General features: G+C 40.7%; 55 protein-coding genes, 2 tRNA genes, 1 pseudogene and 2 other annotated features (1 of these 60 cut by a window edge). Of the genes and pseudogenes, 6 read left to right on the top strand and 52 right to left on the bottom strand.

Going from position 1 to position 57,671, the window contains the following annotated elements:
• A protein-coding gene (gene ybeY / locus SM12261_RS04360) for an rRNA maturation RNase YbeY (protein ID WP_000275156.1) crosses the window boundary here: on the bottom strand, window positions 1-443 show its 5' portion. Its footprint begins 55 nt before the window's first position; the window shows 443 of its 498 coding nt (coding positions 1-443); the start codon lies at window positions 441-443; the stop codon falls past the left edge of the window.
• 104 nt (window positions 444-547) lie between these two features.
• Here ybeY and pavA point away from each other — a divergent pair, with 104 nt between their 5' ends.
• Window positions 548-2,203 carry an Rqc2 family fibronectin-binding protein PavA gene (gene pavA, locus SM12261_RS04355; protein WP_000006744.1) on the top strand — a complete coding sequence of 552 codons (1,656 nt, stop codon included), beginning with the start codon at window positions 548-550 and terminating at the stop codon, window positions 2,201-2,203.
• 210 nt (window positions 2,204-2,413) lie between these two features.
• On the opposite strand, the gene SM12261_RS04350 is transcribed toward pavA, so the two are convergent.
• The 12 genes from SM12261_RS04350 to SM12261_RS04295 form a co-directional block, all read right to left on the bottom strand.
• On the bottom strand, window positions 2,414-4,120 hold the full coding sequence (locus tag SM12261_RS04350; protein WP_000736102.1) for a glucosaminidase domain-containing protein: 1,707 nt from the start codon (window positions 4,118-4,120) through the stop codon (window positions 2,414-2,416).
• A 97-nt stretch (window positions 4,121-4,217) separates the two neighbouring features.
• Window positions 4,218-5,204 carry a dihydroorotate dehydrogenase gene (locus tag SM12261_RS04345; RefSeq protein WP_161969980.1) on the bottom strand — a complete coding sequence of 329 codons (987 nt, stop codon included), beginning with the start codon at window positions 5,202-5,204 and terminating at the stop codon, window positions 4,218-4,220.
• Window positions 5,167-5,967 (bottom strand): dihydroorotate dehydrogenase electron transfer subunit, encoded by an 801-nt coding sequence (locus SM12261_RS04340; RefSeq protein WP_001070081.1) that lies wholly within the window; start codon window positions 5,965-5,967, stop codon window positions 5,167-5,169. The genes SM12261_RS04345 and SM12261_RS04340 overlap by 38 nt, the downstream gene beginning before the upstream one ends.
• Window positions 5,968-6,215: 248 nt before the next feature.
• Entirely contained in the window at window positions 6,216-6,596 is a 381-nt protein-coding gene (gene gloA / locus SM12261_RS04335) for a lactoylglutathione lyase (RefSeq protein WP_000157153.1), read from the bottom strand.
• Between the two features lie 97 nt (window positions 6,597-6,693).
• Window positions 6,694-9,366, bottom strand: coding sequence for a J domain-containing protein (locus SM12261_RS04330; protein WP_000049474.1), 2,673 nt, complete (start codon window positions 9,364-9,366; stop codon window positions 6,694-6,696).
• Between the two features lie 11 nt (window positions 9,367-9,377).
• Window positions 9,378-11,042 carry a molecular chaperone HscC gene (locus SM12261_RS04325; protein ID WP_000635031.1) on the bottom strand — a complete coding sequence of 555 codons (1,665 nt, stop codon included), beginning with the start codon at window positions 11,040-11,042 and terminating at the stop codon, window positions 9,378-9,380.
• Between the two features lie 175 nt (window positions 11,043-11,217).
• Window positions 11,218-11,577, bottom strand: coding sequence for a 50S ribosomal protein L20 (gene rplT, locus SM12261_RS04320; protein WP_000124834.1), 360 nt, complete (start codon window positions 11,575-11,577; stop codon window positions 11,218-11,220).
• Between the two features lie 51 nt (window positions 11,578-11,628).
• Window positions 11,629-11,829 (bottom strand): 50S ribosomal protein L35, encoded by a 201-nt coding sequence (rpmI, locus tag SM12261_RS04315; RefSeq protein ID WP_001125943.1) that lies wholly within the window; start codon window positions 11,827-11,829, stop codon window positions 11,629-11,631.
• 32 nt (window positions 11,830-11,861) lie between these two features.
• Window positions 11,862-12,392 carry a translation initiation factor IF-3 gene (gene infC / locus SM12261_RS04310; protein WP_000848180.1) on the bottom strand — a complete coding sequence of 177 codons (531 nt, stop codon included), beginning with the start codon at window positions 12,390-12,392 and terminating at the stop codon, window positions 11,862-11,864.
• A 15-nt stretch (window positions 12,393-12,407) separates the two neighbouring features.
• Window positions 12,408-12,539 (bottom strand) — a sequence feature (ribosomal protein L20 leader region).
• Window positions 12,540-12,611: 72 nt separating this feature from the next.
• Window positions 12,612-14,852: a DNA internalization-related competence protein ComEC/Rec2 gene (locus SM12261_RS04305; RefSeq protein ID WP_000942409.1), complete on the bottom strand. Its 2,241-nt coding sequence runs from the start codon at window positions 14,850-14,852 to the stop codon at window positions 12,612-12,614.
• The gene (locus SM12261_RS04300; RefSeq protein WP_000387351.1) at window positions 14,836-15,486 is read right to left on the bottom strand and encodes a helix-hairpin-helix domain-containing protein; all 651 of its coding nucleotides are present in this window, start codon (window positions 15,484-15,486) and stop codon (window positions 14,836-14,838) included. The genes SM12261_RS04305 and SM12261_RS04300 overlap by 17 nt, the downstream gene beginning before the upstream one ends.
• Before the next feature lie 66 nt (window positions 15,487-15,552).
• Window positions 15,553-16,122 (bottom strand): GNAT family N-acetyltransferase, encoded by a 570-nt coding sequence (locus SM12261_RS04295; RefSeq protein WP_000443732.1) that lies wholly within the window; start codon window positions 16,120-16,122, stop codon window positions 15,553-15,555.
• Window positions 16,123-16,293: 171 nt separating this feature from the next.
• Between SM12261_RS04295 and ald the strand changes: the two genes are divergently transcribed.
• The gene (gene ald, locus SM12261_RS04290) at window positions 16,294-17,406 is read left to right on the top strand and encodes an alanine dehydrogenase (RefSeq protein ID WP_000904719.1); all 1,113 of its coding nucleotides are present in this window, start codon (window positions 16,294-16,296) and stop codon (window positions 17,404-17,406) included.
• Between the two features lie 56 nt (window positions 17,407-17,462).
• Here the strand turns inward: ald and SM12261_RS04285 are convergent, their stop codons facing one another.
• From SM12261_RS04285 to SM12261_RS04200, 17 genes are all read right to left on the bottom strand, one after another.
• Window positions 17,463-18,458, bottom strand: coding sequence for a PhoH family protein (locus SM12261_RS04285; RefSeq protein WP_000658173.1), 996 nt, complete (start codon window positions 18,456-18,458; stop codon window positions 17,463-17,465).
• An 84-nt stretch (window positions 18,459-18,542) separates the two neighbouring features.
• Entirely contained in the window at window positions 18,543-18,758 is a 216-nt protein-coding gene (locus tag SM12261_RS04280; protein WP_001232083.1) for a YozE family protein, read from the bottom strand.
• A gap of 8 nt (window positions 18,759-18,766) precedes the next feature.
• The gene (gene cvfB / locus SM12261_RS04275; protein WP_001095458.1) at window positions 18,767-19,621 is read right to left on the bottom strand and encodes an RNA-binding virulence regulatory protein CvfB; all 855 of its coding nucleotides are present in this window, start codon (window positions 19,619-19,621) and stop codon (window positions 18,767-18,769) included.
• Window positions 19,622-19,680: 59 nt separating this feature from the next.
• A complete protein-coding gene (frr, locus tag SM12261_RS04270; RefSeq protein WP_001262225.1) occupies window positions 19,681-20,238 on the bottom strand; it encodes a ribosome recycling factor in 558 nt (185 codons plus the stop codon).
• Window positions 20,239-20,246: 8 nt separating this feature from the next.
• On the bottom strand, window positions 20,247-20,984 hold the full coding sequence (pyrH, locus tag SM12261_RS04265) for a UMP kinase (RefSeq protein ID WP_000002996.1): 738 nt from the start codon (window positions 20,982-20,984) through the stop codon (window positions 20,247-20,249).
• A gap of 83 nt (window positions 20,985-21,067) precedes the next feature.
• On the bottom strand, window positions 21,068-22,402 hold the full coding sequence (trmFO, locus tag SM12261_RS04260) for a methylenetetrahydrofolate--tRNA-(uracil(54)-C(5))-methyltransferase (FADH(2)-oxidizing) TrmFO (protein ID WP_000083722.1): 1,335 nt from the start codon (window positions 22,400-22,402) through the stop codon (window positions 21,068-21,070).
• A gap of 236 nt (window positions 22,403-22,638) precedes the next feature.
• Window positions 22,639-23,517: a 16S rRNA (cytidine(1402)-2'-O)-methyltransferase gene (gene rsmI, locus SM12261_RS04250; RefSeq protein WP_001166865.1), complete on the bottom strand. Its 879-nt coding sequence runs from the start codon at window positions 23,515-23,517 to the stop codon at window positions 22,639-22,641.
• 2 nt (window positions 23,518-23,519) lie between these two features.
• Window positions 23,520-23,837 carry a DNA replication initiation control protein YabA gene (gene yabA, locus SM12261_RS04245; RefSeq protein ID WP_000358227.1) on the bottom strand — a complete coding sequence of 106 codons (318 nt, stop codon included), beginning with the start codon at window positions 23,835-23,837 and terminating at the stop codon, window positions 23,520-23,522.
• 39 nt (window positions 23,838-23,876) lie between these two features.
• Window positions 23,877-24,767: a DNA polymerase III subunit delta' gene (locus tag SM12261_RS04240; protein WP_078228383.1), complete on the bottom strand. Its 891-nt coding sequence runs from the start codon at window positions 24,765-24,767 to the stop codon at window positions 23,877-23,879.
• Entirely contained in the window at window positions 24,764-25,402 is a 639-nt protein-coding gene (gene tmk / locus SM12261_RS04235; RefSeq protein WP_000033398.1) for a dTMP kinase, read from the bottom strand. Before tmk ends, SM12261_RS04240 begins: the two co-directional genes overlap by 4 nt.
• A 228-nt stretch (window positions 25,403-25,630) precedes the next feature.
• Entirely contained in the window at window positions 25,631-26,428 is a 798-nt protein-coding gene (proC, locus tag SM12261_RS04230; protein ID WP_000689679.1) for a pyrroline-5-carboxylate reductase, read from the bottom strand.
• A 3-nt stretch (window positions 26,429-26,431) separates the two neighbouring features.
• A complete protein-coding gene (locus SM12261_RS04225) occupies window positions 26,432-27,694 on the bottom strand; it encodes a glutamate-5-semialdehyde dehydrogenase (protein WP_000255279.1) in 1,263 nt (420 codons plus the stop codon).
• 9 nt (window positions 27,695-27,703) lie between these two features.
• Complete coding sequence (proB, locus tag SM12261_RS04220) at window positions 27,704-28,813, bottom strand: glutamate 5-kinase (protein WP_000669647.1); 1,110 nt, start codon at window positions 28,811-28,813, stop codon at window positions 27,704-27,706.
• 97 nt (window positions 28,814-28,910) lie between these two features.
• Complete coding sequence (gene cbpE, locus SM12261_RS04215; protein ID WP_000728241.1) at window positions 28,911-30,797, bottom strand: phosphorylcholine esterase CbpE; 1,887 nt, start codon at window positions 30,795-30,797, stop codon at window positions 28,911-28,913.
• Between the two features lie 2 nt (window positions 30,798-30,799).
• Window positions 30,800-31,687 (bottom strand): RluA family pseudouridine synthase, encoded by an 888-nt coding sequence (locus SM12261_RS04210; protein WP_000403207.1) that lies wholly within the window; start codon window positions 31,685-31,687, stop codon window positions 30,800-30,802.
• A complete protein-coding gene (gene lspA / locus SM12261_RS04205) occupies window positions 31,677-32,138 on the bottom strand; it encodes a signal peptidase II (protein WP_000745686.1) in 462 nt (153 codons plus the stop codon). The genes SM12261_RS04210 and lspA overlap by 11 nt, the downstream gene beginning before the upstream one ends.
• Window positions 32,135-33,043, bottom strand: coding sequence for a LysR family transcriptional regulator (locus SM12261_RS04200; RefSeq protein ID WP_001025689.1), 909 nt, complete (start codon window positions 33,041-33,043; stop codon window positions 32,135-32,137). Before SM12261_RS04200 ends, lspA begins: the two co-directional genes overlap by 4 nt.
• On the opposite strand from SM12261_RS04200, the pseudogene SM12261_RS09600 reads away from it, so the two are divergent.
• Window positions 33,036-33,110: pseudogene (locus SM12261_RS09600) on the top strand (AraC family transcriptional regulator); the annotation flags it as partial. The gene SM12261_RS04200 and the pseudogene SM12261_RS09600 sit on opposite strands and share 8 nt — an antisense overlap.
• Before the next feature lie 175 nt (window positions 33,111-33,285).
• Here SM12261_RS09600 and SM12261_RS04195 read toward each other — a convergent pair.
• The 5 genes from SM12261_RS04195 to SM12261_RS04175 form a co-directional block, all read right to left on the bottom strand.
• Window positions 33,286-33,705 carry a DUF5301 domain-containing protein gene (locus tag SM12261_RS04195; RefSeq protein ID WP_169829637.1) on the bottom strand — a complete coding sequence of 140 codons (420 nt, stop codon included), beginning with the start codon at window positions 33,703-33,705 and terminating at the stop codon, window positions 33,286-33,288.
• 314 nt (window positions 33,706-34,019) lie between these two features.
• Complete coding sequence (rpmA, locus tag SM12261_RS04190) at window positions 34,020-34,313, bottom strand: 50S ribosomal protein L27 (protein WP_000916509.1); 294 nt, start codon at window positions 34,311-34,313, stop codon at window positions 34,020-34,022.
• A gap of 16 nt (window positions 34,314-34,329) precedes the next feature.
• Complete coding sequence (locus tag SM12261_RS04185) at window positions 34,330-34,674, bottom strand: ribosomal-processing cysteine protease Prp (RefSeq protein WP_000613699.1); 345 nt, start codon at window positions 34,672-34,674, stop codon at window positions 34,330-34,332.
• A 15-nt stretch (window positions 34,675-34,689) separates the two neighbouring features.
• Window positions 34,690-35,004 (bottom strand): 50S ribosomal protein L21, encoded by a 315-nt coding sequence (rplU, locus tag SM12261_RS04180; protein WP_000109141.1) that lies wholly within the window; start codon window positions 35,002-35,004, stop codon window positions 34,690-34,692.
• A gap of 36 nt (window positions 35,005-35,040) precedes the next feature.
• Window positions 35,041-35,128, bottom strand: a sequence feature (ribosomal protein L21 leader region).
• 58 nt (window positions 35,129-35,186) lie between these two features.
• Window positions 35,187-35,891: a YoaK family protein gene (locus SM12261_RS04175; protein ID WP_004261388.1), complete on the bottom strand. Its 705-nt coding sequence runs from the start codon at window positions 35,889-35,891 to the stop codon at window positions 35,187-35,189.
• Between the two features lie 141 nt (window positions 35,892-36,032).
• Between SM12261_RS04175 and SM12261_RS04170 the strand changes: the two genes are divergently transcribed.
• Together SM12261_RS04170 and SM12261_RS04165 are read left to right on the top strand one after the other, a co-directional pair.
• Window positions 36,033-37,010 (top strand): Gfo/Idh/MocA family protein, encoded by a 978-nt coding sequence (locus tag SM12261_RS04170; RefSeq protein ID WP_000915854.1) that lies wholly within the window; start codon window positions 36,033-36,035, stop codon window positions 37,008-37,010.
• Window positions 37,007-38,089 carry a DEAD/DEAH box helicase gene (locus tag SM12261_RS04165; protein ID WP_000791756.1) on the top strand — a complete coding sequence of 361 codons (1,083 nt, stop codon included), beginning with the start codon at window positions 37,007-37,009 and terminating at the stop codon, window positions 38,087-38,089. The genes SM12261_RS04170 and SM12261_RS04165 overlap by 4 nt, the downstream gene beginning before the upstream one ends.
• 151 nt (window positions 38,090-38,240) lie before the next feature.
• Here SM12261_RS04165 and tuf read toward each other — a convergent pair whose 3' ends face one another.
• Both tuf and SM12261_RS04155 read right to left on the bottom strand, forming a co-directional pair.
• Window positions 38,241-39,437, bottom strand: coding sequence for an elongation factor Tu (gene tuf / locus SM12261_RS04160; protein WP_001040721.1), 1,197 nt, complete (start codon window positions 39,435-39,437; stop codon window positions 38,241-38,243).
• A gap of 206 nt (window positions 39,438-39,643) precedes the next feature.
• Complete coding sequence (locus tag SM12261_RS04155) at window positions 39,644-40,753, bottom strand: AI-2E family transporter (protein WP_078228379.1); 1,110 nt, start codon at window positions 40,751-40,753, stop codon at window positions 39,644-39,646.
• 102 nt (window positions 40,754-40,855) lie between these two features.
• Between SM12261_RS04155 and pbp3 the strand changes: the two genes are divergently transcribed.
• Window positions 40,856-42,097 carry a D-alanyl-D-alanine carboxypeptidase PBP3 gene (gene pbp3, locus SM12261_RS04150; RefSeq protein WP_000720658.1) on the top strand — a complete coding sequence of 414 codons (1,242 nt, stop codon included), beginning with the start codon at window positions 40,856-40,858 and terminating at the stop codon, window positions 42,095-42,097.
• An 83-nt stretch (window positions 42,098-42,180) separates the two neighbouring features.
• Here the strand turns inward: pbp3 and sufB are convergent, their stop codons facing one another.
• The 15 genes from sufB to parC form a co-directional block, all read right to left on the bottom strand.
• Window positions 42,181-43,593, bottom strand: a complete 1,413-nt coding sequence (gene sufB / locus SM12261_RS04145; protein WP_000797054.1) for a Fe-S cluster assembly protein SufB — start codon at window positions 43,591-43,593, stop codon at window positions 42,181-42,183.
• A 57-nt stretch (window positions 43,594-43,650) separates the two neighbouring features.
• A complete protein-coding gene (gene sufU / locus SM12261_RS04140) occupies window positions 43,651-44,091 on the bottom strand; it encodes a Fe-S cluster assembly sulfur transfer protein SufU (RefSeq protein ID WP_001218492.1) in 441 nt (146 codons plus the stop codon).
• Complete coding sequence (locus SM12261_RS04135; RefSeq protein WP_000887745.1) at window positions 44,078-45,304, bottom strand: cysteine desulfurase; 1,227 nt, start codon at window positions 45,302-45,304, stop codon at window positions 44,078-44,080. The genes sufU and SM12261_RS04135 overlap by 14 nt, the downstream gene beginning before the upstream one ends.
• 10 nt (window positions 45,305-45,314) lie before the next feature.
• Window positions 45,315-46,577: a Fe-S cluster assembly protein SufD gene (gene sufD / locus SM12261_RS04130; RefSeq protein WP_000159649.1), complete on the bottom strand. Its 1,263-nt coding sequence runs from the start codon at window positions 46,575-46,577 to the stop codon at window positions 45,315-45,317.
• 27 nt (window positions 46,578-46,604) lie between these two features.
• Window positions 46,605-47,375, bottom strand: coding sequence for a Fe-S cluster assembly ATPase SufC (gene sufC / locus SM12261_RS04125; RefSeq protein ID WP_000114489.1), 771 nt, complete (start codon window positions 47,373-47,375; stop codon window positions 46,605-46,607).
• Between the two features lie 150 nt (window positions 47,376-47,525).
• Window positions 47,526-47,720 carry a DUF3272 domain-containing protein gene (locus SM12261_RS04120; protein ID WP_001081602.1) on the bottom strand — a complete coding sequence of 65 codons (195 nt, stop codon included), beginning with the start codon at window positions 47,718-47,720 and terminating at the stop codon, window positions 47,526-47,528.
• Window positions 47,721-47,747: 27 nt separating this feature from the next.
• Window positions 47,748-49,403, bottom strand: a complete 1,656-nt coding sequence (gene dnaX, locus SM12261_RS04115; RefSeq protein WP_000283807.1) for a DNA polymerase III subunit gamma/tau — start codon at window positions 49,401-49,403, stop codon at window positions 47,748-47,750.
• Complete coding sequence (locus tag SM12261_RS04110; RefSeq protein WP_020901731.1) at window positions 49,403-49,900, bottom strand: GAF domain-containing protein; 498 nt, start codon at window positions 49,898-49,900, stop codon at window positions 49,403-49,405. Before SM12261_RS04110 ends, dnaX begins: the two co-directional genes overlap by 1 nt.
• Before the next feature lie 85 nt (window positions 49,901-49,985).
• The gene (gene rpsA, locus SM12261_RS04105; RefSeq protein ID WP_001001630.1) at window positions 49,986-51,188 is read right to left on the bottom strand and encodes a 30S ribosomal protein S1; all 1,203 of its coding nucleotides are present in this window, start codon (window positions 51,186-51,188) and stop codon (window positions 49,986-49,988) included.
• A 161-nt stretch (window positions 51,189-51,349) separates the two neighbouring features.
• A tRNA-Gln gene (locus SM12261_RS04100) sits at window positions 51,350-51,421 on the bottom strand.
• A gap of 9 nt (window positions 51,422-51,430) precedes the next feature.
• Window positions 51,431-51,511: transfer RNA gene (locus SM12261_RS04095), tRNA-Tyr, on the bottom strand.
• A gap of 49 nt (window positions 51,512-51,560) precedes the next feature.
• Window positions 51,561-51,791, bottom strand: a complete 231-nt coding sequence (locus SM12261_RS04090) for a DUF2969 domain-containing protein (RefSeq protein WP_000037113.1) — start codon at window positions 51,789-51,791, stop codon at window positions 51,561-51,563.
• Between the two features lie 97 nt (window positions 51,792-51,888).
• On the bottom strand, window positions 51,889-53,856 hold the full coding sequence (locus tag SM12261_RS04085; protein WP_000837410.1) for a peptide ABC transporter substrate-binding protein: 1,968 nt from the start codon (window positions 53,854-53,856) through the stop codon (window positions 51,889-51,891).
• A gap of 22 nt (window positions 53,857-53,878) precedes the next feature.
• The gene (locus SM12261_RS04080; protein ID WP_000218997.1) at window positions 53,879-54,901 is read right to left on the bottom strand and encodes a branched-chain amino acid aminotransferase; all 1,023 of its coding nucleotides are present in this window, start codon (window positions 54,899-54,901) and stop codon (window positions 53,879-53,881) included.
• Between the two features lie 134 nt (window positions 54,902-55,035).
• Window positions 55,036-57,507 carry a DNA topoisomerase IV subunit A gene (gene parC, locus SM12261_RS04075; RefSeq protein ID WP_004239342.1) on the bottom strand — a complete coding sequence of 824 codons (2,472 nt, stop codon included), beginning with the start codon at window positions 57,505-57,507 and terminating at the stop codon, window positions 55,036-55,038.
• Window positions 57,508-57,671 lie beyond the last annotated feature (164 nt).

Below are 57,671 nucleotides of genomic sequence, written 5' to 3'. Positions count from 1 at the left end.
TCCGCTTCTTCTTCCGGAGTGTAGTGATCATAGCCGTTAATATGTAAAAAGCCGTGTACTGCCAAGAAGCCCATCTCACGCTCAAAGCTGTGGCCATATTCCTCAGCCTGCTCATGAGCCTTATCAATAGAGATGAACAATTCCCCAATATAGGCATCAAACTCAGACATCATCTCTGCTAATTCTGGATTTTCAAGCAAATCTTCTTCGTCAAAGGCAATTTCCAACTCTGGTTTATATTCAAGGCTGATGACATCTGTCGGACGGTCGGTGTCACGGTACTCCAGATTGAGTTCATGACTACGCTCATTGGTCACAAAGGTAACTGCCATCTCCTTGTCTTCTTTTCCTAATTTTTGGGCTGCAAATTCCAAAATCTCTTGGGTTTGTTGCAACATTTCTTTTGAAACTTGACCAGTTTCATCTACCATTTCAATATACATGTGCTTCTCGTTTCTCTTTACTTGGCTTTATTATACCACATTTCCATGATTTTATTCTACCTTTTTGATATAATACTATGGAATACAATCACAAGGAGAGAACGATGTCATTTGACGGATTTTTTTTACACCACATGGTTGAGGAATTGCGAAGAGAATTAGTGAATGGTCGCATTCAGAAAATCAATCAACCTTTTGAACAAGAGTTGGTCTTGCAAATCCGTAGCAATCGCCAAAGTCATCGCCTGCTCCTTTCTGCCCATCCAGTTTTTGGACGCATTCAGCTGACCCAAACAACTTTTGAAAACCCAGCCCAGCCTTCTACCTTTATCATGGTTTTAAGAAAATATTTGCAGGGTGCCCTGATTGAGTCGATTGAGCAAGTGGAAAATGACCGTATTGTGGAAATTACGGTTTCTAATAAAAACGAGATTGGGGACCATATTCAGGCTACCTTGATTATCGAAATTATGGGGAAACACAGTAATATTCTACTGGTCGATAAAAGCAGTCATAAAATCCTCGAAGTTATCAAACATGTTGGCTTTTCACAAAATAGCTACCGCACCTTGCTTCCTGGATCGACCTATATCGCTCCGCCAAGTACGGAAGCTCTCAATCCTTTTACAATCAAGGACGAGAAACTTTTTGAAATCCTGCAAACACAGGAAACGACAGCTAAAAATCTTCAAAGCCTCTTTCAAGGTCTGGGACGCGATACGGCAAATGAATTGGAAAGGATACTGGTTAGTGAAAAACTTTCCACTTTCCGAAACTTTTTCAATCAAGAAACCAAGCCATGCTTGACTGAGACTTCCTTCAGCCCAGTTCCTTTTGCAAATCAGGTGGGAGAGCCTTTTGCCAGTCTTTCTGATTTGTTGGACACCTACTATAAGGATAAGGCTGAGCGCGACCGCGTAAAACAGCAAGCCAGTGAACTCATTCGTCGTGTTGAAAATGAACTTCAAAAAAATCGTCATAAGCTTAAAAAACAAGAAAAAGAGTTACTGGCGACAGACAACGCTGAAGAATTTCGTCAAAAGGGGGAATTACTGACAACCTTCCTCCATCAAGTTCCTAATGACCAAGATCAGGTTATCCTAGACAACTACTATACTAATCAACCTATCACAATTGCGCTTGATAAGGCCTTGACTCCCAACCAGAATGCCCAACGCTATTTTAAACGGTATCAGAAACTCAAAGAAGCTGTCAAATACTTGACTGAGCTGATTGAGGAAACCAAGGCAACCATTCTCTATCTGGAAAGTGTAGAAACCGTCCTCAACCAAGCTGGACTAGAAGAAATCGCTGAAATCCGTGAAGAATTGATCCAAACAGGTTTTATCCGCAGAAGACAACGGGAGAAAATCCAGAAACGCAAAAAACCAGAACAATATCTAGCAAGCGATGGCAAAACCATCATCTATGTCGGTCGCAATAACCTGCAAAATGAGGAGCTAACCTTTAAAATGGCCCGCAAGGAGGAACTTTGGTTCCATGCCAAGGACATTCCTGGAAGCCATGTTGTCATCTCAGGCAATCTTGACCCATCTGATGAAGTCAAGACAGACGCAGCAGAGCTGGCCGCCTACTTCTCTCAAGGACGCCTGTCAAATCTGGTGCAGGTAGATATGATTGAAGTCAAGAAACTCAATAAACCAACTGGTGGAAAACCAGGCTTTGTCACTTACACAGGACAAAAGACCCTCCGTGTCACACCAGACCCAGAAAAAATTGCATCCATGAAAAAATCCTGATTTTACTTGAAATCAGGATTTTTAACTTATACTCACTCAAATCATATTCATACTCAATGAAAATCAAAGAGCAAACTAGGAAGCTAGCCGCAGGTTGCTCAAAGCACTGCTTTGAGGTTGTAGATAAGACTGACAAAGTCAATCACATACATCACCCAAGGAGACGCTGACGTGGTTTGAAGAGATTTTCGAAGAGTATCAATTATAGGACTAATCTTTGCCACCTAGCTTCTCATTGATTTTCATCATCACACTAGCAATTTTTTCACCCCAATAAGGATCTGAGGCATATTCCACATTCATACCAGATGCCTTGTTTCCAAGGAAAGTTCTGCCCCTATCGATATAATTTTCCTTAATCCACTTGCTTGCACCTAAAATTCCCTTATCCACATCATCAAATGTCTTGGCAGAAAGGTAAGGGGTCGTATCATAGGCTGTAATTCCAAAGAAATTATTCTTATCTTTGGCAATCTTACTTCGTCCCCAATCACTTTCTAAAGCACTATGGGCAAGGAGGTAAAGGGCATTGATATGATAATGTTCTTCGGCTTCCTTAAAAGTAGCTCCCTTATTTTCTAAGAGACTATTATTAATATTTAGCAAACTAAATACCTTATCCAAGTCTTCAGCACTATAGTTTGTAGCCTCTGTTAAATCTTTGAAAAGGAAGGGATTCTCAAGCTTAAAACCATCAAAATGCAGGCCATCTGCCGAATAATATTTCTTGCCTACTTCCATATCAGAAAGATGAGAAGCTACTGGGATACTAGCATTCTGAGCCACATAGTGATAAAAACGGTGGCCATCACTCTCATAAAATGGGATAAAATCCTTACTAGCATCTAATGCTTGTAAATCTTCTGTTTTCATATAGCCTGACAAACCAGAAACAGTAATAGCCAGATGCTTATCATCACTTTTTCTATCCTTATCTAGCCAGACGACACTACCTTGCGATATATAGGAGAGCTTTTCACCATCTGCATCATAAACATTTGCAGTCACTGGAAGGACCTGATAATAATCAGAGCTAGTCTTGGACTCCTTATGCCATTTTCCATCGTTTCCTAGCTGATGACCATCAATAGTCTCATTTTTTGCCATGTAGCCAGCAGATTTGAAGTAGTACCAGGCTTGACTATGAGAATCATAGACCCATTCTTTTTCAGCCATTTTGCCATCAGATTTTAGGTAAAACCATGATTCTTTATCCAAAATCCATTCATTGGCTGCCATATAGCCTCCGGATTTTAGATAATAATAGTGACCATTATCAAAAATCCATTCTTTATCAGCATGATTCCCATTTTCTTTAATGTAAAACCAAGATTGGTATTGTTTGTCAAAAAGCCAACCTTGCTGTACTTTAGCACCACTAGCACTCACATAAGCCTGTTCAATCCACTGACTTGTCAGTAAATAACCTCCGGATTTGAAATAATAGTCCTTGCCCTTAATTTGGAGCCATTCTTTCTCTGCGTGCTGGCCATCTGCTTTGATATAAAACCAAGCATCATATTGAGAATCATAGACCCAGTCTTCTATTACCTTGGCACCTGTAGCACCGACATAGGAAGCTCCTAGCCAAGCATTTCTTTTCATCTTTCCATCTTGGTCAAGATAATAGAGGACTCCCTTGTCTTCTACCCATTCTGATTTTGCCATATAGCCACCAGATTTGAGGTAAAAATAGTCGTCACCTTGTTTCAACCATTCATTTTCAGCATAGTTAGCATCTGCTTTGATATAAAACCAAGATTGATAATGAGTATCAAAAACCCACTCATTGGCTGCTTGACTACCATCTGCTTTCAGGTATTGTTTTCCTTGCCAAGTACCATCACTAGCCATTGCACTCTCTGGTCTGGCTAAGAAAAATAGCAGAGCTAAAAAAACAAATCTCAATTTCTTCATAAACTTTCTTCCTCTGTTCTTTCCATTTTATTGTATCAAAATTCTCTATAATCAACATTACAAACTGATAAAAAATCAAGAACAGATTGATTGCAGTTTACCTCAGAGACTCTTTTACTTCCTTGCGTAGATCTTCCAGACTGCTAATGCCGTATTTGTCCATGGCTTTTGGAAGATTTTCGATGATATCAGGACAGGCATATGGATTGGTAAAGTTGGCTGTTCCAACTCCAATAGCAGATGCTCCAGCCAGATACATTTCTAGGGCAGCTTCTGCCGAATCCACTCCCCCCATTCCAATGATAGGCAGGTCTGTTGTTTGGGCGACTTGGCGGATGAGTTTGAGGGCTACTGGAAAGACTGCTGGACCAGACATTCCACCTGTTCCATTGGCCAAGATTGGTTTTCTTGTTTTGAGGTCAAAGCGCATACCAACCAGAGTATTGATCATGGTTAAGCCACTTGCCCCCGCATCTTCTGCAGCTTTTGCGACAGTAACGATATCGGTCACACTAGGGGTTAATTTGACATAAACTGGCACATCAGAAGCTTCCACAGCTGCTTTCACCACATCATAAGCCAGATCAGGGTTTTGACCAATCAAGAGTCCATGATTACAGTGATCTACGTTGGGACAAGAAATATTGAGCTCAATAGCCTTCACATTAGCTGCCTTGGAAATACCATGAGAAACAGCAGCATACTCTTGTTTTGAAAAACCAGCTACATTGGCGATAATAGGAAGATTTGGATACTCTCTTTCTAGCCAAGGTAACTTTTCAGCCAAAACAACTTCCAAACCAGGATTTTGCAAACCGATTGCATTAAGCATACCAGCGGGTGTTTCTGCCACCCTTGGAGTTGGATTGCCAAAACGGGCTTCAAGTGTTGTCGCCTTGATCATAATAGAACCCAAAAGGTCTAAATCATAGTACTTGGCATACTCTTGACCAAAACCAAAACAGCCTGATGCTGGAATAATCGGATTTTTCAAATCCAAGCCTGGTAGAGAAACTTGTAAACGATTTGTAGTCATAATTTTCTCCTTATAATACAACTGTTCCTGTGCGGAAAACAGGGCCATCTTCACAGACGCGTTGGCTGACCGTCTCGCTTTCTGGCACTTTTAGGACGCAGGCATAGCAAGCCCCCATCCCACAAGCCATACGAGATTCCAGAGATAAATAGGCTCTTGGGTGGTCATAAAAGGTTTGATTGATATACTTCATCATTCCTGGAGCCCCACATGAGTAAACAGCATCAAATTGATTGTCTAAATCCTTGATAACAACGGAAACATTTCCCTTGATACCATAAGAACCATCATCTGTCGTTACAAAAACTTGACCATATTGAGCTAATTCCGTCTCTAAAATAACAGCATCCTTAGTGGCAAAACCGAGAACTGTCACTACTTTCACACCACGCGCATGCAATTCCTTGGCTACCTCAAGCAAGGGCGGTACGCCAATCCCCCCTCCAACAAGGAGAATCTGGCTCTGCTCATCTAGATCAGACAAATCAAAACCATTTCCCTGAGGGCCCATTACATCAAGAGTATCCCCCTGACTTAAGGTTGAGAAAATAGCTGTCCCAGCCCCTTCAATCCGATAAATGAGATGACACTGCTTCTTAACCTTATCAATAGATGAAATCGAAATAGGACGGCGCAAAAGATGGGCATCATCAGGCACACGCAGATGAAGAAATTGGCCTGCTCGCATGGCTTCAACCATTTCCCCTTCTAGGACTAATTCAAAGATTGCTGGCGCGATTTCCTCCTGTGCTACCACCTTCATGGTTTCCAAACGAATTGCACCCAAACGTTTCTTACATGTGGGATTCATGACTTTTCCTCCTTAAATTTTAAGGGGACCAGATAAAGAAAAGACCTTGCTAGTGCAAGGCCTCAGTTAAAATCGTACAACACAAGAGAGCACACTTAAAAAGTCTCCTCTAGAAAATTGTACTATTCTTTTATCTGACACCTTGTGAGTCTCTCTGGACTCCCCTTAAAGGTTAAATTTTTACTATTATACTCTTTCAGCTAAAAAAAGTCAAGTAAAAAACGAACATTCTACTTGACTTCAAGAAATTATTTTTCACGAATGACTTCGACCTTGTAGCCATCAGGGTCTTTGACAAAGTAATAGTTAGGTGCAGTTCCTGGTAGACCATTTGGCTCAGTCACTTCATAGCCTTTTGCACTGTGCTCTTGATGAAGAGCTTCAAGATCGGGTGTACTGAGGGCGATATGGGCAAATCCATCTCCAACCACATAAGGACCATGATCGTAGTTATAAGTCAACTCCAACTCATAGTCATCACCCTCAAGACCTAGATAGACAATCGTGAAGGCATGGTCTGGAAAATCTCTGCGACGCAATTCTTTAAATCCAAAAGCATCTTGATAAAATGCAATTGATTTTTCGAGATTTTCTACTCGCAAGCAAGTGTGTAGCATTTTTGAAGCCATATTCATTACCTCTTTCATTTTAATAGTTCTATTATACCTTTATTCAGGAAAATTTACTAGAAACTTGAACTAGAGTCCTCTTCTCTACTATTTTATTCTAAGCAGCACTTTTACGATTTTCTTTGCGTATATTGCGAATAAGAAAAAGCATGATAAGGATAAAAAGCCCCTCAAGGAAGTAGAAAGTAAACTCATTGTTCAATATTAACAGGTCTTTTTCAAAAAAGATTTTGCTAAAATCTGGTATAGGGATGAATAGAATTCTAAATAACCGTCTTAGGAAAATAAAAATCTGCAATCCATAAATCATAAAGGTCTTCTTAACACCAATTGCTAAACGCTGCTCTTTTGTAAAATAAGCCAATACGATTCCATTTAATAAAAGTAAAAAAGTTAAGCTCAAAGTTTCATTTCTTAGAATAACTGGATTAAATAGACTTAAGCGACTGTGAATTAGAGGTAATAATTGAAAGAATATAACACCCATTATAATCGGAAAAATAATTTCCTTCAGTGAGGGTGGAAATCCTATCCAAAATCTTGTAAAGTATAGAATACCAACAACTATCATAGAAATAAAGATGTAACAAATTACAATATATGAAATCTTTTCACTTCGGTTTGCCAGAGCAACTAGAAAACCAGCAGATAAAAACAGTCCGAGAGGAATTAACTTGTTCAAAGAATAGGTCACTCTCAACCCATAACGAACATGGAAACCATCAATAATAGAAAAAATGCTTATAAATAATAGACAAGAGATGAGTCCAAGTGGAATAACTGGAACAAAGGAAAGCAGTATTACTGCTAAAACCCAAAGATTTCTATTATAATAAAATTTTATTTTTTGCCCTCGGGCATTGAGTCCTTCTTTGATTGGTTGGTCAAGTCTCCTATGCATGTAATAATTATAGAGAGAAACCATTCCTATGTATAGCCATCTATTTAAACCAGGTTCGTCATAGACGCTTAGAAGAAAACTGATAATGGTTAAAGTCGCAAAGGTAAAAGTTAAGAGCCTATTTTTAAGAACATCTCTTTTAATCCAAGCAAGATAAGATACTTTAGGATTCGGATGATTGAGTTGATATGCGTGGTGAGTCATCTCTTCGAGTTTCAGGTCTGTCTCCTCTGTCATCAAGAGCGGAGCCATGCTAGAAGTATGAAATTGACCCAATATAAACTTCAATAGTTCTCCATCTGTAAAACGGTGATACTCCTTATAAACTTGTTCAAAAAAGATAGGATAAATGCGAGGTTTCTCTTTAAAAACTTGTTTCCAAATCGTCCAATCATTGACAAGTTTATCATCTTTTAACAATTTATCGACAAATAGATATCCCTCATAATACCAGTAATCAAATTTCTCTTTTTTATTTAACTCATATTTCTTGATAGCCCAAGGATAGTAATAAATATCATTCCAAAAATTGAATTTCTTTAGATAAGGATTTTCTCCATCCTTGATGTTATTTTCTACAAATCGAAAAACAAGATTCAAAACCTTCTTATTTGTAAATGGATAAACATCAATTTCCTCTAATAATTGAAGTAAGAGAGATTTATCCTGAGTCTTTTCTAGAAGGTGTTTCCAAGATTCTACAAGTCTAGCCTCGTCTTGATATGGCGTATAGACTAAGAGATATAGGGCTTCCTCAACCTCTGAAAGATTTAGCAAATTATAAGAATGGATATCGAATGGTTCTTCTGAATCTGCTTGTAATTCCTCAAAGTAAGCTAGAAGTTCATCATAGGCTTTTTGGTCCTCATTAGTCTTTACTTGACCTATCATATCAAGAATATAAGCCAATACTGGAATGCAAGTAATCATTTGTTTACTGTTATTCAACAGAAAAAGAACCGTACTAGGAGAAAAAGATTGTTTAAAAAATTTTATCCAAACCCCAATTTGATTGACTTTTTGGGAATCTTCGAGGATTGCTTGACATAAACGATAAGAAGCATACAAATTCGAAATTTCTTTTTTTGCATCTTCAAGGGACTCTCCATTTTTGTAGGCAGTAGCCCTTTTAACCTTCCAATGCTTCAGTTTATAGTAATAACCCCAGCACTTAAAGTCTGGTACATAGTCTTCCAGTAAGGGAATGATGATAGAGAATTGCTCAGGTTTGTTAAAAATATAAACATCCATTTCTTCTAAAACAGACTGAACAGTGCTCATATCATATCCATATTGACTAAAAAACTGTTTCCAAAGATGTTCTTGTTCTTCTATGGTATAGTCAGGATTCCCTACAATACTTTCAATCGCATTTCGAATCAAATACTCTAACTCTAGATAATCACTGAAATCTAAGACATTTCTAGATGCAGCTACCTCTTGAGAACTTGTATCTTCATTGACCGTTTCAAAATTTAGTCGAGGAGCGACTGGTTCATTGTAACTTTCATTTGAAGCAGCAGTCTCATGAACATCACCGAAGTCAAGAGAAGGTTGTGCAGTATCTACTTGCTCAGTTTTCTCCTCAGACTTAAATAATTCAAAATCAAGTGAATTGGTAGCAGAGTTTGTCGTTCTGTTTTCTTGCTCATTGATCTGCTGAGTGGAGCTAGCTTCACTTCTACCACTTTCTTGCCTGGTCTTTTTAGACCGTGCTTCTCTCAAAGCAGACTGGTAGGCTTCCACAATTTGTTGGTAGATTTCTGGTTGGTCCTCTGGGTGATAGAGTCGAACCAGCTCTGCATAACGTCTTCTAATAAGCTTAACGTCATGAGTTGGCTCAATTCCTAAGATTTCCCACTTGCTCATACAATCCCCTCTCATAGACCTCGTTCTAGAAATTCTAGATAGTTAGAAAATGATTGATAAAGTTTTGGTAAATGATACATAGATGCTTGTTTGACTTCTTCTTCAAAGCGTCTAGTTTCTGCCATCAACTCATCTCTTCTTCTCCCTAATAGCATGCTATACACACGATTGGCTTTTTCAATCAAGAAACGGTAAACCTCAGTTTCCTGGGCATTAATCTTATAGCGAGTCAGCTCGGCTTGTTTTTCTTTGATTTCCTCTTCAGTCAGAGTGATACTCTCTTGAAGAATAACATGGTTAAAGACTTCCTGTGTTGAGTCGATGGTTACTTCCACATCTAAAATCCCATTTAAGTCGTAGGTGAATCGTATAGTGAGACCTTCGTTAACTTCATGGTTTACAGGCACAGGAACTTCCAATTCTCCTAGAAATAAGTTTTGTGAAGCCTTCATCATTTCTCCTTGATAGACTTCTACTCTCACTTGACTTTGTCCCAGTTCTGCAGTGTAATAATGTTCCTTTTTTGAAGTAGGTAAAGGAGAATTACGTTCGATAATCGGAGAAAAACGATCACCCACTACTGAAGTTCCAAGCGTAAAAGGACAAATATCTGATAACAATAAGTCTCGAACTTCTCCCTGACGCCCCTTTATTCCCGCTAGAAGAGCACAACCTTTTGCAATCATTTTATCAGGATCATCAGTTAATTGAACCGCTTGGTCAATACAGTAAGATAGAAAGTCTTGAACTAAACGAAGTTTTGAGGTACCGCCGACAAGGACAAAATTTTCAGAGGACACATAACTATATCGGGCATCCCTCAAGGCTCTATCTAATACAGACTTAAGTCGGGCAAGCAAAGGCTGACAAAGCTCATAAAATCTCTGATAAGTTAGGTCTAAAGAGTACTCCTTTTCCTGATCCATTACTAGCATCTGCACTTCTTCATTGATATTCAGATTCAACTTTGCCTTCTCCGCTTGAACCAATATCTTGCTGTAAAACTCTCGTGAAATAGATTTCCTAGACAAGTGATTTGAGGTTAAAAATTCCTCAGCAATTGCTGCAGTAAAATCCTCTCCTCCCAATCGATTATCACCTGCGATAGACACAATCTCTACAACGTTATCAAACAACTCAACAACCGAGATATCTAGCGTACCCCCACCAAAATCGACAACCACAAAAGATTGGTCTTCTTGATTGCTCATAGATTTTTTTGCGAGAGCAGCTGCGGAAGGTTCATTGATGATACGCTCTATTTTAACCCCTGCAAATTGCCCTGCCAATTTTGTAGCATAGCGTTGTGCATCGTTAAAATAAGCTGGTACACTGACAATGACTTCCTCAACTTTCTCACCAAGGAAACTCTCTGCATCATCCACTAATTTTCGAATGACAAAAGAACTTAGTTCCTCCGCTTTATAGGTTCTATTTCCTAGGACCAATTCATGTTTGGTCCCCATAAATCGTTTGAACTGAGAAAGAGTTCTGTCAGGATGTGTCACCAAGCGTTCCTTGGCAATTTTTCCAACTATGATTTCATCATTGTCATCTAAAGCCACAACAGAAGGAGTCAAATATTCACCAAAAGCATTGGGAAGCAGCTTGACCTGGCCATCTTGGTATACTCCTACTAAAGAATTAGTCGTTCCTAAATCAATACCTACTATCATCTTCTTCTAACTCCAAATCTTTTTAGATATTCCTATTATACAAGAAATATCCTATTTTCTTTGAAAAAATCTGTGATTTACTCTCTAAAATAGAAAATCATTTATGGAAAATAAAAAAGTTTCATCCTGCCTTTTACGGCATACACCGCATAAGGCAAAATGAAACAATCAATTATTATTTACCAAGTTTTGCTTTAGCTGCATCTGCAAGAGCTGTGAAAGCTGCTGCATCGTTAACAGCCAAGTCAGCAAGCATTTTACGGTTAACTTCGATCTCAGCCAATTTCAAACCATGCATCAATTGTGAGTATGAAAGTCCGTTCATACGAGCTGCCGCATTGATACGAGTGATCCACAATTTGCGGAAGTCACGTTTTTTCTGACGACGGTCACGGTATGCATAGTAGTAAGAGTTCATTACTTGTTCTTTTGCAGTACGGAACAAGATGTGTTTAGCTCCATAGTAACCTTTTGCTAATTTAAGAATACGTTTACGACGTTTGCGTGATACAACGCCACCTTTAACACGTGCCATGTTTTATTTCCTCCAAATATTTCCTAGAATTGTTTACTTACAGTCAAGCTATTATTTCAAGCGAGTAAGCATTGCTTTGATACGTTTGTAATCTCCTGAATGCACCATAGATGCTTTACGAAGATGACGACGTTGTTTCTTAGTTTTTCCGTGGAAACGGTGAGAAGTGTAAGCACGGAAACGTTTAAGTCCACCAGAACCTGTACGTTTGAAACGTTTAGCTGATGCGCGGTGTGTTTTTTGTTTTGGCATGATTTTTTCTCCTTTATTTAACTTTCTGACAATTATTTTTTGTCAGTCGCTGGCGCCAATTGCATGAACATTTGACGTCCATCCATTTTAGCACGTTGTTCGATGATGGCAATATCTTGAGTTGCTTCAGCAAACTCGGCTAAAACTTTTGCACCAATCTCTTTATGGGTAATCATACGACCCTTAAAGCGAATAGATACCTTAACTTTATTTCCTTTTTCAAGGAATTTGCGTGCATTGCGAAGTTTTGTATCAAAGTCACCCTTGTCAATAGTTGGACTTAGACGAACTTCTTTCACAGTAACAACACTTTGTTTTTTACGTTGTTCTTTTTGCTTCTTCTGGTACTCAAACTTGAACTTACCGTAGTCCATAATTTTTGCAACAGGCGGTTTGGCTTGGGGTTGAATCAATACTAGGTCAACATTAGCGTTATCAGCCAAAGCTTGCGCTTCACTGAGTGGCTTGATGCCTAGCTGTTCTCCTTCAAGACCAATCAAGCGAACTTCACGTACACGAATCTCATCATTGATGAATAAGTCTTGCTTTGCTATGGTTTTCACCTCTTTTGTTTTATTAGAGAAAAACAATAGCGGACTCGTAAATATACAAGCCCGCACGTTATGATAGCGTTTCTTAGAAACTTTTCATCCGTAGGGCCAGGCAACTTCATGTCACAAGGCGAGAAGCTCTCACTTCTGCTTTTCTCAACTTTTACATGATACCAAGTTTTCTAGCTCTTGTCAAGATAAAAAGTTATTTTTTTGAAAAGTTTCTGCTCATTAACCAACCGTTTCGACTTTCCAACTATTCCACCCTTTAAAGCGTATAGCTCCATGCTGGTCAGTTCGGTAAACTTTACTATTGATAGTTTCCAGTCGTGTCAAAGTTTCCTGATGGGGGAGTTTCGCTCGATTGTTCTTTCCAACTGAGATAAGAGTAAACTCTGGTTTGAGTTTTTCTAGAAAGTCTGAACTTGATGATTTTTTAGAGCCATGTTGGCCAGCTTTTAAAACATCCACTTTCAAGTCTGGATAGTGCTTCAGCAATTCCTTCTCTCCTTTTTCCTCCAAATTTCCTGTGAAGAGAAAGTACTTATCCAAAAGTTTTCCATACAGAACCAGGGAATCTTCATAACCTCCATCTCCAATTTTCCTTGGAGATAGGACTTCTAACTGACTTCCAAAAATTGACAAGTTCTCTCCTGCTGTTATACTTCTAACTTTTGTTTGGGTCGCTTGTAGTTCTGCCACAAATTGCTTCTGTTTCAAACTGCCTTTTGACACTAAAATTTCGCCTACATGAAAAGCCTTGGTCACCTCCAACAAATCTCCAACATATTCCTTGTCCGTATTGGTCAAAATTAGCTGGTCAATCTTGGATACTCCGCGACTTTTGAGATAGGGTATCAAGGTTCGCTGGGCATTACTGGTCGTCGTCTTTTCTTGCCATTTTTCTATTTTCTTACTAGACTCTGCCTTGCCACCCACATCTATGAGAATGATTTTACCAGTTACATCCCGTAGGAAAATACTTTCCCCTTGCCCAACATCCAGCATGGTGATTTCATTTTCCAGTGGATGCTTGGTCAAGAAAAAGAGACCTGTAATCAATAAGCTCAACACTGCTAGCCTTTTAATGTTTTTCCTCAAATCATAGACCAAAGCCAAGGAAATTAACAATAAGATTAAAATCCATGCATTGGGTTGTCCAAAGACCAGAGGTCTACTTGCCACCTGTGATACAAAGCGAATCATTCCCTCCAACCATTCAAAAATAAAATTCAGCTGAATGACTGGATGAAGAAAGGAAAGGGCAAATAAGATAGACAAGAGCGGTAAGAAGACCAAGTCAAAAAGAAAGGAAAAGACAAAGGTCAAAAGGATAGACCAAGGCTGAAATTCTGCAAAATAGAAGGATAGGATGGGTAATATTCCCAAGGAAATGACTAGACTTTCTCTAGCAACAGCCTTGAGGCCTTCTCCTTCTTTGCTGGTCATGGTCAAGATAAAAGCATAAGCGCAGGACAAGACTCCTCCTGCTGTCAAGAAAAAGTTGGGCATGACGATAAAGAGGACAAGGACCGTCAAGGCAAAATTATCCAAGCCCTTAACACCATGTTGTGCCAGTAACTTTTGCAAAAGACTGCGAATAACTGATGCTGAAAATCCTGTCAGCCCTGCATAGATAAGGGAAAAGGGATAAGTCAGCCATTTCAACTTTTCTTGAGTCAAGCCCAATCGCAAGAGGAGTTTCTTAAATCCGTCCATGAAAAAACCTACCTGCATACCCGACAAGGCAAAGAGGTGGATAATTCCTAAACTAGAATAAAGCCCGTTCATCTCCTCAAAGTCGGTGTCCAGATGTCCTAACAAGAGCCCTGTCATGTAATTGCGCATAGGGTCTGGAAAATGCGTCTTAATCCAAACCACAGTCTTTCGACGTAAACTGGACAGATTTTCTCCTATATCCCAACTGCTAACCTTTTGAAGTGACTGGATTCTTTTGATAGTTAATGTTTGGTAAATCCCTTGAGTTTTCAGATAGGCTTGGTAGTCAAAACCACCAAAATTTCTCTGCCCGTCTGGTTCTGAAAGTTTTCCTTCTAGTCCTATCTCATGAAGGTCGGTTAAAGCTTGAAAGGCTTCTTTCTCCTCCTCGGACTGGAGTTTATAATAGACTTGAAAAATGCGTCCATCAGACTTACCACGAAAGGATAGACTATCACCATTGACCTTAACAGTGTCTGGTAAAATCCGTACCCTTTCAACAGAATCCGCCAAATTTTGACTCGCTTGACTCTGTTGCCAATTTTGAAACAGAAACCAGAAACCAAAGATTCCACAAATTATTAGAACTTTACCAGCAGATTTCCACGGAAATTGGATAAAGAGACAGACTAGCAGAAAAACAAAACCTAGTAGTGCGAGATAAGATGATGAGAAAATGGCGTAGTAAAGCCAAAGCAACAGAAAACTAAGGTAAATTAGGGGAATAGAGAAATTCTTAATCCACTGTAACATAATCTTTTAACTTTTCTATGGTCTTGGCACCAATGCCAGAGACTTTCTTGAGTTCATCAACCGACTTGAATTTCCCATTTGCCTCACGATGGTCGATAATATCCTGAGCTCGTTTGCCACCCAGTCCTTTGACCTGCTTGAGTTCTTCCAGACTGGCCTTATTGAGATTGACCTTCTTTTCCTTGCTCGTTGAGGAAGCCGTCCCAGGACCTGCCTGCTGACTAGCTGCTTCTTCTCCCTTAGTTGGGACGTAAACCAGAGCCTCGTCACTAACTTTCTGAGCTAGATTGAGCGACTTGCTATCTGCTTGTTCTGTCAAGCCACCAGCCTTCTGAACAGCATCATTGACTCGACTACCTACAGGCAAATCATAAATCCCTGGCGATTTAACAGCACCTTTGACATCTACTGTGATTAGATCTTGTTCAAGGGGTTCTTCCTTTTCTTCCTTCTTTACTTCCTTTTCGGATACCGAATCCTTGGAAACTGCTACAACTTCTGCCTGCAAATTCGTTTCCTTGACAGGTGTTTGTGGAGCTGGCTTTAGCAGGAAAAATCCTCCGACAAGTAATCCCAGACCAGTACAGATAACAATGATTTTATACTCTTTGATTTTCTCGATAATTGCTTCCATATTTTCTCCTCTCTTAGATTATTCGTAAGAGGAAGAAAAAACAGTTGAAAATTTCTTCTCAACTGCTTATTTATATGTAAAATAGTCTTCCTTGGTCAAGACATAATGAACTCTTGTAACGATTCGGCCTTCTTCATGCTGGTCCATACAAGCATATGGTTCTTCATGGGAAAAGCGCATGCCTGATTTCTCCATGACCTTGCCAGATGCGGGATTATCCTTATCGTGAAGGGCGGTCAACTTGTTCATTCCAATCTTCTCAAAAGCCAGCTCAATCACGGCACGATTGGCTTCTGTCGTTAATCCTTGATTCCAATACTTTTTATTGATAATGTAGCCAATAGCCGCCTTCTTAAGAGCAGGATCAATCTTGTGCAAATCAATTGTTCCGATAAATTTGCCATTGCTTTTTAGTTCTATTCCCCAACGTCCCAAGGGATTAGCCAAGTAGAACTGAGCAATATTATTTTTGGTTTCTTCTAAATTTTGATTGGTTAGAAAAGTGTAACGTGTATTATCCTTATCCGAGGCATAGTCAAACATTTCTTCTGCATCATCCAAGGTTACAGGTCTAAGCAATAAACGCTCAGTCTCGACTATTGGATACTGAGCTAGTTTTAAAAAGATTGATTCCATACGTTTCTACCATTCAAAAGTATTTTCTATCAGTCTAGCATAAAAAAGAAGTTACAACAAGTTTTCCTTGCTTTTTAAAGCGGTTTCATATAGAATAAAATCATCACCTTATTTTTATAGATAATGTGATAAATCATTTACAACCCGTCAATAGAAAGGGAGTTTTTCTCTATGTTAATCGGAATTCCAAAAGAAATTAAGAATAATGAAAACCGTGTTGCCCTCACACCTGCTGGTGTCCTCAGCTTAGTCGGTCGTGGTCATCGCGTCCTTATCGAAACAAATGCTGGTCTCGGTTCAGGCTTTACTGATGCTGACTATCAAAAGCAAGGAGCTGAAATTGTCGCTAGTGCTGGTGAAGCTTGGGCTGCAAAGTTAGTCGTGAAAGTAAAAGAACCATTACCTTCTGAATATGAGTACTTGCGTGACGACCTGCTTCTCTTCACCTACTTGCACATGGCCGCTGCTCCTGAATTAGCAGATGCTATGCTAGCAGCAAAAACAACAGGGATTGCCTATGAAACTGTCCATGATTCCCAAGGCCAGTTACCACTCCTCGTTCCTATGAGTGAGGTTGCAGGCCGTATGGCAGTCCAAATCGGAGCTCACTTCCTAACCAAACAAGCAGGAGGTTCTGGCGTCCTACTGGGTGGTGTACCGGGTGTACCTAAAGGAAAAGTAACCATCATCGGTGGTGGTGTCGTAGGGACCCATGCTGCCCGCATCGCTTTAGGATTGGGAGCGCAAGTGACCATCCTTGATATCAGTGCTAAACGTCTCTCCGTTTTAGAGGAGGTCTTTGGTCATCAAATTCAAACCCTTATGTCCAATTCGCTCAACATCGAAGCCAGTGTGAGAGATGCGGATGTGGTGATCGGAGCGGTTCTCATCCCAGGTGCCAAAGTACCAAAATTGGTGACAGATGAGATGGTCAAGCAAATGCGTCCAGGCTCTGTCATTGTGGACGTCGCCGTTGACCAAGGGGGCATTATCGAGACAGCTGACCGTGTCACAACGCACGATGAACCTGTCTATGAAAAATACGGCGTTCTCCACTATGCCGTTGCCAACATCCCTGGTGCAGTTGCCCGTACTTCAACCATCGCCCTAACCAATGTCACTCTTCCTTATATCGAAGCTTTGGCTGGTAAAGGTTTTATACAAGCAATCTCTGAAGATAAGGGCTTGCGTCAAGGTGTGACCACTTATCAAGGTTACTTAACCAGTCTTCCAGTAGCCCAAGGTCTCGATAAAAAACATACTCCAATTGATGAACTAGTCTAAAAAATATAATTATCAGATAAAAGAAAGAGCAAGTCCACCTGAACTGCTCTTTTTTGTTATTCTGTTTCTTCTTGGACTTCTTCACGCTCTTCATTTTTAACTGGAGCTGGTTCATAAGCTCGGATAATCTGAGCGACAACTGGATGGCGAACCACATCCTTGGCTGAAAAATGAACAAAGTCAATCTGGTGAATGTTCTTGAGCTTTTCTTGGGCATCAATCAAACCGGACTTGACGTTACGCGGAAGGTCAATCTGACTGATATCTCCATTGACAATCATCTTAGAATTAAAGCCTAAACGCGTCAAGAACATCTTCATCTGCATGATGGTCGTATTTTGTGCCTCATCGAGAATGACAAAGGCATCATCCAAGGTCCGTCCACGCATGTAGGCAAGGGGCGCAATCTCGATAATTTCACGCTCCATGAGACGAGTCGTTTGGTCTTTTCCCAGAATCTGATACAAGGCATCATAAACAGGTCGAAGGTAAGGATCTACCTTCTCCTTAAGATCACCCGGAAGAAAACCTAGACTCTCTCCTGCTTCCACTGCTGGACGAGTCAAGATAATCCGCTTGACCTGCCCACGTTTAAGAGCAGTCACTGCCAAGGTCACTGCAAGAAAGGTCTTCCCTGTTCCTGCTGGCCCAATTCCAAAGGTCACATCATGCTGTTTAACACTGTCCACATAAAGTTTTTGACCCAGTGTTTTGACACGGATAGGTTTCCCTGTATTATCCTTGATGATTTCTTCTTCGTAAAGGGCGACAAACTTGTCGATTTCATCGTTTTTGACCATGCTAATTGCAGTCACCACATCTGGCGTACCAACGGTCATCCCACGGTTCACCAAGACCATGAGAGCTTGAATAACCTGACGGGCTTCCTCACAAGCAGCCTCTTCTCCCAAAACCTGGACAATCTCCGTACGAGCATGAATCACCACATCAAGCTCTTCTTCCATCAAACGAAGATGGCGTTCATTGGAACCAAAAAGATGAAACAGGTCATCTGGATGACTCAGTTGAATGTCTATTGAATGTTCCTTCAAATAAAGAACCTCTCTAATCCTTTTATTTCTTTTTATTATAGCAAAGGGGTGGAGAAATTACTAGCCCAAACCCAGTGAATCATGCTAGTGCTCTATGTATTCTTGCCAGATAGCGTCAAAGTCTCCTAGGTTAAAAGAGAAACTGGCATGCTCCTCCAAAAAGCGACTCACCTCATCAAAATCATCTGTGTGTTTTGGAAAGGCTGACTCTTCAAAAGCTAGGTCTGCCAAGATAGCTTTGGGACTGTTACTTTTAGGATTGCGCTCGGTCATGAGCCAAGTGTAAAATGATTTTCTCATATGTCTCCCTAAATCAACTCTGTCCCAAACTGGTCTTGCTTGATTTTACCAGCCTTCATCAAGCCACCGAGTGCTTTCTTGAACTGACCTTTAGAAATTCCAAAGGTTGCCTTGATATCCTCAGGGGATGACTTGTCATTCAAGGTCATGAAACCACCATTGCTTTCCAAGTAGGTCAAAATCATCTGGGCATCATTTTCCAACATCTCAAAGGAACGTGGTTTAAGGGATAGGTTCAAAGTACGGTCCACTTCACGGAAACCAATAACACGCGCATCTAAAACTTGACCCAAACGTGGCTCTGCGTAGCGCTCGCTAGGATGGATAAAGCCAAGCATGTTATTTTCTGGCAGGTAAACAAAAGTCCCTGACAGCTTGAGGCGGTAAACAATGGCTGGCCAGTTTTGGTTCTGCATGTTGTTGTAGGCAGGACGAGCCAGACGTTTGAAGTCTTCTTGATAAGCCAAGAGTCCCCAGATACGGTCTTTCTTGTCCACTTCGAGACGGATGTAAAGTTGGTCGCCCTTCTTAGGCCAGAGTTCCTTGAGCTCAGGGAGAATATCGAGTGACACAACGATTTCCTTGTCAGGAAGGCCTGTATCCACAAAGACACCCAAGTCTTTACGAACTTCCGTTACAGTTCCCCAACCAAATTGGTCCTGAGTGGCGGTCACTTCTAGAGTGGTCAGGCGGAGTTTTTGCTTCATATCCGTGTAGGCAAAACCTTTGACCGTATCCCCTACCGTATGTTGACCTTCTTCCTTAGCAAGAGCATAGGTTTGACCATCCTTTTGCACAAAGTAAAAACGGTCGTTTTCATCGATGATCAGTCCAACGATAAAACTTGCAAGATTTGTATTCATATTTCCTTCTTTCGAATAAAACTCAGCCAGCAATGCCAACTGAGTTTTTCTGTTTATTTTTAGACTTCCAAAAGTTCTTTCTCTTTGTTGGCAGTCATGTCGTCGATGTGTTTAACAGCATCGTCTGTTACTTTTTGAATGTCTTTTTCAAGAGTCTTCAATTCGTCTTCAGTGATTTCTTTTGCTTTTTCTTGTTTCTTAGCTTCGTCCATAGCATCGCGACGGATATTGCGGACAGCCACCTTAGCATTCTCACCGACCTTCTTCACTTCTTTAGCAAGGTCACGACGAGTTTCTTCTGTAAGAGCTGGGATAACCAAGCGAATCACAGAACCGTCATTCGCTGGTGTGATACCAAGATCAGAAGCGTTCAAAGCACGTTCGATGTCTTTCAATGAAGACTTGTCAAATGGTGTTACCAACAAAACACGCGCTTCTGGAATGGTAATTGAAGCGATTTGGTTAAGAGGAGTTTCGACTCCATAGTATTCTACATGTACACGGTCAAGCAAGCTTGCATTGGCACGGCCAGCACGGATACCACCAAATTCACGAGCAAGTGATTGGTGAGACTGGGTCATTCTCTCTTTAGCTTTTTCAATAATTGCGTTAGCCATAATCTTTCTTATTCCTTTTCTTCGATATTATTTGAAACTGTTGTTCCGATATTTTCACCAAATACGACACGTTTGATGTTGCCTGGTTGGTTCATGTTAAAGACAACCAAGTCAATATCGTTGTCCATTGAGAGGGTTGAAGCTGTTGAGTCCATGATACGGAGACCTTTATTGATAACGTCACGGTGGGTCAATTCTTCAAATTTAACAGCTGTCTTGTCCTTCTTAGGATCGGCATTGTAAACACCGTCGACACCATTTTTAGCCATAAGGATGGCATCTGCTTCGATTTCAGCTGCACGAAGGGCCGCTGTTGTATCGGTTGAGAAGTAAGGTGAACCAATTCCGGCACCAAAGATAACGATACGGCCTTTTTCAAGGTGACGAAGGGCACGGCCACGGACATAAGGCTCTGCCACTTGTTGCATAGCAATAGCTGTTTGCACACGTGTATCAACCCCAACTTGTTGCAATGAATCTGCCATCACAAGAGCATTCATAACAGTCCCAAGCATTCCTGTGTAATCTGCCTGAACGCGGTCCATTCCTGCTTCTGCAGCAGGTTCGCCACGCCAGAGATTTCCTCCACCAATAACAAGGGCAATTTCGATACCTAAGCTATGAACTTCTTGAATCTCTTTTGCGATTGTTTGAACTGTTTGGATATCAATCCCTACGCCTCGTTCACCGGCAAGGGCTTCACCTGATAACTTGATTAAAATACGTTTATACTTGGGATTCGCCATTTTCACTCTCCTTCTTTTATCCTACCTATTTTATCACAATTTCTAAGATTTTTATAGTATCATGAGCAATTCTTTCAAAAAAATTAGACAGTTAAAAATTCTTCTAGGTCGCTAAGAGCGCGCTCTGCAATTTTTTCATAACGAGCCTTCTTATCACGAATACGCTCGCCTTCCAACTCCTTGATAATCCCAAAGTTGACATTCATTGGTTGGAAATGTTTGCTGTCAGCATGGGTGATATAATGAGCCAGACTTCCAATCGCTGTGGTCTCTGGGAAAACAGCCTCGCTTTCTCCCTTGAAGAGACGAGCGGCGTTAATTCCCGCAACCAAGCCTGAAGCAGCTGACTCAACATAGCCTTCCACACCTGTCATCTGACCAGCAAAGAAGAGGTTTGGCTGTTTCTTGGAACGATAGGTCTGCTCAAGAAGATTTGGTGAATCCATGTAAGAATTGCGGTGCATGACACCATAACGTACAAACTCCGCATTTTCAAGACCTGGAATCATTTGGAAGACACGCTTTTGTTCTCCCCATTTGAGGTGGGTCTGGAAACCAACAATATTGTAAAGGCTACCAGCCGCATTGTCCTGACGAAGCTGAACCACCGCATACGGTGTTTTGAATTCTCCATCACGAGGTCCTGTGTAGTCATCTGGATACTCCAGACCCACTGGTTTCATAGGACCATAAAGCATAGTTTTAATGCCACGTTTGGCCATGACTTCGATAGGCATACATCCTTCAAAGTATTTTTCTTTTTCAAAAGAATTGAGTGGTGCTTCCTCCGCATTGATCAAGGCTTCATGGAAATCCATAAACTCTTGCTTGGTCATAGGAGCGTTGAGATAAGCGGCTTCTCCCTTATCATAACGAGACTTGAGATAGACCTTGCTCATATCGATAGTATTGACATCGATAATAGGCGCTGCCGCATCGTAGAAATAGAAACCATCGCCATCATTAAGAGCATGAATCTTCTCAGCTAGGGCATCGCTGGTCAAGGGACCAGTAGCGACAACTGTGATAACATCTGTCGGTAATTCTGTAATTTCATCACGAACCACTTCAATCAAGGGATGGTTGGTAACTTTTTCTGTCACCATTTGGGAGAAACCATCACGGTCCACCGCAAGCGCACCACCTGCAGGAACACGTGTAGCCTCAGCAGATTCCAAAATAACAGAACCCAAGCGACGCATTTCTTCCTTGAGAAGACCAACTGCATTTGTCAAAGCATCCCCACGAAGAGAATTGGAACAAACCAACTCTGCAAAATTGTCTGTTTTGTGCTGGGGTGTTGACTTGACACCACGCATTTCATAAAGTTTAACTGGAATACCACGCTCTGCAATTTGGTAGGCAGCTTCAGAACCTGCCAAACCAGCACCGATAACATTGATATAAGATTGAGACACGACACTAATACCTCTTTGGGAGTGTGAAGACAAGTTTCACATTGAAAAAGCCAACCGAACTTGCCTAGCTTTCGAATTTCTTGGCTCAGGCTGAAAAAGTCCACAGGACTTACTTCGCTTTCAAGTTTCTTGGCTCAGGCTGAAAAAGTCCACAGGACTTTTTCACTCCCACAAATCTTTCTAATTTTTTCTTCTACTAGTATAACAAAAAAAGGGAAGAAGGCAAACTTCCCTGTTTAGTCATTTTCTTGATTTTCTTCCCAGTCATGGTAGGCTGCGTAAAGCTGGCTCTTATTCCACTGGTAAAACTTAGCTACTTCCTTAATAGCTTGGTTTTTCTTCATGCCTTGCTGGATGCGAGCTTGGATTTCTGAGAACAAGTCTTCCTCGTCTTTTTTCTCCACATCCTGACTGGCACCTCCAACGATGAGAAGACATTCACCCTTGAGAGGCGTTTCAGAGATGCTTTCTAATAACTCAGAAATGATACCGCGTTGGTATTCTTCATAGATTTTGGTCAATTCTCTAACCAAGACCACCGAGCGGTCACCATAAACTGCTAGCATATTTTCCAACGTATCTGCCACACGATGGGGCGATTCATAGAAAATCTGAGTTTCAGGATAGTCTTTTTTCAAGTCGAAAAATTGCTTTTGCTGGCCTGATTTTCTCGGTAAAAAGCCGTAAAAGATATGTGGCTGTGGCGCTAAACCACTGGCAATCAAGGCAGAAATTCCTGCAGAGGCACCTGGAACAGTCACAACCGCAATTTCTTCCTCAATGGCTGCCTTGACCAAATCATGACCAGGGTCCGAGATACTAGGCAGACCCGCATCGGATACCTGAGCAATACTTTGTCCTGCTTTCAGGAAACCAATCAAATCAGGAATCTTTTCCTTGGCATTGTGCTCATGAAAACTAATCTGCTTGGTGGAAATATCAAAATGCTTGAGCAAAAGCCCTGTATTGCGCGTGTCCTCAGCTGCAATCCAATCTACTTCTTTTAAGGTCTGGATAGCACGAAAGGTCATATCATCTAGATTGCCAATCGGCGTTGCCACTAGATACAGCTTGCCATAGGGAGACTGCCCCTTAAAACTTTTTTGAATCTGCATGCTTACTCCCTGTATAACAACTCGTCACAGAACATACATTCCTCGTCCTGCTCTCGACGTTGTCCATAAAAATCATTACATACGTGAAAACCATCTTTATAAATTCGACGGACACTTTCACGAACATGCTTAGCCTTGACGGGAGCATCTGCTTCCACCTCACCCAAGCGTTCTCGCAACTTACTATTTTCCAAGCGAAGAGCTGTATTTTCCTCTACCAGGCTCTTGAGATTTTTCTTGATGGCTTCCACATCGGCCAAGGTTACCAATAACTGTTGGGAAAAATCATCTAGCGCGTCAAATAATTCTTTTTTGTCCATAAAACAGCCCTTTCCTTTCTTTATCATTCATCTTTGAGTTTATATTTCTTTCAAGACCAGGTATTCCATGGCATTTTGAAAGCTGACATTAGCTTGCCACATTTTTCTAGCTTCTAGCAAATCTTGTAGAATCACTCTTACTCTTGCTTGCAGGAGATCCTCCCGACAGAGGACTTCAAGAATCCGTAAAACCTGATCTTGTTTTTCCTTATCATCTGCCAAGCTAGCTAGTTTGGCAACTTGCAAATAACTTTCTTTTTTCTTAGCCACTAACCAAGTCAGCAGGCGTTCACTTTCATCAACCAAGGTCCAAAAACTTGCCTGATTGGCTAACTTCTCTGCTTCAGCTCGCGATTGACTAAACTGGGCTAGGAGAGTCGCTTTTTTCTTAACCAGTCCCATTTGTTCTAAGAGCAATATCAGCTTCTCTTCTTGTTTTTTAAAGTGGAAAATCTGGGTCCGACTTCGAATTGTCGGTAAAATCTTCTCCTCATCTCTGGTCAAGAAGAAAATATAAACCTCACTCTGGGGTTCTTCGATGACCTTGAGCAGAGAATTAGCTGCGTTAGGATGCATCTTCTCAGCTTGCTCAATAATAAAAACCTGTTGCTGGCTTTCAATCCCTGCTTGGGAAAACTGACCCACTAATTCTCGAATGCGTTCTGTCTTAATGACCTGATTAACTGGTTTAATCAAGGTGACATCGGGAAATTCTCCCTGTTCAATCAGCTTACAATTTCGGCATTTCTCACATGGTAAAACACCTACTTTATCTGTACAAAAGAGGCTCTTAGCTAAAAATTGCGCCATTTCCAAACTTTCAAAGAAACCTGAAAAGAGGTAGGCATGATTGAGCTGGTCTTGTTCTAGGATACGGACAAAGCGGTTAAACTGATCTGGTTGCCAGGCCTTTAGTTGATCTTGTTTCATTTAGCTAATCCCATTCTATCAAACAAGACAGCCTTGGTAGTTTCCACAACTTGCTCCAAAGGAAAACTAGCATCAATCTTGACAATACGACTTCCTTCTTTGTCCAGAAGAGAAAGGTAACCTTGACGGACTTTTTTATGCAAGTCCAATCCTTCCAAGTCCAAACGATTGACCTCACGATTGCTATTAGCAGCAATGCGAGCCAGTCCCTCTTCCACCTCGATGTCAAAATAGAGTGTCAAATCGGGTTTGAGGCCATCTGTCGCAAACTGATTGAGCCAGTCAATGGCGTCAATATTCAAGCCACGACCAAATCCCTGATAGGCAACAGAACTATCGATGAAACGGTCCATAATGACCAACTTACCAGCTTCAAGGGCTGGAAGAACTTTTTCCACCAAATGCTGTCTGCGACTGGCAATATAAAGAAGTAACTCTGTCTTCGCATCCATCTGAGTATGACTTGGGTCCAAAATCACTTCCCGAATCTTCTCCCCAATCAAGACTCCGCCAGGTTCACGGGTCGTCAGCACCTCTACTCCTTTTTCCTCTAAAATTGGTAGCAGAGTCTCTAAAACACTGGTCTTTCCTGCTCCCTCTGGTCCCTCAAGAGAGACTAAAAATCCTTTTGACATGTCTAACTCATTTCTTTTTTACTACTTCTATTCTATCAAAAAATAGGGGTTTGTGACAATCTTTTTTGTCTTCTCATTTAATACTCAATGAAAATCAAAGAGCAAACTAGGAAGCTAGCCGCAGGTTGCTCAAAACACTGTTTTGAGGTTGCAGATGGAATCTGACGCAGTTTGAAGAGATTTTCGAAGAGTATCAGCCACCATAAAAGAGGCAGACAAAACTACCTCTTATTTACCTAATTCTTGTGTTCGTTTGTAGGCTTGACCAACTGCCTCCATGACCGTTCCTCTAAAAGCATGCGCTTCTAAGCTCGCTACACCAGCAATAGTCGAACCTCCTGGGCTGCAGACTTGGTCTTTCAATACTCCAGGATGCTCTTGGCTTTCTAGGACCAATTGACCAGCTCCTACCACTGTTTGAGCCGCCATTTTCAATGCTGTCTCTCGTGGCAATCCAGTCTGAACACCTGCATCTGCCAAGGCCTCAATAAAGAGATAGACAAAGGCCGGCCCACAACCTGCAAGACCTGTCGCCGCGTCGATTAAGCCTTCCCCAAGTTCAACCAAGAGGCCAGCCTTGCTTAAAAGCTGACAAAATAGCTCACTGTCCTCAGCCCTGCAATTAGGAGACAAGGCATAACTAATCACTCCTTGCCCGATAGAAGCAGGGGTATTCGGCATCATACGAATAATTCGGTGTTGACTTGGCAGAAGATTAGCGAGTTTTTCCAAAGTCAATCCAGCTGCCATCGAAATCAAAAGAAGACTCCCTCGTTTTTCAAGAATGGTCTGATATTGAGAAAGCAAGTCTGAGAACTGAGCTGGCTTAACACCTAGAAAAATCACATCTGCTTCTGCAAAGATTTCTTCATTGCTAGAAGCTTGACCGCCAAAGTCGGCAATGAAAGCATCCACCTTGGCTTGACTGCGATTGGCAAGGAGAAGGTCATCACCCGTCTTGGCCTGCAAAACAGCCTTGGCCAAGCTAGCTCCCATATTTCCCAAACCAATAAATCCAATCTTCATTTTTTACTCCCTTATCTGTCCGTCACCAGTAACCACATACTTGTAGCTGGTCAATTCTTTCAAGCCCATTGGACCACGCGCGTGCAGTTTTTGAGTAGAAATTCCCATTTCACAACCCAGACCAAATTGGCCACCATCGGTGAAACGCGTTGAGGCATTGACATAGACTGCTGCAGAGTCTACTTGATCTGTAAAGTAAGCTGCAACTTCAGCATTCTCCGTCACAATGGCATCCGAATGATGGGTACTGTGGGTTTCAATATGAGCAACTGCTTCTTCTAAACTGCTCACAACCTTAACAGCTAGTACATAGTCTAAAAACTCGGTGTCAAAGTCTTGGGCCTCAGCTACTCGACCTGAAACAAACTGACTTGCTGTGCTATCTACACGGAATTGAATTGGCTCCAGTCCAGCTTCCTTGCGCTCTGCAACTAGAACTTGCTCCAAGCGAGGAAGGAAGCTTGCTGCTTTGTCTTCATGAACAAGTAGAACCTCCATGGCATTGCAGACAGAAGGACGACTAGTTTTGGCATTGTTGATGATAGACAGTGCCTTGTCCTCATCTGCGTCCTTATCGACATAAACATGGACAATCCCAGTTCCTGTCTCGATAACTGGTACAATAGCATTTTCAACCACTGCATTGATCAAACCAGCCCCTCCACGAGGAATGAGCAGGTCTAGATAGCCCTTGGCCTTCATCATAGCATAGCTACTTTCACGGCTGGTATCTTCCACTAGTTGAATCACATCTGGATGAATGGTCGTTGTCTCCAAACCCTTCTTCAAGGCTGTGACAATGGCATGGGCCGTTTGATAGGCATCCTTACCACTACGAAGAACAACTGCATTTCCACTTTTAAGAGCCAAAGCAGCCGCATCAGACGTCACATTTGGACGGCTTTCATAGATTATACCAATAACTCCCATAGCTACACGTTTCTTGGTGATAACCAAGCCATTTTCAAGCTGACTTGTTTCCAAAACTTCACCGATTGGATCTGGTAAAGCAACCACTTCACGAATCCCGGTTGCCATTGCTTCTATACGACTTGCATCCAAATAAAGACGATCCAGCATTACATCTGAGATTTTACCCTTAGCAGCTTCCATATCAAGGGCATTGGCTGCTAAAATTTCCTCAGTAGCTGCTAATAAGTGATCAGCCATGGCTAGCAAGGCTTGGTTTTTCACCTCTTCACTAGCTGTGTTAATCGATTTTTTAACAGCCTGTACCTGTTCAAATTGTTCTTGTGTACTTACCATAATTTACCTCTAAAATTCTGTAAAGAGTAGTTGGATTTCAGGAGTAATGGAAATCCAATCGTCACGGTGAATCAAGACACCTTTGGCTTTTTGAGAACGCAACATATCCTCCAAAGCAGATGCTCCAAATTGCACGCGTCCTTTTCCAAGTGATTTTCCACTTTCCTTGTCAAATACTGTCACAATATCACCGTAAGAAAAGGCCCCTTCTGCGTCAACTACACCAGATAAGAGAAGACTCTTTCCATGTTGGGAGAGAGCTTCTGCAGCCCCTTTATCAACCCAAATAGAACCCTGACTCTGAGCATAGAATGCAAGCCATTGTTTCTGGGTACGAAGTCCCTTCTCTTGCGCAACAAAGTAAGAACCATCCTTGGTCTCCTCAGCCGCCTCAATCATAGCATCTGCCTTCAAGGATGAGCAGATATAAACAGGAACTCCTGATTCTGTCGCAATAGTTGCAGCCTTGATTTTGGTTAGCATGCCCCCAGTTCCATTTGACGAGCCAGCTCCACCAGCCATATCAATAATCTCACGATTGATGGTCTCGATTTTCTCCAAGCGTTTGGCTTTTGGATCTGAATTAGGATTTCCAGTATAGAGACCGTCCACATCTGTCAAGAGGACTAAAAGGTCTGCTTGGACCATGGCCGCTACCTGGGCACTAAGAGTGTCATTGTCCCCAACCTTGAGCTCATCAATAACGACACTGTCATTCTCGTTGATGATAGGAATTGCCCCACGACTAAGTAGAACTGACAAAGCCTGATGGGCATTTTTATAACGGCGCTTATCCACAAAGTCATCCTGGGTCAGCAAGATTTGTGCAGAAACGATTTGGCGCAAGAGAAGGTTGGTCGTGTATTCTTCCAACAAAAGCCCTTGTCCTACCGCTGCTGAGGCCTGTTTATCAGCAATCTTAGTCGGACGCTTTTTAAATCCTAAGGCTCCAAAACCAGCAGCAATGGCACCCGACGACACCAAAATCAACTCATGACCAGCTTCGTGCAACATAGCCAATTGCTGGGTAATAGCCTTTACCTTACTACGTGATAAACTTCCATCCTCATTCGTCAGAGAAGAAGTCCCCACCTTAAAGACAATCCGTTTGAATTTCATAGTCTCACTCCGATTCTTCATATTTATCCATTATAACATGAATGGCAGGAAATAGAAAAGAGTTGATAGGAAAAAGAAGGCCCTAAAACCTTCTTTTTTACTGCTGTTCTGATTCCGATTTATTTGCACTTGTTTCAGTGCTTTGTGAAGTTGAAGAAGTCAAATCTTGACTAGTTGAAGAACTTGTAATACTTTCGTGTTGACTCGTTTCTTTATTTTCAAGATCTTTTTTCACTACTTCATTGGATTCTTTTATTTCTGAGTTACTTGTATCTCTAGTTGTAGCAGATTTCTCTACCGGAACATCCACTAACCAGGCACCACTTGAATCAACAGTATAGCCTTCTGGTGTCTTACCGTTCACAAGTAATTGACCATTTTCTTTCAAGAAGTACCATTTATCCTTGTCTTTAATCCAACCAACAGCTCGTGAACCGTCTTCCTTATAGAAATACCAATCATTTGCCTTTTTAAGCCAGCCTTGCTTCATAGCTCCTGATTCTTCTAGATAGTAATGATGACCAGAAACTTCTATCTCGCCTGTCTTCATGGTACCAGTAGAATCCATATAGTACCAGGTTTCTTTATCTTTTACCCAGCCCGTTTTCATTTCCCCTGATTGAGCAAAATAGTACCATTGTCCATCAATCTTACGCCATCCTGTTATCATATCCCCATCATTTGATAGATAATAGGTCTGACCGCCAGTATTAAGCCAACCAGTCTCTATCTGATTTTCTTTGTTGAAATAATACCAGCTTCCATTGATTTTCTTCCAATTTTTAGCAGATGCACCAGAGTCTGTCAAATAGAACCAACGATTGTTCCATTTTTTCCATTGATTCTGTAACAAGATACCCGTTTGGTTGAAGTAATACCATTCACCCTTGATTTCATTCCAACCAACTGCATATTCTCCTGTAGAGTCAGGCGCTTGATACCACCAGTTTCCATAAGCACTCTTATGCCAACCAGCTTGAAAACTTGGAATCTGCTTGTAAGAAGTTGAAATATTGACAAAACCATCTTGTCGAATATCAAAAACTGTCGCATCATAGTCTTTGCTGGCTGCGTTAATTCTCTCAATTCCTCGTTCTTTGAGCCAATTGACATACTCACTATCAACACCATTTTTCCAAGGTAAACTATCCGAAGTTTGAACAATCAAACTCGGACTCAAATTTTTAATGAAATCCTTGGTGTTTGATTTATTGGTATCATAGTGATGATTAAACTTCATCAAATCAACTTTTCCAATGAGAGGACCATACTTGTCTTCTGCTCCATGAGCATTATCCAAATCTCCTCCGAGGTAAATTTTCTTACCATTGACTTTCACTACACTAATCAAAGAATTAGAATTGTCATCCCAAATTTTCTTTAATTCACCTGATGAATCAGTTTCATTTTCATAGTTATAGAGTTGAATATCCATGTCCCCAAACTGAAAATGAGCATCTCCTTGTGTAATGTTTTGAATAACTGAAACACCTTTTTCTGCAGAAGTCTGTAAAACCTTATCATAGCCATACAGATTATCCCATAGATGAGTTGGTGTTGTAATCCGACTATCAGAGTATTTTTTCATGTAGATACGACCAACTGGATAGGTTTGCAGTAACTCATCAACGTTTCCAATATGGTCACTATGGGTATGGGTTACCAAAATAAAATCAAGTTTTTGGACACCCAATTCCTTTAAATGTCGCGAAACACGATCTGTCAGAACATGCTTATAAGATGTTTCAATTCCTTCTCTCCATGGGTAACGAGAATCACTTCCATCTGGGAAATCATAATCTTCTCCTGTATCCACCATGGCAAAATGTCCATTACTTTCAAGAATGATCGCATCACTGCCACCTTCCTGAACATTTATAAAGTGGATTTTATTTCCTGAACTTTCTTGAGCTTGAACATTCCCATGAAATGACAAGCATAAAAAAGCACCTGCAAGTGCTAAACTAGTTAATTTCTTTTTCATTCTTACTTTCTCAATCTCTCCAATGTTTCCTTAAAAATCTCTGGGATATCTGCTGTAAATTCCATGGTCTCACCTGTTCTCGGATGGGTAAAGCCTAGAGTCTTGGCATGGAGAAATTGTCCATGTCCTTTCAAAGTCTTGCGAGGACCATAGACCTCATCACCAGCGACTGGATGGCCAATATAAGCCATGTGAACACGGATTTGATGAGTGCGTCCTGTCTCTAGCTGCAACTCTACCAAGCTGTAATCACCAAAACGTTCCAAGACGTGGAAACGGGTCACTGCAGGCTTCCCTTTAGCAGTCACAGCCTGTTTCTTACGGTCTTTTTCACTACGGCCAATCGGAGCTTCAATCACACCACGATCATTAGGCAGATTTCCATGAACAATAGCCCAATATTTTCGGAGAGACTTTTTATCCTTGAGTTCTTGGGCAAGTGCTAGATGCGCCTCATCGTTTTTAGCAATCATGAGAAGGCCAGACGTATCCTTATCAATACGATGAACAATTCCTGGGCGTAGAACCCCATTGATACCCGACAAGTCCTTAATATGATACATAAGGGCATTTACTAGAGTTCCACTAGTATGACCAGCACTCGGATGCACCACCATCCCCTGAGGTTTGTTAACGACGGCCACATCCTCATCTTGGTAGATGATATCTAGCGGAAGATTCTCAGCCACATACTCTAAGACCTCCGGCTCTGGTACATGGTAAGTGACGATATCACCCTCTTGAACTGTGTATTTAGCTTTCTTGACTTGACCATTAACCAAGACCTGTCCTGATTTGATTTGTTCATTCGCGAGACTACGTGATAATTCTGTCAAATCCGACAAAGCCTTATCTAAACGCAGGCCACCAGTTTCAATTTTAATTTCCATTTATTTCCTCTTTTAGCATTGCAATCAATAAAATAATCACTCCAACAGTCAGATAGCTATCTGCCACATTGAAAATTGCAAAATTGATAAAGTCCAAGTGAAACATATCCACAACAAAGCCCTGACTTACCCTGTCAATAAAGTTTCCAAGACCACCTGCGATAATCAAGGTCAAACCCAAGACCATCCAGAATGAGTCCTCCATGTGTTTATGTAGATACCAAATGGCACCTACCACGACAACCAGGGTAATGACAGCGAATAACAACTGCTGATCTTGTAAGATAGAAAAGGCTGCACCTCGATTTTGCAGGTAGGTCAAACTAACGAAATTGGGAATCCAAGAGCGTACTTCACCCAGTGGAATCTGCTGGACGATATAGGATTTTACCAACTGATCAAGCCCAATCAAAAGTAGTACAATGACTGCCACTATTCCTCTTTTTTTCATGATTTCCTCTTCTGATTAAAATATTCTTGCATGACTTCTACAAAGAGAGTCCCAGCTTGACTCAGCTCCACTTCTTCACGTTTAACATAGACCATGCGATTATCTAGGTTATCCTTGAGACGAATGACTGTAATCCCATTGACACTGTCACTATCTAAAAATCCGGAACCTGTTGCATAAGCGTCCGTCCGCTCCAAAATACCATTCAAAGTAGCACGGTCTGTCACATTGAACATCTGCGAGCTCGCACTGGTATCAACAAAGTTCTCTGAATAATAAAGGTACTCGTCTTTTTCTTGAGTGAAACGAACCGTTGGTAGATCAGCTAAATCCTCCATAACCAATTCCTCTTTCTGAGCCAAAGGATGCCCCTCGCGGAGATAAATGTGGGTATGGAAGGAAATCAATTCAATGATCTCCAGACCTAGCTTTTCAACCCGTTGCATAATACCTTTTTTATTTTGATTGTTGAGGTAGATAATCCCGATCTCACTATGCCCTTGCGCTACTTCATCTAAAATTTGAACAGTAGTTGATTCAAAAATACGAAAGTTCTTATAATCAGGATAGCGCTCTGAAAAGGCCGTAATGGTTGGTGGCAAGAAGTCATAGTGCTGACTAGCAATGGAAAATTCATCCTTTTCTTCCTCAGGATTGGCATACTGATTTTGAAAAATATCAAATCCTTTAACCAATTCTTGCGCTTTTTCATAAAATTCCATACCACGACGAGTCAAGAAAGTCCCTGAGCTGGTCCGACGGAAAATCTTAAAGCCCAACTCTTTTTCCAAATCACGAACAGAAATAGACAGACTCGGCTGACTAACATACATCTTTTCAGCAGCTTCACGAAAAGTACCGCTATTCGCAATAGCCACAACATAGCGTAATTGTTGAATGTTCATCTTCTACCCCCAACTTCTTTATCTTTTCATTATACCATATTTTAGAAGTTTTCCAAAAAGGAAAAAAGTCTGGAAATTTTCAAGTCTAAGCGAATACTCTAATACCCCAATACAAGAATTAGAATGATATCTTTTTTCAGTCCTCATTTTATTTCAAACAAATAAAAACAGCAAATCTTGTTGATTTACCGTTTAAAACATGATACAAGAAAACTCTCTAAAAATTTCTTTTATTCTATAAATCAACTAGAATAAGCTTCTTCAACCCTATTCGCTATATCTGGACTTACCTCCCAAATCCCAACATAGGGTTGCTCAATATACTGTTTTTCTTTCATAGTATATAGATAGGCTACACTATCATTTTCTTCATTCTGATGAGTGAATTTGATAATGATGTAATCTTTAACATTTGTCGGTTGATCATTGAAACTCTCCAAAGTTGTAGATTTGGACTGTTTCTGTATCTCCTCAATCAATTTTGAGATTTCTTCTCTCTTGGTTATAGTTTTAATATCTTCAGAGATTGTTTTCTGCAGGGAAATTACAGAGATCGTTTCAGGTTCAGGAAGAATAAGTTTTTTGTTACTAACGCAAGCAGATAAAACAAGAAAAGAGATTGAACAGACTATCATTATGATAATTTTTTCATATAGGCTCACTCCTTTCCATATTCCTGCTTCCTTACTCAGATACAATTATAATATCAAATCTTAGCAATTTTTACAATATCTTATTCCCTTATAACATTCATTACTGTAAAAGGCTCACATTCCACTATTTTATAATTGTATCTAAAAGACAAAGTAGCCGACAAGTTCGCTTCTTACATTGGTTTTTAAAATATGGGTATCAGCGTGGGTATCAAAATAAAAAAATAGGCTCTCCGAAAACTCGGAAAGCCTTAGTTTATGCTACTTCTAGCTTCCTCGCCTTTATATTCAAGGCTCGGGATAAAAAGGTTCACTGGACCTTTTTATTTAGCGATTGGGTAAACAGAAACTTGTTTTTTATCGCGTCCTTTACGTTCAAAGCGTACTACGCCTTCAACTTTAGCGAACAAAGTATCGTCTCCACCACGTCCAACGTTTACACCTGGGTAGATGTGTGTACCACGTTGACGGTAAAGGATAGATCCACCTGTTACAGTTTGTCCGTCAGCTGCTTTAGCTCCAAGACGTTTCGCTTGTGAATCACGTCCGTTTGATGTAGAACCTCCACCTTTTTTGTGGGCGAAAAGTTGCAAGTTGTTAAGAGTCATTTTTAACATAATGTTTTCCTCCGTGTTAGTTTTCTGTGATAACTCTGGTTTGGACGAACTCAGAAGAGTTCTCCGATAAGTTTGCCATACCTAAGAAAAATGATTCAAAGAATAACTGGGTCATTTCTCTCTGGTGTGAAGGAAGATCTTTTGGAATTTCAACCATCAGATAGCCACCTTCATCTTCGTTTAATTCTAGGATTGGTTCATAGCCTGCAAATTTCTCAATAGAATTGATAAAGTTAATGGCAAGCGTAGAAACCGATGCACACACGACATCTAAGCCGTATTCGCCACTCTCGGCGTGTCCAGTAATTTCCGCACTCCTCAGCTCGCCATCTTCGGCTCTCTCAAAGACTGCTTGTATCATGTGTTCTCCTTAAAATTAAGCGTTGATTGCGTTGATGACAACTTTAGTATATGGTTGACGGTGACCTTGTTTACGGTGGCTACCTTTTTTAGGTTTGTACTTGTAAGTAACAACTTTCTTTTGTTTTCCTTGTTTTTCAACAGTTCCAACTACAGTAGCTCCAGCAACAAGTGGAGTTCCGACAACAGTGTTTTCACCACCAACAAGAACAACTTCGTTAAAAGTAACTTCTTGACCAGCTTCAACGTTCAATTTTTCAACGTAAACTGCTTGACCAACTTCAACTTTAACTTGTTTTCCGCCAGTTTTGATAATTGCGTATGTGCTCATTATGCACCTCCTATGATTTTTATGGGTTTCCCCGAATTTTTTGTGAAGACTCGCCTAGCATCGTGGGACAAACCACTTAAACTTGAATAATCAAGCAACGATGTTCGTGCGGTTGCACAGGATCGTGCATAGTCAACTCTTCAAGTATAGCATATCTCCTATTTTCTTACAAGTAATAACACCTAAAATGAAGCTTTTTCTTTTACTTTTTTCTGCCAAGAGGCAAAAAGCATGCTGAGGTAAAAAATGCTCATCATAATAGGAACACCAAGAATGGTCTTTTCATGATAGAAAATCGTCAAATAAGCTGAAAAGACAACGCCAAGGACAAAACTACTAAGCAGGCTAACAAAGATAATCCCTTCACGTAAAAAAGGAGTGTGCTTGGTCCGAAAATAATCTCCAAAAGCCAGCATGGTCCGTTTGATATTCCCTGTCATAAACGCGTTATTATAGGCAATACCCGAAACCTCACCAAAAGCAGTTGTCACCAAGCCCATACAAAAGGCTAATGGCGGTACTAGATAGATATTATCTACAGTTTGCGGCACAAAACCAATAATGATTGATAAGATTGCCAAAGGAATCAGTGACAGAATTGGCTTTTTCACAATTCTCAATTTTTCCTTATAAATCGTTAGTAAAAAGACCCCCATCATAAAAGCTAGCAAGGTCATTACTTTGGCACTAGCATCTGAAACATTGTGTTGAATGAGCCCCACTGATAGAAAGACGACATTCCCAGTTTGTCCAGCTACAAGAGTATTCCCTCGCACAATAAAAGTATAGGCGTCTACATATCCTGCACAAAAAGTCAAAAAAAGCGCTAGCCTCTTAGACTGACGTGATATTTTTCTTATAGGTAATAACCTCATTTTCCCTCCCATTTCATTTACTCATCTCATTATTGTACCACTTTCTTTGGAAAAGACCTAGTAGATTATTTGAAATTTTTTCCCCTCTGTTGGATAGTCCCGTCTATCTATGTTATAATGAAAGAAGGATTTGAAATCGGAAAAGGAGTCACTATGCTTAAATTAGGTATCATCGGAACAGGGGCTATCAGCCACCACTTCATAGAAGCAGCCCATTCCAGTGGAGAATACAAGCTGGTCGCAATCTATTCTAGAAAACTAGAAACTGCGGCAACCTTTGCTTCTCGCTATCAGAATATCCAACTCTTTGATCAAGTAGAGGACTTCTTCAAGAGCTCCTTTGATGTGGTCTATATTGCTAGCCCAAACTCCTTGCATTTTGTTCAAGCCAAGGCTGCCTTGTCTGCTGGTAAGCACGTCATTCTTGAAAAGCCAGCTGTCACTCATCCACAAGAATGGCTAGATTTGAGACATACAGCTGAGAAAAATCACTGTTTTATCTTCGAAGCGGCACGGAACTACCATGAAAAAGCTTTCACTATCATCAAAAACTTTTTAGCAGACAAACTAATTTTGGGAGCAGATTTCAACTATGCCAAGTATTCTTCCAAAATGCCTAACTTGTTGGCTGGACAGACACCAAATGTCTTTTCAGATCGTTTTGCTGGTGGAGCTCTTATGGATTTGGGGATTTATCCCCTCTACGCTGCCGTTCGTCTCTTTGGAAAAGCTAAGGATGTGACCTATCAGGCTCAACAGCTTGACAATAGCATTGACCTAAATGGCGATGGCATCCTCTTCTACCCAGACTTTCAAGTTCACATCAAGGCTGGGAAAAACATCACTTCCAATCTTCCTTGCGAAATTTACACAACAGATGGAACCTTGACTCTCAACACGATTGAGCATGTTCGCTCGGCTATTTTTACCGACCATCAAGGCAATCAAGTCCAACTCCCTATCCAACAGGCTCCTCATACAATGACTGAGGAAGTCGCTGCATTTGCACACATGATCCAGCAACCAGATCTGAATCTCTACCAAACTTGGTTGGAAGATGCAAGTTTTGTTCATGAACTACTATTTACCATGCGCCAGACTGCTGGCATTAGATTTGAGGCAGAAAAATGAAAAACAAACTACCGACTGAATGGCAAGAACTGAGTGACCAACTCGGTTTCCAAGAATTCACTCCCATTCAAACCCAACTATTTGAGCCCCTTCTTGCTGGAGAAAACCTCCTAGGAGTGAGCCCAACAGGAACTGGTAAGACCCTAGCTTACCTTCTACCAAGTCTTCTCAGACTACAAAAGAAAAAAAACCAACAACTCTTGATTCTAGCACCAAATACTGAGCTTGCTGGACAGATTTTTGATGTATGTAAAACGTGGGCTGAAGCTATCTGCTTAACTACCCAACTCTTCTTATCAGGTTCGAGTCAAAAACGTCAAATTGAACGACTCAAAAAAGGACCAGAAATTCTGATTGGAACCCCTGGCCGTATCTTTGAACTGATTAAATTGAAAAAAATCAAGATGATGAATGTGGAAACCATCATCCTGGATGAATTCGACCAATTACTAGATGATTCTCAGATACACTTTGTCGAGAAAATTACTCACTACGCACCTCGTGACCACCAACTTGTCTATATGAGTGCGACAACCAAGTTTGACCAAAAGAAGATTGCGCCTAACACACGTACCATTAATCTCTCTGATCAAAAACTGGACAACATCCAGCACTTCTACATGCAGGTAGAGCAACGTCACCGAGTGGATATGCTACGAAAACTGGCTCATGTAGAGGATTTCCGTGGTCTAGTCTTCTTTAACAGCCTATCAGACCTTGGAAGTGCAGAAGAAAAACTACAATATCGGGATATCCTGGCTGTTTCCCTCGCTAGTGATGTCAATGTCAAATTTAGAAAAGTCATCTTAGAAAAGTTTAAAGACAAGCAACTAACCCTACTTCTTGCAACAGACCTTCTGGCACGTGGAATTGATATCGATAGCCTAGAATGTGTCGTAAACTTTGATGTTCCTAGAGATATTGAAACCTACACTCACCGTGCTGGCCGTACAGGTCGCATGGGTAAAGAAGGCTATGTTATCACTCTCGTCACTCATCCAGAAGAAATCAAAAAACTCAAAAAGTTTGCAAGCGTACGTGAAATTGTCTTGAAAAACCAAGAACTCTATATCAGATAAAGCTCCGTTTGCTCTATGCCCATCAAGTGTATAGAGCTTTTTTGTGTACAATTCTTCAATTTTAGTTCAATATCAGAAAAAAAGAACCTTGCATAGCAAGATTCTTTTAGTGTCTGACTTAAATAATTGTTCTTCTGGGAACTAAATCGAATTAAGCTTCGATTTCTGTAACCATACCTGAACCAACAGTACGTCCACCCTCACGGATAGAGAATGTAGTACCTTGTTCTACGGCGATTGGGTGGATCAACTCAACGTCGATTGTCACGTTATCACCAGGCATTACCATTTCAGTACCTGCTGGAAGTTCGATTGAACCTGTAACGTCAGTAGTACGGAAGTAGAATTGTGGACGGTAGTTGTTGAAGAATGGAGTGTGACGTCCACCTTCTTCTTTAGTAAGGATGTAAACTTCACCTTTGAATTTAGTGTGTGGGTTGATTGAACCTGGTTTAGCAATAACTTGTCCACGTTCGATTTCATCACGTTGAACACCACGAAGAAGGACACCTACATTATCTCCGGCAAGACCTTCGTCAAGTTGTTTACGGAACATTTCAACACCAGTAACAACTGCTTTTTGAGTTTCTTCTTTGATACCAACGATTTCGATTTCGTCGTTGACTTTAACGATACCACGGTCGATACGTCCTGAAGCAACTGTACCACGACCAGTGATTGAGAATACGTCTTCGACTGGAAGAAGCAATGGTTTGTCAGTGTCACGTTCTGGTTCTGGGATGTACTCATCAACTGTGTTCATCAATTCCATAACGATGTCTTCGTATTTAGTGTCACCTTCAAGGGCTTTAAGAGCTGAACCTTGGATAACTGGAAGATCGTCACCTGGGAAGTCGTATTCTGACAATAGGTCACGGATTTCCATTTCAACCAATTCAAGCAATTCTTCGTCGTCAACCAAGTCAACTTTGTTCATGAAGACGATAAGGTGTTTAACACCAACCTGACGTGAAAGAAGGATGTGCTCACGAGTTTGTGGCATTGGTCCGTCAGTTGAAGCTACTACAAGGATAGCTCCGTCCATTTGAGCGGCACCAGTGATCATGTTTTTAACATAGTCCGCGTGTCCTGGAGCGTCGATGTGAGCGTAGTGACGTTTTTCAGTTTCGTACTCAACGTGCGCAGTGTTGATTGTGATACCACGTTCGCGTTCTTCTGGAGCAGCATCGATAGACGCATAGTCTTTAGGTTGGTTAACAGCTGAAGGCAAGCGACGTGCCAAAACAGTTGTGATAGCTGCTGTCAAAGTAGTTTTACCGTGGTCAACGTGTCCGATAGTACCAATGTTAACGTGTGGTTTACTACGATCGTATTTTTCTTTTGCCATTTGAGTAAAAGCCTCCAATAAAATATATTTTATAGATAGACAGTAGGCAATACAGTCTAACTTTCCTTACTATTTTATCAAATTTCAGCTAAATTGCAAGTGTTTTACAAAGTTTTTGTGAATTATTCTTAATCTGCTAATCTAAACGGTAATTCTACTCCTATCACTTCTTTAATGAAAAAGAAAAATCAGGAATTTCCTGACTTTTACTTAGCTAATTCTCTTTCTCGTTCTTTCATTATTTTATGATTTTCATACAAGCGTGATAAAAACTTAGAAATTTCTTTTAAGATAGAATAGGTTGGTACTGCGACAATCATACCAATGACACCATAGATATTACTTGATAACAAAAGTAATACTAAAATCGTAATTGGATGAACCTTCATCACACCACCAACGATTCGAGGGTAAAGAATATTTCCATCCACTTGTTGAATAATCAGCATATAAACAACTGCAATCAGCATTCTATGAGGATCAGTAAAGACATTAGCGATAATCATCGGAATCAAACCAATACTTGGGCCTACATAAGGAATGAGATTGGCTAATCCTGAAAAGATAGCGAAGACCAAAGCGTATTTCAAACCGATTACGCTATATCCGATAAAGGCCAAACAACCAATAATAATCGCATCAATAGCAACTCCACTAATATATCGAGCAATTGTAGTATTCAAATTTTTTAAAAGACCTGTAATATGCAACTTGTCTCGCTTTAAAACAGTACGTTCAAGCATCGGCAAGAACTTGTGACCATCTAACAAAAAATAAATTAAAAATACAGGGGTCATGATAATAATCAAAACAGTACTAAAGAGCGCAGATAGGACACTTCCAACACTATTCGTTACACTATTTAGGATATTCTGTAGAATATCTACATAGGAGAGATTTAACTGTTGAATCGTCGCTTGAATATCTAAATTTTGAAAGGCTGGATAAGTAGATAAATCCACAATCAAATCTTGCAAACGACTATAAATTGTCTGACTTGTTGCAATCAAACTTGTCAGCTGATTAATCAAAATCGGTAAGAGATAGACTACCCCAATAACTAGCCCCCAAACCAAGGCGCACAAGGTTAGTAGAATACCAATGATACGGTTAATTTTGAAATACTTTTGTAAAAAATTTACAATAGGATTGGTCAAATAATATAAAAAACCACCTAAAAGAAAGGGAATCATTATAGTGTTTGCAACGCTTACAAAAGGTGTAATAATCGCTCCCATCTCTCTCCATAAATAAAAGATAATGGTTAATAGTAAAATCTCACTGGTCCAAAAAAATAATTTATTCTTACGAAACATGAGGTACCTCCATTCATCTATTTTACCACACTTTCAAAAAAGCTTCTTTCTTATATCATGAAACTGGGAATATTTTTTTCTTTATGATAGAATAAACTTACTATGAAAAAAATAATTTTAACTCTTTTAAGCCTTTCCGTTATTGGCTCAGCATCTACTGTTGCTGCTCAAGATTTTAATATTGCTGCTAAACATGCAATTGCCGTTGAGGCGAATACTGGTAAAATTCTCTATGAGAAAGATGCAACCCAGCCAGTTGAAATTGCTTCAATCACAAAGTTAATTACTGTTTATCTTGTCTATGAAGCCTTGGAAAATGGCAGTATTACACTATCAACTCCGGTAGATATTTCTGATTATCCTTACAAATTAACGACAAATTCTGAAGCGAGTAACGTTCCTATGGAGGCTCGTAATTACACCGTCGAACAACTACTTGAAGCAACCCTAGTATCTAGTGCTAACAGTGCGGCTATTGCCCTAGCTGAGAAAATTGCTGGCTCAGAAAAAGATTTCGTCGATATGATGCGCGCAAAACTCTTGGAATGGGGAATTCAGGATGCCACTGTTGTTAATACGACGGGTCTTAACAATGAGACTCTAGGGGATAACATTTACCCAGGTTCTAAAAAAGATGAGGAAAATAAGCTCAGTGCTTATGATGTCGCTATCGTTGCTCGCAACCTCATCAAAAAATACCCACAAGTCTTGGAAATCACGAAAAAACCTTCTTCTACTTTTGCTGGAATGACAATCACTTCTACCAACTACATGTTAGAGGGTATGCCTGCTTATCGCGGTGGTTTTGATGGCCTTAAGACAGGAACAACAGACAAGGCTGGAGAATCTTTTGTTGGTACTACTGTTGAAAAAGGGATGAGGGTTATCACAGTTGTTTTGAATGCAGATCATCAAGACAATAATCCTTACGCTCGCTTCACAGCTACATCTTCACTAATGGATTATATCTCTTCTACATTCACACTTCGTAAAATCGTTCAAAAAGGCGATGCCTACCAAGATAGTAAAGCCCCTGTACAAGATGGAAAAGAAGATACAGTCACTGCTATTGCCAAAGATGATATCTCTCTAATTGAACGTGTTGGGGGTCAATCTTCTCAATCTGTTCAATTCACACCTGATTCTAAAGCAATCCCAGCACCACTTGAAGCCGGAACAGTGGTTGGTCATTTAACTTATGAAGACAATGATTTGATTGGTCAAGGTTACATCACTACAGAACGTCCTAGTTTTGAAATGGTAGCAGAAAAGAAAGTTGAAAAAGCCTTCTTCTTAAAAGTTTGGTGGAATCAGTTTATCCGCTTCATCAACGAAAAATTATAAAAAAATCGCGATTTTAAACCGCGATTTTTTGTTAGAAGTTCATCTTCAAAGTTCTTGACCTTGGGTAAATCTAAAATCAAATTTTACCCAACTGATCCTTCCATTTCGTAGCTGATCAAGCGGTTCAGCTCAACTGCATATTCCATTGGAAGTTCTTTTGTAAAGGGTTCTACAAATCCCATTACAATCATCTCAGTTGCTTCAGATTCTGACAATCCACGGCTCATGAGGTAATAGAGTTGCTCTTCTGAAATCTTAGATACCTTAGCTTCGTGTTCCAAAGCGACTTGTGAGTTGTGAATTTCGTTAAACGGAATGGTATCTGATGCTGACAAGTCATCCATGATAATGGTATCACACTCGATGTGAGAAACAGATTTCTTAGAGTTCTTATTAAAAGTTACCTGTCCACGGTAGTCAACCTTTCCTCCGCCTTTAGCGATGGATTTAGACACAATAGACGAGCTGGTATGTGGAGCATTGTGGATCATCTTGGCACCAGTGTCCTGGTGTTGCCCTGCATTGGCAAAGGCAATAGAGAGCATGGTACCACGCGCCCCTTCTCCATCTAGGTAAACAGATGGGTATTTCATGGTTGTTTTAGCACCCAAGTTACCATCAATCCACTCAACAGTGGCATCCTTTTGAGCTTTAGCACGTTTGGTTACCAAGTTATAGACGTTATCAGACCAGTTTTGGATAGTCGTATAACGCATATAAGCTCCATCCAAGGCAAAGATTTCTACGATGGCAGCGTGCAAGCTGTTACTTGAATAAGTTGGCGCTGTACATCCTTCTACATAATGGACACTTGCTCCCTCATCAACGATAATCAAGGTACGTTCAAACTGACCTGTATTCTCGTTGTTGATACGGAAGTAAGTTTGAAGAGGAATATCTACCTTGACCCCTTTTGGTACGTAGATAAAGGTTCCACCAGACCATACTGCTGAGTTAAGGGCAGCCAATTTGTTATCTGTTGGCGGTACCAACTTAGCAAAGTATTGTTTAAACAAGTCTGGGTATTCCTTGAGGGCAGAATCCGTATCTGTAAAGATAATCCCCAACTTCTGGAACTCTTCCTTCATGTTGTGGTAAACCACTTCTGACTCATACTGGGCAGAGGCACCTGCTAGATAGGCACGCTCAGCTTCCGGAATCCCGATACGTTCAAAGGTTTCTTTAATTTTTTCAGGAACCTCATCCCATGAACGAGCTGGTTTATCAGATGGTTTTTGGTAATAAATCAAGTCATCAAAGTCAATCTCTGACAAGTCTGCTCCCCAAGTTTGCATGGGCATTTTTTTGAAGGTTTCATAAGACTTCAAACGGAATTCTAGCATCCACTCAGGTTCTCCCTTAGCAGCTGATAGTTCACGAATGACATCTTCATTCAATCCTTTTCCTGTCGATAGGACAGGCTCTACATCATCATGGAAACCAAATTTATATTCACCAAGGTCAATTGGTTTTGGTTCTACTCTTTCTTCAGCCATAATATCCTTTCTTTCATTCTTCATTTCTACTGATTCATAAGACAAAAGAAACTTGCCTTACTTGTTTTCTTGATTTTCAATTGTTTTCTTCAAAGCGTTCCAAGCTAGGGTTGCACACTTGATTCGTTGAGGGAATTTTGCAACGCCTGATAAGAAAGCTGCATCGCCTAGTTGGTCTTGGCGTTCATCTTTTTGCCCTTGAACCATTTCAGAAAAAATAGTCGCAAGTTCTAAAATTTCTTCTTTGGTTTTTCCTAAAACTGTGTCCGTCATCATGCTTGCAGAGGCAGTTGAGATGGTACAACCTGAGTTTAGAAAAGCGATATCTTCCAAACGATTCTCTGTATCAAACTTGACAGAGAGATTGATAACATCCCCACAAGTCGGATTGTTGAGACTGATTTGCTCAGCATCTTCCAACTTCCCTTGGTGATGTGGATTTTTCGAATGGTCCGCTACCACTGCCATATAAAGGCTATCTAGTTTAGAAAGTGCCATTGAAAAACTCCTTTGTCTTTTGTAAGGCATCGACTAGCTTATCGCAATCTGCCTTGGTATTGTAGATATAAAAACTTGCACGAGCTGTGGCTGGAACATCCAAATACTGGAGCAAGGGTTGCGCACAGTGGTGACCTGCTCGAACAGCCACTCCTTCATAATCCAAAGCAGTCGCAAGGTCGTGAGGATGAAGGTCACCTAGGTTAAAGGCAATGACACCTGAACGTTGAGCCAAGTCCTGCGAACCATAAATGGTCAATCCTTCAATCGCCTTCAGTTTTGGATAGACGTATGCGATTAATTCCTGTTCATGAGCTTCAATGGCATCCATACCAATCTTTTCCAGATAATCCACTGCCGCAGCAAGTCCAATTGCACCTGCCATATTAGGAGTTCCAGCCTCAAATTTCCAAGGCAATTCCTTCCAACTAGCAGATTGCTCATAGACAAAATCAATCATCTCACCACCAAATTCTACTGGTGACATTTGTTCCAGATACTTTTCTTTACCATAAAGAACACCAATACCAGTTGGACCAGCCATCTTGTGACCTGAAAAGGCAAAGAAGTCCACATCCAAGTCCCGGACATCGATCTTCATATGAGGAGTAGATTGAGCACCATCCACCACCATGATGGCTCCAACTTGATGGGCCAATTGAGTGATTTCTTTGATAGGATTAACCACACCAAGAACATTGGAGGCGTGAGCTAGCGAAACAAACTTGACCTTGTCAGTCAATTTAGTTCGCAAATCATCCATATCCAGAGCTCCGTCCTTGAGATAAACATAGACAAGCTCTGCTCCAGTCTTGCGACAGGCCTCCTGCCAAGGAATGATGTTGGAATGATGTTCCATGACAGAAATCAAAACCTGGTCTCCCTCAGTCAAGACTTCCTCTGCAAAGTGTGCCACCCAGTTCAGACTGGTTGTCGTTCCTCTGGTAAAGAGAACTTCCTTTGTAGACCCTGCATTGATAAACTCACCAATAGTTTCACGAGCGGCTTCATAAGAAGCTGTCGCTCTTTCTGCCAAGGTATGAACGCCACGATGAACATTGGCATTGTCGTTCTCATAGTAGCGGTTAATCGTCTCCAGAACTGCTAGTGGTTTTTGTGTCGTCGCAGCATTGTCCAAATAAACCAATGGTTCATCATTAACAATCTGGTCTAAAATTGGAAAATCCTTGCGAATCACTTCTACATCTAACATAGGCTACCCCTTAGCGTTTTGACAATTTTTCTTCGATAGTTGCAATCATTTCATCACGAACTTCCTTGACTGGAATCTCAACGATAACGGAGCCAAGGAAACCACGAACAACCAAACGTTCTGCAGTTGCCTTATCTAAACCACGGCTCATGAGGTAGTACATGTCTTCTGGATCTACCTGACCGATAGAAGCCGCATGTCCTGCAGTTACGTCATTTTCATCAATCAAAAGAATTGGATTGGCATCTGAACGCGCTTGGTCTGAAAGCATGAGAACACGACTTTCTTGTTGCGCATCTGCTCCCTTAGCCCCCTTGATAATGTGCCCGATACCGTTGAAAGTTAAAGTTGCTTTTTCAAGAATAACCCCATGTTGTAGGATATTTCCGATTGAGTTGCAACCATAGTTAGTCACTCGAGTATCAATCCCTTGTACCTGACGACCACTTGAAAGAGCTACAACCTTGAGATCTGCATGGCTACCGTTACCAATCAAGTCACTATCAAAGTCCGCAACGACGTTCCCTTCGTTCATGACACCGATTGCCCAGTCAATGCTTGCATCGTTGCCTAATTTACCACGACGGCTAATGTAGGCAGTGACGTTTTCTCCTAAACGATCGATAGCAGCAAACTTCACTTGAGCACCAGAACGTGCAATTACTTCTACTGTGATATTAGCAGTTGCTTTGGCACTTCCTTCACCGCGTGACTCTAAACGTTCCAGATAACTAATCTTAGAATTTTTACCAGCGATAATCATAATATGCTTGTTAAACGGCACATCGCTATCACTATCTTGATAGAAAATTCCTTCGATTGGTTCTTTAATCTCAACATTATCAGGAATGTAGAGAACAGCACCACTGTTGAAATAAGCTGTATGGTAGGCTGCCAACTTGTCATCGTCATACTTAACAGATGACATGAAGAATTCTTCAATAAGCTCTGGAATTTCTTCTAAAGCTGAGTGGAAGTCTGTAAAGACGACACCCTGTTCAGCCAACTCAACTGGAATTTGCTCAAAAACAGTTTGAGTTCCTACTTGCACCAACTTCAAGTGATTATCTAGTGCAGTGAAATCTGGAACATTTGCTGATGGCTCACTTTCTGTAATCGTTTCATCACCCAGATTCCAACGGTGGAATTTGACACGCTCAATAACTGGTAACTCTAAACTCTCAATCTTATCAAAAGCTTTTTGACGGAGGTCAGCCAACCAGCTTGGTTCAGCGTGCATTTCTGAAAAAAGTTTAATATTTTCTTTAGTCATTTACTTCTCCTAAAAGATACGAGGGAATTACAATTCTTCCTTGTAGTCGTAGCCAAGTTCTTCAGCTAGTTTTGCGTATCCTTCACGTTCCAAACGTGCAGCCAATTCTGGACCACCTGAAAGGACAACACGCCCTTCCATCATCACGTGTACCACGTCTGGTGTGATGTAGTTCAAAAGACGTTGGTAGTGAGTGATAATCATAGCACCAAAGCCTTCACCACGCATGGCATTAACACCCTTAGACACAACTTTAAGAGCGTCAATATCAAGACCAGAGTCAATCTCATCCAAAAGGGCAAATGTTGGCTCCAACATCAAAAGTTGAAGAATCTCATTACGTTTTTTCTCACCACCAGAGAAACCTTCGTTGAGGTAACGCTCAGCCATTTCTTCTTTCATGTTGAGCAATTCCATCTTCTCATCCAATTTAGTGATAAACTCACGAACTGAAATCTTCTCATCGTCTTCTTTACCAGCATTCATGGCTGCACGAAGAAACTCAGCATTGGTAATTCCAGGAATTTCTGATGGGTATTGCATAGCAAGGAAAAGTCCCATACGCGCACGCTCGTCAACTTCCAACTCAAGGATGTTTACGCCATCAAACAAGACTTCACCTTTGGTAACCTCATAGTTTGGATTTCCCATGATAGCTGCAGAAAGAGTCGATTTACCTGTACCATTTGGTCCCATGATAGCGGCGATTTCTCCTGTTTTCAGGGTCAGGTTAACCCCTTTTAAAATTTCTTTTCCTTCAATCTCAACGTGAAGATCTTTGATCTCTAATACTGACATGATAGTTCCTTTCTTTTTCAAGGCCTTTACAGTTCTTACTGGAAACATACTTGATTTCCCTAGAAAATACGGTAAAAGGTCAATAAATATACTTTTATAGTATAACAAAAAAAAGCCTAAAAGGCTTTGATTTTGTCTAGAAGCTGAGGACTAGTCTTTTCCTTTTAAATGCTGGTCAATGACATCCACTATTTTGCCCATCAAGTAACTTACTCGAAAATTTCTAAAGAGCAAAATGGCCCAAAAGGCTGCCATAATATAACGACCAGTCATCCAAGCTTCATTGAAAAAATAGGTCTCAGCAGCTGTAAACAGCGCAATGATAATAAATTGTTGTCTATTCATAAACTTATTGTATCATGAAATCTTTCTTTAGTCTTCCTCTACCTTCACTTTATCAGCCAAAAATTCAAATCCTTCTGGAATCAGACTTTCTTCTGCTTCTTTTTCAGTTTGAGAAGATTTGGCTTTGGCTGAAAAGGCTGCTCGAACTTCTTTCCATTCCTCCATGGAAATGGCTAAAATTTCGGGTGAAAAACCTGCTGCCTGACTGAGGATGTTACCAAACATGGTGTTGAGATTGTCCCGTTTCATGGTTTGACCAGCATTGAAGTTAGACTCAAAAGCAAGAATAGCATGGTGCTCATTGGCGGCAACCGGTTGAGAACCAACTAGCAAAGCCTTGTCCGGCCCACCAAGACTTTCAATCACTTCTCCCCAGGCATTCTGCAAACGAATCAGGTTTTGACGTGCTAAATCAGGTTTTTCGACGGCCTCTTGTAGGATAGATTGCACTTTATTGCGATCCACACGATAGACTGTCTGGCCTGCTGCTGGGCGACTAGGTGCTGGACTTGTTGTCTTGGGTACAGTTCCCACATTTGCGAGTTCTTGTTTAAGACGCGCAACTTCCTGTCTCAATGCAGAAATTTCATGTTCAACTGCCCCAGAAAGAGCTGGTTCAGGCTTAATCTCTGCCAAACGGATAGTCATCATCTCAGCATAAATCTTAGGCTGCAAACTAGACTTAATATCTGCTAAACTGACTGTCGCTAAGCGAATCATTTCAAACAGATTTTCTTGAGGAAGTGTCAAATTTTCTACAAAGACTGGACTATGATGAGTGTTTTCTCCCCCTGTTTGAACAATTAACAAGTCTCTTAAATAGTGTAAAAGGTCGGTCACAAAACGAGTCATGCTCTTACCATTGTCAAAAAGAAGATTCAAGCAAGACAAAGCCTTGGGAACATCCTGTTGAGACAAGGCAGCCACATAATCATCCAAGGCTGATAGACTAATTGTGCCAGTAATTTCTTCAGAGATAGCAGTCGTCAGCTCATTTCCCTGTGTTAAACTCAGGGCTTGATCTAAAATAGACAAGGCGTCCCGCATTCCACCTTCAGCCCGTCTAGCAATGATTTCCACAGCTTCTGGTTCAGAACTGATATTTTCTTTGTCTAAGATATAGCGAATATGCTCCTTAATATCCTGTGTCTTAATTGATTTAAATTCAAAACGTTGCACACGAGATAGAATCGTAGCAGGTATCTTGTGCAATTCAGTAGTGGCCAAAATAAAGACCACATTCTGTGTTGGCTCTTCCAGCGTCTTTAGAAGGGCATTAAAAGCTCCTGTAGACAGCATGTGAACCTCGTCTATGATATAAACCTTATAACGGGCAAGACTAGGGGCGTAGGTAGATTTATCACGAATTTCACGGATTTCATCGACCCCATTATTAGAAGCTGCATCCATTTCGATGACATCTTCTAAACTACCGTCCGTCACTGCCTGACAAATATAGCAGTTATTACAAGGTTCCCCACCCACTTGATTTGGACAGTTCATAGCCTTGGCAAATATCTTAGCTACACTGGTTTTTCCCGTTCCACGAGGACCAGAAAAAAGATAAGCATGACTTATTTTCTCTTGCTCCACCGCTTGTTTAAGAGTCTTAGCCACAACTTCTTGACCAACCAACTGGGAGAAGTTTTGACTTCTATATTTTCGATAAAGTGCTTGATACATTAGGCTTTCTCCCCAAACATTGTAAAGTCCCATTCTGTCTTTTCAAGCAAAATAGCGACAAATTGTTCCAAATAATCTCGATCCATAGCATCATAATCATCAAACTCTGAAGAATCCAGATCCAGAACCCCGAGCAATTGACCATTCTTAACCATCGGAACAACAATTTCACTTTTAGCTCGACCATCACAAGAAATATAGTTGGGATAAGTCCTTACATCACCAACTAGAACCGTTTCCTGAAAGTGAGCTGCCTCCCCACAAACACCTTTTCCAAGTGCAATACGGATACAGGAAACACCGCCTTGGAAAGGACCTAAAACCAATTCCATTCCATCGAACAGATAAAAGCCTGCAAATACGGTATTAGGGAAGCGTGATTTTAGAAGAGCGCTGGCATTGGAAAGATTAGCCAAAACATTGGTTTCACCATCCAATAAAAAAGAGAGCTCTTCATTTAACATTTGATAACGTGATTGTTTTTCTGATTCTAACATAGAACTATTATATCAAAAAAGACTTACAGACAAAAGAAAAATCCCTTGTTAAGTAAACAAAGGATTTTGTGTATTTTCAATTTGATTAGAGTTCGATATCACCGAACAAGTCAGCCATTGAGAATCCTGTTTGTGTTTCTGGAAGTTCGAAATCACGTTTTTCTTGACGTTTTGGACGACGTGGACGAGCAGCACGTTTTTCTTCTTTTTGTCCTTCTTCTTGAGCTGGACGCTCTTCAAGAGCTTTGATAGAAAGTGATACGCGCTCTGCATCTGCGTTAACTTCAAGAACTTTAACTTTAACTTCTTGACCAACTTTAAGAGCTTCTTTTGGATTTTCAATACGTTTGTGTGAAATTTGTGATACGTGAACAAGTCCATCGATACCTGGCAATACTTCAACAAATGCACCGAAGTCAGTCAAACGTTTAACTGTTCCTTCTACTACATCACCTTTAGCCAATTTTTGCTCAACGCCATCCCATGGTCCAGGTGTTGTTGCTTTAAGTGAAAGTGATACGCGTCCTTCTTCTTCGTTAAGATCAAGGATTTTCACTTCAATTTCTTCACCAACAGTTACAACTGATTTTGGTGATACGTTACGTTCATGTGACAATTCAGTCAAGTGAACCAATCCGTCAACACCACCAAGGTCGATGAAAGCACCGAAACTTGTGATACGTGCAACTTTACCAGTTACTACATCACCAACAGCCAATTTACCGAATACTTCAGCGCGAGCTGCTGCTGTAGCTGCTTCAACAACTTCACGACGTGAAAGGATGAAGCGGTTTTCTTTAGCGTCAACTTCTTTGATTTTAGCATCAAATTCTTGACCTACAAAACGCTCAGTGTTACGTACGAAACGAGTATCCAACATTGAAGCTGGGATAAATCCACGAACACCTTCAAATTCTACTGAAAGTCCACCTTTAACGGCACGAGTTCCTTTAACAGTAACAACTTCTTCTTCGCGACCAACAAGTTTGTCCCATGCTTTGCGAGCTTCAAGGCGTTTTTTAGATACAAGGTATGTAACTGTATCAGTATCTTTACCAACTACTTGACGAAGTACAAGAACATCCAATACTTCTCCTACTTTAACAAAGTCATTGATATCTGCATCGCGATCGTTTGTCAATTCGCGAAGAGTCAAGACACCTTCAACACCAGTTCCAGAGATTGCAACGTTAGCTTGAGTCGCATCAACTGTCAATACTTCAGCACTAACAACATCACCAGTCTCAACTTGGCTAACGCTATTTAGCAAATCTTCAAATTCGTTCATCTAAAAAATCCTCCAACAATCAAGTTTTTCTTAAACTTGACATACTTATAATTTTTTTCCTAAGCACCCGCAAGGACATGTTCATATCGTTCACGTCTTTCAATTATAAAAATAAAATACCCTAAGATATTTTGCTTTTTATCTTGATCATTACCTAAGAACTGGGGTAGCTGGATTCGAACCAACGCATGAGGGAGTCAAAGTCCCTTGCCTTACCGCTTGGCTATACCCCATTGATGAAATGGAGAGAGAGGGATTCGAACCCCCGAACCCGAAGGAGCGGATTTACAGTCCGCCGCGTTTAGCCTCTTCGCTATCTCTCCTACAATCAACATGGATTATTATATCATGAAAATTTCAAAAAAACAAGACTTATTTTGCTAAATTATAATTTTCAATCAAAATTTCCACAGCTTTTTCCAATTTTTTATAAAAACTATCGACGTTTCCATTCTTTATGATGGCAAATTGTCCGTCTAATTCGGCAATTTCTCCGATAACTTTTTTACCAATTGTCAATGTATAGCCTTCAAAACTGTCTTTTCCTACATTAACCTTGGCATCTGCTACTTGAATTTCAATTTTTTTATCTTTCTTACTCATTTCATACCTCTCTTCACTTTTTCTATTTTACAAGAAAATCCCAAAACTAGCAAGAAAAAACTCTATATCGGGCTTGTCCGATATAGAGTTTTCCGCATTATTTAATGTGTTTTTCTAGTTCTTTTTGGTACTTACCATTTGATTCCAATTTTTCTTTTTGCCATTTTTTCAGTGCTTCTTCATATTCTTTTGTTGTAACAATATCTTTTTGCAATTTCATTCCTTTAAAGATATATGGGTCACCCTTAATACCAACTTGTGAGTATGGTTTTGAGAATGGCACGACATTACTTACAACTGGAGAACCACCAGATGAGGCTGTTGGCATCAATAATGAACTATCTGTCAACCAAGCTTGAGCCTTGGCATATTTTTCATAGCGTTCTTCAAGATTTGTAGTTTCTGAATCTGCATCATCCAATAATTTCTTATATTGGTCCAAACCAAGTTTAGCTACAACATCCTTATCTTTCCCTTTAGTAATACCAAGGTGTTTCATAGCAGAACCTGATTTAGGATCCATGATATTCAAGTAAGATGCTGGGTCTTGATAGCTTGGAGCCCATCCTGTACTGTTCAAATCATAATCTTTTTGAGAAGGAACACGCGCTTGAGAAGTGATTGTTTCCTTTTCATTATCTGTCATTTGAAGAACGTCGATAACAACATTTTCAGCACCAAGAGTTGATTCAATAGACTGTTTGAAAGAGTTGCTTTGTTGAACAGCGATGGTATCTGTTTGTTCAACTGGGACATCCAAGTGAATTGGGAATGTTACCCCTTTAGATTCCAAGTCTTTCTTAGCTTTTTCGAAAGCAGCTTTAGCCTTGTCAGGATTGTAGATAGAATCCTTACCGTCAACTAGCTCAACATCTTTCCATTGGTCACCATAGTTCACCAACTCTGCTTGAGCGATTTGACCAAAGTTTTTACCACCTGCTTGTACAAAGTTGTCAGGAACGAGGCTGTTACGAATAATCTTGTCCGCACCGTCTTCACCATTTAGCTGGGCAGCATAAGAATGGCGGTTGAAGGCAAAGTTGATAGCCTGACGGAAGTCCTTATTAAGCATAGCTTCTTTAGTAGAAGTCTTTTGCTCTTCACTTGTTTTCGCAGTTTTATTATATGATTGACGATTTACGTTAAAGGTGAAGTAATAACTACTTGAGTCCTGTGGGCTATAAGTGATTTTATCTCCGTATTGTTCCAAAGTTGAAGCAAAGTTTGAGCTACTTGGGAAGAGACGGGCTGTCGTATAGGCACCTGAAGAGAAGCTACGAATCAACGATTCCTGATCAGAACCATCGTAGTAAGTCAATTTGACCTTTTCAATTTTTACCTTTTCTTTATCCCAGTAATTTGGGTTTTTCTCGTATTCGATCAACGATTTAGAAGTCAAGGTCTTCAAGATATAAGGACCATTGTAAAGAATCCCTGCTGGAGTAACTGCTCCATAATCTTTACCTGATGCCTTCAAAAACTCTTCATTTACAGGCAACATCGTTGCTGTGGTGACTTTAGAGTTCCAGAAGCTTTCTGGTTTGTTTAGGGTATATTCAACTGTATAATCGTCCAAGGCCTTAACACCAACTGTAGAGAAATCATTGGTCTCACCAGTCATGTAGGCATCCAAGCCCTTGATTGAATTTTGGATGAGAGAGACACCGTCTGACTTACCGTCAGCTACGTGTTTTAGTCCTGTCACAAAGTCATGGGCTGTTACTTCTGCATATTCTTCACCTTCAGAAGTGTACCATTTAACTCCTTTACGAAGTTTGTAGGTATAAGTCAAACCATCTTTTGACACAGACCAATCTTCAGCCAAGGAAGGAATAACATTTCCGTATTGGTCATTTTCCATCAAACCATCAACCACGTTCCCGATGACATCTGTTGTAGATGTACGAGTCGCTATACTATAGTCCAAAGATGCTGGATCTACTGCATAGACATATGAAAATGTTGTCGGTGCATCTGCTTCTTTATCAGCTTTTCCACAAGCTACTAAAAGAGCTGTTGTGCTCAGGACCACTCCTGCTGTTAAGAGCCACTTTTTCGATTTCATAAAAAATCTCCTTTAGTTTATTTTAATCTACTTTTACAATCCAACCTTCTGGCGCTTCAATATCGCCAAACTGAATTCCTGTCAATTCATCATATAATTTACGAGTCACAGGACCTACTTCTGTTTCGCTATAGAACACATGGAAATCATCACCGTGCTGAATTCCACCAATTGGAGAAATAACTGCTGCTGTACCACAGGCACCTGCCTCTACAAAACGGTCAAGGTTATCAATTGGGACATCCCCCTCAATAGGAGTTAAGCCCAAGCGATGTTCTGCCAAATAAAGCAAAGAATACTTGGTAATAGATGGCAAGATAGAAGGACTCAATGGTGTTACAAATTCATTATCAGCTGTAATTCCAAAGAAGTTAGCTGAGCCGACTTCTTCAATCTTTGTATGAGTTGATGGGTCTAGATAGATAACATCTGAGAAATGACGTGACTTGGCCAATTTCCCTGGCAAGAGACTTGCAGCATAGTTTCCACCAACCTTAGCCGCACCTGTACCATTTGGAGCCGCACGGTCGTATTCATCCTGAATCAAGAAGTTGGTTGGAACCAATCCACCCTTAAAGTAATTTCCAACTGGCATAGCAAAGATGGTGAAAATGTACTCTTCTGCCGGTTTAACCCCAATAATATCTCCGACACCAATCAAAAGAGGGCGAAGATATAAGGTTCCACCTGTTCCATATGGAGGTACATATTCTTCATTCGCACGAACAACTGCCTTACAAGCGTCTACAAACATTTCTGTTGGAACTTGTGGCATCAAGAGACGGTCACATGTCCGTTGCAGGCGTTTAGCATTTTCATCAGGACGGAACAGTTGAACACTACCATCCTTAGTACGATAAGCTTTCAAACCTTCAAATGCTTGTTGACCATAGTGAAGACTTGGAGAAGACTCTGAAATATGCAAGTTTGCATCCTCTGTAAGCTCTCCTTGATCCCATTGTCCATTTTTAAAATGAGCAATATAGCGATAAGGTAATTTCATATAGGAAAAACCGAGATTTTCCCAATCAATCGTTACTGTCATATTCCACTCCTTATTCTAAAAACCTATTTCTTTTATTCTACACTATTTTTCTAAAATAGCAAGTATATTTTGTAATTTTCAGAAAATTTCTTCAATAAAAAGAACCAGCTCTTAGAACTGATTCTTCATTTCACTTATTTAGCTTCAGTAAATACTTCTTTAAGATAAGCGTCAAAAACTTCTTCATCCGAAATCGTGTCAGAGATGAAGCTACCATTACTTGTGCGTTCTGACAGATTCAAGTCTTGTAGTCGACTTTCATAGATTGTTCCTTTGTTCGATTGGACAAGCAGCGTTTGGTCGTTCTCTTCCACTTCTGTACTGAAGAGATCACCAACAAATCCTTGCTCTGCAACTGATCCTGCTAAGAAGACACGATGCGGTTTGTTTTTCAACTCACGCAAGACTTGTAGTCCTCGTTTGGCACGGCTAGTTGCTGGAATTTCGTCAATAGAAACACGTTTCAAACTTCCACGCTGAGTCAAGAGGTAGAAGGATGAAGTGTTACAGATAAAGGCCGATTGGAGGGTATCATCTTCTTTCAGGTTCATAGCCTTGACACCTGCAGCCTTAGCACCGACAACTGGTACCTCTTCGATATTGAAACGAAGGGCATAACCATTTTGGCTGATCAAGAGAACATCATCTAGTTTGATTGGAGCTACTGCTACAATCTGGTCTGTATCATCTTTGAGCTTAGCATACTTGACAGACTTAGACTTGTAGGTCCGCCATGGGGTGAATTCTTTTCGCTCTACACGCTTGATTTGACCGAGACGAGTCGCAGCAAAGTAGGTTGTCGCATCATCAAACTGATCCACTACTTCCACATAAAGGATTTCTTCGTTAGTTTCAAAGTTTGTAATGGTTTGGCTCAGATGCTCACCGATATCCTTCCAACGAATGTCTGCCAATTCATGGATTGGTCGATAAATGACATTTCCAAGCGTCGTGAACATCAAGAGATGCTGGGTTGTCTTGGCAGATTGAACAAAAATCAAACGGTCGTCATCACGTTTGCCAATTTCTTCCAGCGTTGAAGCCGCAAAGGAACGTGGGCTGGTACGCTTGATATAACCTGCCTTGGTCACGCTGACGTAGGTATCTTCCTCGGCGATAAGACTGGCTGTATCAATCTCAATTGCTTTCGCAGTGTCTTCTAGAGAACTCAAACGCGGAGTCGCAAACTTCTTCTTAACCTCACGAAGTTCTTTCTTCATGAGATTGTACATAGTCCGCTCATCCCCGATAATAGCCGCCAGCATGGCAATCTTTTCACGAAGTTCTGCTTCTTCTTCCTGTAAGACAACCACATCGGTATTGGTCAAACGATACAATTGCAAGGTAACGATGGCCTCAGCCTGCTCCTCTGTAAAATCATAGCTAACTTTGAGATTTTCCTTGGCATCCGCCTTATTCTCAGAAGCACGGATAAGCGCAATGACTTCGTCCAAGATTGAAATCACACGAATCAAACCTTCGACGATATGGAGACGTTTTTCAGCCTTTTCCTTATCAAAGCGTGAACGCGCCAAAATCACTTCACGACGGTGGGCAATATAGCTAGACAAGATTGGGACAATACCGACCTGACGAGGTGTGAAATTGTCAATCGCCACCATGTTAAAGTTGTAGTTGATTTGCAGGTCAGTATATTTAAATAGATAGTTGAGAACGAGCTCTGTATTAGCGTCTTTCTTAAGTTCAATAGCGATACGAAGACCGTCACGGTCAGACTCATCGCGAACCTCAGCAATACCTGCCACCTTACTATTGACACGAACATCATCAATCTTCTTGACTAGATTGGCCTTGTTGATTTCATAAGGAATCTCAGTAATAACAATTTGTTCCTTACCACCTTTTAGCTTTTCAATCTCAGTCTTGGAACGAACAACAACGCGCCCTTTCCCAGTTTCATAGGCCTTCTTGATTTCATCACGACCCTGGATAATCCCTCCAGTCGGGAAGTCTGGTCCAGGCAAGAATTCCATGAGTTTATCCACCTTGGCTGTTGGGTGGTCAATCATGTAAACTGCAGCATCAATGACCTCAGCCAAATTATGGGGAGGAATGTCTGTGGCATAACCGGCCGAAATCCCAGTCGAACCATTGACCAAGAGGTTTGGAAAGGCTGCTGGCAAGACAGTAGGTTCTTTCTCGGTATCGTCAAAGTTCCAAGAAAAAGGAACGGTCTTTTTATCGATATCCTGAAGAAGATAACCAGCAATTTCAGACAAGCGAGCCTCGGTATAACGCATAGCCGCAGGTGGATCTCCGTCCATAGAACCGTTATTACCGTGCATTTCAACCAAAATCTCACGATTTTTCCAGTCCTGTGACATACGAACCATGGCATCATAGATAGAACTGTCACCGTGTGGGTGGAAATTCCCCATGATGTTACCGACAGACTTGGCCGACTTGCGGTAACTCTTATCAAAGGTATTGCCATCCTTATTCATAGAATAAAGAATGCGACGCTGAACCGGCTTCAAGCCATCACGAATATCTGGCAAAGCCCGGTCTTGAATAATGTACTTGGAGTAGCGACCAAAGCGCTCTCCCATGATGTCCTCAAGGGACATGTTTTGAATGTTACTCATATAGGATACAGAGCCCGTAAAATACCAAGTGAAAATAGAAAATTATTGAAGTAAGCAAGCTCACAAGAGAATTTATCTTTTTCACCCAGCATTTAGGGCGTGTTCAACTCCTTTCAAAGAATGTAGAGTAGGTTTTTATGCAGTAAAAGATATTTTACGGGAAT

Origin of the sequence: Streptococcus mitis NCTC 12261, assembly GCF_000148585.2 — a bacterium.
Lineage (GTDB): Bacteria > Bacillota > Bacilli > Lactobacillales > Streptococcaceae > Streptococcus > Streptococcus mitis.
The sequence above is the reverse complement of the archived record's forward strand: the minus strand, read 5'-3'. Positions and strand labels throughout refer to the sequence as shown.

Bases quoted from the DNA above. Each gene is read 5' to 3' on its own strand.
- SM12261_RS04210 (WP_000403207.1), bottom strand. From the start codon at position 31,687: ATGGAAATTAAAATTGAAACTGGTGGCCTGCGTTTAGATAAGGCTTTG.
- parC (WP_004239342.1), bottom strand. From the start codon at position 57,507: ATGAGTAACATTCAAAACATGTCCCTTGAGGACATCATGGGAGAGCGC.
- SM12261_RS04090 (WP_000037113.1), bottom strand. From the start codon at position 51,791: ATGAGTAAGAAAGATAAAAAAATTGAAATTCAAGTAGCAGATGCCAAG.
- SM12261_RS04200 (WP_001025689.1), bottom strand. From the start codon at position 33,043: ATGAACATTCAACAATTACGCTATGTTGTGGCTATTGCGAATAGCGGT.
- SM12261_RS04330 (WP_000049474.1), bottom strand. From the start codon at position 9,366: ATGAGCAAGTGGGAAATCTTAGGAATTGAGCCAACTCATGACGTTAAG.
- SM12261_RS04240 (WP_078228383.1), bottom strand. From the start codon at position 24,767: ATGAAACAAGATCAACTAAAGGCCTGGCAACCAGATCAGTTTAACCGC.
- SM12261_RS04300 (WP_000387351.1), bottom strand. From the start codon at position 15,486: ATGGAAGCAATTATCGAGAAAATCAAAGAGTATAAAATCATTGTTATC.
- cvfB (WP_001095458.1), bottom strand. From the start codon at position 19,621: ATGAATACAAATCTTGCAAGTTTTATCGTTGGACTGATCATCGATGAA.
- rpmI (WP_001125943.1), bottom strand. From the start codon at position 11,829: ATGCCAAAACAAAAAACACACCGCGCATCAGCTAAACGTTTCAAACGT.
- sufU (WP_001218492.1), bottom strand. From the start codon at position 44,091: ATGGCACTTTCTAAACTAGATAGCCTTTATATGGCAGTGGTAGCGGAC.
- sufB (WP_000797054.1), bottom strand. From the start codon at position 43,593: ATGGCTGAAGAAAGAGTAGAACCAAAACCAATTGACCTTGGTGAATAT.
- frr (WP_001262225.1), bottom strand. From the start codon at position 20,238: ATGGCTAACGCAATTATTGAAAAAGCTAAAGAGAGAATGACCCAGTCT.
- SM12261_RS04340 (WP_001070081.1), bottom strand. From the start codon at position 5,967: ATGAATCCCACATGTAAGAAACGTTTGGGTGCAATTCGTTTGGAAACC.
- SM12261_RS04085 (WP_000837410.1), bottom strand. From the start codon at position 53,856: ATGAAATCGAAAAAGTGGCTCTTAACAGCAGGAGTGGTCCTGAGCACA.
- sufC (WP_000114489.1), bottom strand. From the start codon at position 47,375: ATGTCAGTATTAGAGATCAAAGATCTTCACGTTGAGATTGAAGGAAAA.
- rsmI (WP_001166865.1), bottom strand. From the start codon at position 23,517: ATGCAGATTCAAAAAAGTTTTAAGGGGCAGTCTCCCTATGGCAAGCTG.
- tuf (WP_001040721.1), bottom strand. From the start codon at position 39,437: ATGGCAAAAGAAAAATACGATCGTAGTAAACCACACGTTAACATTGGT.
- sufD (WP_000159649.1), bottom strand. From the start codon at position 46,577: ATGACTAAAGAAAATATTAAACTTTTTTCAGAAATGCACGCTGAACCA.
- SM12261_RS04135 (WP_000887745.1), bottom strand. From the start codon at position 45,304: ATGTTAGATGTAGAAGTGATTCGCAAGGATTTTCCAATTTTAGACCAG.
- proB (WP_000669647.1), bottom strand. From the start codon at position 28,813: ATGAAATTCAAACGGATTGTCTTTAAGGTGGGGACTTCTTCTCTGACG.
- SM12261_RS04305 (WP_000942409.1), bottom strand. From the start codon at position 14,852: ATGTTACAGTGGATTAAGAATTTCTCTATTCCCCTAATTTACCTTAGT.
- SM12261_RS04110 (WP_020901731.1), bottom strand. From the start codon at position 49,900: ATGTTAGAATCAGAAAAACAATCACGTTATCAAATGTTAAATGAAGAG.
- rplU (WP_000109141.1), bottom strand. From the start codon at position 35,004: ATGAGCACATACGCAATTATCAAAACTGGCGGAAAACAAGTTAAAGTT.
- SM12261_RS04325 (WP_000635031.1), bottom strand. From the start codon at position 11,042: ATGATAGTAGGTATTGATTTAGGAACGACTAATTCTTTAGTAGGAGTA.
- cbpE (WP_000728241.1), bottom strand. From the start codon at position 30,797: ATGAAAAAGAAATTAACTAGTTTAGCACTTGCAGGTGCTTTTTTATGC.
- gloA (WP_000157153.1), bottom strand. From the start codon at position 6,596: ATGGCTTCAAAAATGCTACACACTTGCTTGCGAGTAGAAAATCTCGAA.
- SM12261_RS04175 (WP_004261388.1), bottom strand. From the start codon at position 35,891: ATGGGAGGGAAAATGAGGTTATTACCTATAAGAAAAATATCACGTCAG.
- pbp3 (WP_000720658.1), top strand. From the start codon at position 40,856: ATGAAAAAAATAATTTTAACTCTTTTAAGCCTTTCCGTTATTGGCTCA.
- rpsA (WP_001001630.1), bottom strand. From the start codon at position 51,188: ATGAACGAATTTGAAGATTTGCTAAATAGCGTTAGCCAAGTTGAGACT.
- SM12261_RS04280 (WP_001232083.1), bottom strand. From the start codon at position 18,758: ATGAGAAAATCATTTTACACTTGGCTCATGACCGAGCGCAATCCTAAA.
- SM12261_RS04155 (WP_078228379.1), bottom strand. From the start codon at position 40,753: ATGTTTCGTAAGAATAAATTATTTTTTTGGACCAGTGAGATTTTACTA.
- SM12261_RS04080 (WP_000218997.1), bottom strand. From the start codon at position 54,901: ATGACAGTAACGATTGATTGGGAAAATCTCGGTTTTTCCTATATGAAA.
- pavA (WP_000006744.1), top strand. From the start codon at position 548: ATGTCATTTGACGGATTTTTTTTACACCACATGGTTGAGGAATTGCGA.
- SM12261_RS04170 (WP_000915854.1), top strand. From the start codon at position 36,033: ATGCTTAAATTAGGTATCATCGGAACAGGGGCTATCAGCCACCACTTC.
- yabA (WP_000358227.1), bottom strand. From the start codon at position 23,837: ATGGACAAAAAAGAATTATTTGACGCGCTAGATGATTTTTCCCAACAG.
- rpmA (WP_000916509.1), bottom strand. From the start codon at position 34,313: ATGTTAAAAATGACTCTTAACAACTTGCAACTTTTCGCCCACAAAAAA.
- proC (WP_000689679.1), bottom strand. From the start codon at position 26,428: ATGAAGATTGGATTTATTGGTTTGGGAAATATGGGAGCTAGCTTGGCC.
- rplT (WP_000124834.1), bottom strand. From the start codon at position 11,577: ATGGCACGTGTTAAAGGTGGCGTTGTATCACGCAAACGTCGTAAACGT.
- tmk (WP_000033398.1), bottom strand. From the start codon at position 25,402: ATGTCAAAAGGATTTTTAGTCTCTCTTGAGGGACCAGAGGGAGCAGGA.
- SM12261_RS04185 (WP_000613699.1), bottom strand. From the start codon at position 34,674: ATGATACAAGCAGTCTTTGAGAGAGCCGAAGATGGCGAGCTGAGGAGT.
- SM12261_RS04165 (WP_000791756.1), top strand. From the start codon at position 37,007: ATGAAAAACAAACTACCGACTGAATGGCAAGAACTGAGTGACCAACTC.
- SM12261_RS04350 (WP_000736102.1), bottom strand. From the start codon at position 4,120: ATGAAGAAATTGAGATTTGTTTTTTTAGCTCTGCTATTTTTCTTAGCC.
- pyrH (WP_000002996.1), bottom strand. From the start codon at position 20,984: ATGGCGAATCCCAAGTATAAACGTATTTTAATCAAGTTATCAGGTGAA.
- SM12261_RS04225 (WP_000255279.1), bottom strand. From the start codon at position 27,694: ATGGTAAGTACACAAGAACAATTTGAACAGGTACAGGCTGTTAAAAAA.
- SM12261_RS04295 (WP_000443732.1), bottom strand. From the start codon at position 16,122: ATGGAATCAATCTTTTTAAAACTAGCTCAGTATCCAATAGTCGAGACT.
- dnaX (WP_000283807.1), bottom strand. From the start codon at position 49,403: ATGTATCAAGCACTTTATCGAAAATATAGAAGTCAAAACTTCTCCCAG.
- SM12261_RS04345 (WP_161969980.1), bottom strand. From the start codon at position 5,204: ATGGCCCTGTTTTCCGCACAGGAACAGTTGTATTATAAGGAGAAAATT.
- SM12261_RS04120 (WP_001081602.1), bottom strand. From the start codon at position 47,720: ATGAATAGACAACAATTTATTATCATTGCGCTGTTTACAGCTGCTGAG.
- ald (WP_000904719.1), top strand. From the start codon at position 16,294: ATGTTAATCGGAATTCCAAAAGAAATTAAGAATAATGAAAACCGTGTT.
- lspA (WP_000745686.1), bottom strand. From the start codon at position 32,138: ATGAAAAAAAGAGGAATAGTGGCAGTCATTGTACTACTTTTGATTGGG.